General features: G+C 71.5%; 51 protein-coding genes and 1 riboswitch (2 of these 52 cut by a window edge). Of the genes, 24 read left to right on the top strand and 27 right to left on the bottom strand.

The window, feature by feature from the left end:
• Positions 1-343, top strand: the 3' portion of a protein-coding gene (gene arfB / locus STRCI_RS18890; RefSeq protein WP_269660139.1) for an alternative ribosome rescue aminoacyl-tRNA hydrolase ArfB. It extends 95 nt beyond the left edge of the window; the window shows 343 of its 438 coding nt (coding positions 96-438); the start codon falls outside the window, past its left edge; it ends in the stop codon at positions 341-343.
• Positions 344-497: 154 nt separating this feature from the next.
• On the opposite strand, the gene STRCI_RS18885 is transcribed toward arfB, so the two are convergent.
• Both STRCI_RS18885 and STRCI_RS18880 read right to left on the bottom strand, forming a co-directional pair.
• Positions 498-968: a GNAT family N-acetyltransferase gene (locus tag STRCI_RS18885; RefSeq protein WP_269660138.1), complete on the bottom strand. Its 471-nt coding sequence runs from the start codon at positions 966-968 to the stop codon at positions 498-500.
• A gap of 48 nt (positions 969-1016) precedes the next feature.
• Positions 1017-1595, bottom strand: a complete 579-nt coding sequence (locus STRCI_RS18880) for a flavin reductase family protein (protein ID WP_269660137.1) — start codon at positions 1593-1595, stop codon at positions 1017-1019.
• A 293-nt stretch (positions 1596-1888) separates the two neighbouring features.
• Here STRCI_RS18880 and cdgB point away from each other — a divergent pair, with 293 nt between their 5' ends.
• Entirely contained in the window at positions 1889-3538 is a 1650-nt protein-coding gene (cdgB, locus tag STRCI_RS18875) for a diguanylate cyclase CdgB (protein WP_269660136.1), read from the top strand.
• Positions 3539-3655: 117 nt separating this feature from the next.
• Positions 3656-4579: a carbohydrate-binding protein gene (locus STRCI_RS18870; RefSeq protein WP_269660135.1), complete on the top strand. Its 924-nt coding sequence runs from the start codon at positions 3656-3658 to the stop codon at positions 4577-4579.
• 10 nt (positions 4580-4589) lie between these two features.
• Here the strand turns inward: STRCI_RS18870 and STRCI_RS18865 are convergent, their stop codons facing one another.
• The 5 genes from STRCI_RS18865 to STRCI_RS18845 form a co-directional block, all read right to left on the bottom strand.
• Positions 4590-5528, bottom strand: coding sequence for a hypothetical protein (locus tag STRCI_RS18865; RefSeq protein ID WP_269660134.1), 939 nt, complete (start codon positions 5526-5528; stop codon positions 4590-4592).
• Between the two features lie 102 nt (positions 5529-5630).
• Positions 5631-6089 carry a hypothetical protein gene (locus STRCI_RS18860; RefSeq protein WP_269660133.1) on the bottom strand — a complete coding sequence of 153 codons (459 nt, stop codon included), beginning with the start codon at positions 6087-6089 and terminating at the stop codon, positions 5631-5633.
• 173 nt (positions 6090-6262) lie between these two features.
• Positions 6263-7195, bottom strand: a complete 933-nt coding sequence (locus tag STRCI_RS18855; protein WP_269660132.1) for a 1-phosphofructokinase family hexose kinase — start codon at positions 7193-7195, stop codon at positions 6263-6265.
• 116 nt (positions 7196-7311) lie between these two features.
• Positions 7312-8469, bottom strand: coding sequence for an N-acetylglucosamine-6-phosphate deacetylase (gene nagA / locus STRCI_RS18850; protein WP_269660131.1), 1158 nt, complete (start codon positions 8467-8469; stop codon positions 7312-7314).
• Entirely contained in the window at positions 8469-9413 is a 945-nt protein-coding gene (locus STRCI_RS18845) for an ROK family protein (RefSeq protein ID WP_269660130.1), read from the bottom strand. Before STRCI_RS18845 ends, nagA begins: the two co-directional genes overlap by 1 nt.
• Before the next feature lie 109 nt (positions 9414-9522).
• Here STRCI_RS18845 and STRCI_RS18840 point away from each other — a divergent pair, with 109 nt between their 5' ends.
• The 3 genes from STRCI_RS18840 to otsB all read left to right on the top strand — a co-directional run bounded on the left by STRCI_RS18840 (position 9523) and on the right by otsB (position 11985).
• Entirely contained in the window at positions 9523-10791 is a 1269-nt protein-coding gene (locus tag STRCI_RS18840; RefSeq protein ID WP_269660129.1) for an ABC transporter substrate-binding protein, read from the top strand.
• 37 nt (positions 10792-10828) lie between these two features.
• Positions 10829-11062: a DUF3263 domain-containing protein gene (locus tag STRCI_RS18835; RefSeq protein WP_269660128.1), complete on the top strand. Its 234-nt coding sequence runs from the start codon at positions 10829-10831 to the stop codon at positions 11060-11062.
• A gap of 74 nt (positions 11063-11136) precedes the next feature.
• On the top strand, positions 11137-11985 hold the full coding sequence (otsB, locus tag STRCI_RS18830; RefSeq protein ID WP_269660127.1) for a trehalose-phosphatase: 849 nt from the start codon (positions 11137-11139) through the stop codon (positions 11983-11985).
• On the opposite strand, the gene STRCI_RS18825 is transcribed toward otsB, so the two are convergent.
• Positions 11986-13407 (bottom strand): alpha,alpha-trehalose-phosphate synthase (UDP-forming), encoded by a 1422-nt coding sequence (locus tag STRCI_RS18825; RefSeq protein ID WP_269660126.1) that lies wholly within the window; start codon positions 13405-13407, stop codon positions 11986-11988.
• A gap of 62 nt (positions 13408-13469) precedes the next feature.
• Positions 13470-14414: a glucosyl-3-phosphoglycerate synthase gene (locus STRCI_RS18820; protein WP_269660125.1), complete on the bottom strand. Its 945-nt coding sequence runs from the start codon at positions 14412-14414 to the stop codon at positions 13470-13472.
• Positions 14415-14554: 140 nt separating this feature from the next.
• A riboswitch (SAM riboswitch) is annotated at positions 14555-14694 on the top strand.
• A gap of 18 nt (positions 14695-14712) precedes the next feature.
• Between STRCI_RS18820 and thrC the strand changes: the two genes are divergently transcribed.
• From thrC to STRCI_RS18790, 6 genes are all read left to right on the top strand, one after another.
• Positions 14713-15996 carry a threonine synthase gene (gene thrC, locus STRCI_RS18815; RefSeq protein ID WP_269660124.1) on the top strand — a complete coding sequence of 428 codons (1284 nt, stop codon included), beginning with the start codon at positions 14713-14715 and terminating at the stop codon, positions 15994-15996.
• A gap of 59 nt (positions 15997-16055) precedes the next feature.
• Positions 16056-16331 carry a MoaD/ThiS family protein gene (locus tag STRCI_RS18810; RefSeq protein ID WP_015659606.1) on the top strand — a complete coding sequence of 92 codons (276 nt, stop codon included), beginning with the start codon at positions 16056-16058 and terminating at the stop codon, positions 16329-16331.
• A gap of 430 nt (positions 16332-16761) precedes the next feature.
• Entirely contained in the window at positions 16762-16965 is a 204-nt protein-coding gene (locus STRCI_RS18805; protein WP_004986573.1) for a cold-shock protein, read from the top strand.
• Between the two features lie 332 nt (positions 16966-17297).
• Complete coding sequence (groL, locus tag STRCI_RS18800) at positions 17298-18920, top strand: chaperonin GroEL (RefSeq protein ID WP_015659607.1); 1623 nt, start codon at positions 17298-17300, stop codon at positions 18918-18920.
• A gap of 198 nt (positions 18921-19118) precedes the next feature.
• Positions 19119-20249, top strand: a complete 1131-nt coding sequence (locus tag STRCI_RS18795; protein ID WP_269660123.1) for an NADH:flavin oxidoreductase — start codon at positions 19119-19121, stop codon at positions 20247-20249.
• A 118-nt stretch (positions 20250-20367) separates the two neighbouring features.
• Positions 20368-21849: an MFS transporter gene (locus tag STRCI_RS18790; RefSeq protein ID WP_269660122.1), complete on the top strand. Its 1482-nt coding sequence runs from the start codon at positions 20368-20370 to the stop codon at positions 21847-21849.
• 58 nt (positions 21850-21907) lie between these two features.
• Here STRCI_RS18790 and STRCI_RS18785 read toward each other — a convergent pair whose 3' ends face one another.
• From STRCI_RS18785 to STRCI_RS18770, 4 genes are all read right to left on the bottom strand, one after another.
• Positions 21908-22873 carry a DUF6461 domain-containing protein gene (locus tag STRCI_RS18785; protein WP_269660121.1) on the bottom strand — a complete coding sequence of 322 codons (966 nt, stop codon included), beginning with the start codon at positions 22871-22873 and terminating at the stop codon, positions 21908-21910.
• 66 nt (positions 22874-22939) lie between these two features.
• On the bottom strand, positions 22940-24319 hold the full coding sequence (locus STRCI_RS18780) for a PTS transporter subunit EIIC (RefSeq protein WP_269660120.1): 1380 nt from the start codon (positions 24317-24319) through the stop codon (positions 22940-22942).
• Positions 24320-24334: 15 nt separating this feature from the next.
• Positions 24335-25270 carry an N-acetylmuramic acid 6-phosphate etherase gene (gene murQ / locus STRCI_RS18775; protein ID WP_269660119.1) on the bottom strand — a complete coding sequence of 312 codons (936 nt, stop codon included), beginning with the start codon at positions 25268-25270 and terminating at the stop codon, positions 24335-24337.
• A gap of 46 nt (positions 25271-25316) precedes the next feature.
• On the bottom strand, positions 25317-26231 hold the full coding sequence (locus STRCI_RS18770; RefSeq protein ID WP_418953356.1) for a MurR/RpiR family transcriptional regulator: 915 nt from the start codon (positions 26229-26231) through the stop codon (positions 25317-25319).
• A 55-nt stretch (positions 26232-26286) separates the two neighbouring features.
• On the opposite strand from STRCI_RS18770, the gene STRCI_RS18765 reads away from it, so the two are divergent.
• Together STRCI_RS18765 and STRCI_RS18760 are read left to right on the top strand one after the other, a co-directional pair.
• Positions 26287-26676 carry a hypothetical protein gene (locus tag STRCI_RS18765; protein WP_269660118.1) on the top strand — a complete coding sequence of 130 codons (390 nt, stop codon included), beginning with the start codon at positions 26287-26289 and terminating at the stop codon, positions 26674-26676.
• Positions 26673-26936 (top strand): DUF4031 domain-containing protein, encoded by a 264-nt coding sequence (locus STRCI_RS18760; RefSeq protein WP_269660117.1) that lies wholly within the window; start codon positions 26673-26675, stop codon positions 26934-26936. The genes STRCI_RS18765 and STRCI_RS18760 overlap by 4 nt, the downstream gene beginning before the upstream one ends.
• Here the strand turns inward: STRCI_RS18760 and STRCI_RS18755 are convergent.
• Genes STRCI_RS18755 through STRCI_RS18735 form a run of 5 tightly spaced genes read right to left on the bottom strand, consistent with a single transcriptional unit; the run spans position 26933 to position 34946 of the window.
• Positions 26933-28036 carry a GNAT family N-acetyltransferase gene (locus STRCI_RS18755; RefSeq protein ID WP_418953355.1) on the bottom strand — a complete coding sequence of 368 codons (1104 nt, stop codon included), beginning with the start codon at positions 28034-28036 and terminating at the stop codon, positions 26933-26935. The two genes, STRCI_RS18760 and STRCI_RS18755, sit on opposite strands and share 4 nt — an antisense overlap.
• A 9-nt stretch (positions 28037-28045) precedes the next feature.
• Complete coding sequence (locus tag STRCI_RS18750; RefSeq protein ID WP_269660116.1) at positions 28046-28705, bottom strand: HD domain-containing protein; 660 nt, start codon at positions 28703-28705, stop codon at positions 28046-28048.
• A gap of 25 nt (positions 28706-28730) precedes the next feature.
• A complete protein-coding gene (locus STRCI_RS18745) occupies positions 28731-32252 on the bottom strand; it encodes a DEAD/DEAH box helicase family protein (protein ID WP_269660115.1) in 3522 nt (1173 codons plus the stop codon).
• A gap of 52 nt (positions 32253-32304) precedes the next feature.
• A complete protein-coding gene (locus STRCI_RS18740; protein ID WP_269660114.1) occupies positions 32305-33435 on the bottom strand; it encodes a restriction endonuclease subunit S in 1131 nt (376 codons plus the stop codon).
• On the bottom strand, positions 33432-34946 hold the full coding sequence (locus STRCI_RS18735) for a type I restriction-modification system subunit M (RefSeq protein WP_269660113.1): 1515 nt from the start codon (positions 34944-34946) through the stop codon (positions 33432-33434). Before STRCI_RS18735 ends, STRCI_RS18740 begins: the two co-directional genes overlap by 4 nt.
• A gap of 187 nt (positions 34947-35133) precedes the next feature.
• Between STRCI_RS18735 and STRCI_RS18730 the strand changes: the two genes are divergently transcribed.
• Both STRCI_RS18730 and STRCI_RS18725 read left to right on the top strand, forming a co-directional pair.
• Complete coding sequence (locus STRCI_RS18730) at positions 35134-35802, top strand: maleylpyruvate isomerase family mycothiol-dependent enzyme (RefSeq protein ID WP_269660112.1); 669 nt, start codon at positions 35134-35136, stop codon at positions 35800-35802.
• A 124-nt stretch (positions 35803-35926) separates the two neighbouring features.
• Positions 35927-36619 carry a copper homeostasis protein CutC gene (locus STRCI_RS18725; RefSeq protein WP_269660111.1) on the top strand — a complete coding sequence of 231 codons (693 nt, stop codon included), beginning with the start codon at positions 35927-35929 and terminating at the stop codon, positions 36617-36619.
• A 44-nt stretch (positions 36620-36663) separates the two neighbouring features.
• On the opposite strand, the gene STRCI_RS18720 is transcribed toward STRCI_RS18725, so the two are convergent.
• Positions 36664-38706: a HelD family protein gene (locus STRCI_RS18720; protein ID WP_418953354.1), complete on the bottom strand. Its 2043-nt coding sequence runs from the start codon at positions 38704-38706 to the stop codon at positions 36664-36666.
• A gap of 281 nt (positions 38707-38987) precedes the next feature.
• Between STRCI_RS18720 and STRCI_RS18715 the strand changes: the two genes are divergently transcribed.
• Positions 38988-39173: a hypothetical protein gene (locus tag STRCI_RS18715; protein WP_269660110.1), complete on the top strand. Its 186-nt coding sequence runs from the start codon at positions 38988-38990 to the stop codon at positions 39171-39173.
• A gap of 10 nt (positions 39174-39183) precedes the next feature.
• Here the strand turns inward: STRCI_RS18715 and STRCI_RS18710 are convergent, their stop codons facing one another.
• A complete protein-coding gene (locus tag STRCI_RS18710) occupies positions 39184-40827 on the bottom strand; it encodes a DNA repair helicase XPB (RefSeq protein ID WP_269660109.1) in 1644 nt (547 codons plus the stop codon).
• Positions 40828-40909: 82 nt separating this feature from the next.
• Positions 40910-43429: a helicase C-terminal domain-containing protein gene (locus STRCI_RS18705; protein WP_269660108.1), complete on the bottom strand. Its 2520-nt coding sequence runs from the start codon at positions 43427-43429 to the stop codon at positions 40910-40912.
• Between the two features lie 121 nt (positions 43430-43550).
• Here STRCI_RS18705 and STRCI_RS18700 point away from each other — a divergent pair, with 121 nt between their 5' ends.
• Positions 43551-44513, top strand: coding sequence for a hypothetical protein (locus tag STRCI_RS18700; protein ID WP_269660107.1), 963 nt, complete (start codon positions 43551-43553; stop codon positions 44511-44513).
• Between the two features lie 23 nt (positions 44514-44536).
• A complete protein-coding gene (locus STRCI_RS18695; protein ID WP_269660106.1) occupies positions 44537-45184 on the top strand; it encodes an HAD family hydrolase in 648 nt (215 codons plus the stop codon).
• Here the strand turns inward: STRCI_RS18695 and STRCI_RS18690 are convergent.
• Positions 45163-45411, bottom strand: coding sequence for a hypothetical protein (locus STRCI_RS18690; protein ID WP_041819783.1), 249 nt, complete (start codon positions 45409-45411; stop codon positions 45163-45165). The genes STRCI_RS18695 and STRCI_RS18690 overlap by 22 nt on opposite strands.
• Before the next feature lie 165 nt (positions 45412-45576).
• Between STRCI_RS18690 and STRCI_RS18685 the strand changes: the two genes are divergently transcribed.
• Entirely contained in the window at positions 45577-45960 is a 384-nt protein-coding gene (locus tag STRCI_RS18685; protein WP_269660105.1) for a cold-shock protein, read from the top strand.
• A 9-nt stretch (positions 45961-45969) separates the two neighbouring features.
• Here the strand turns inward: STRCI_RS18685 and STRCI_RS18680 are convergent, their stop codons facing one another.
• The 4 genes from STRCI_RS18680 to STRCI_RS18665 form a co-directional block, all read right to left on the bottom strand.
• Entirely contained in the window at positions 45970-46809 is an 840-nt protein-coding gene (locus STRCI_RS18680) for a 1,4-dihydroxy-6-naphtoate synthase (RefSeq protein ID WP_269660104.1), read from the bottom strand.
• A complete protein-coding gene (locus tag STRCI_RS18675) occupies positions 46806-47495 on the bottom strand; it encodes a futalosine hydrolase (RefSeq protein WP_269660103.1) in 690 nt (229 codons plus the stop codon). The genes STRCI_RS18680 and STRCI_RS18675 overlap by 4 nt, the downstream gene beginning before the upstream one ends.
• Positions 47496-47518: 23 nt before the next feature.
• Positions 47519-48007: a DUF2771 domain-containing protein gene (locus STRCI_RS18670; protein WP_269660102.1), complete on the bottom strand. Its 489-nt coding sequence runs from the start codon at positions 48005-48007 to the stop codon at positions 47519-47521.
• A 61-nt stretch (positions 48008-48068) separates the two neighbouring features.
• Entirely contained in the window at positions 48069-49496 is a 1428-nt protein-coding gene (locus STRCI_RS18665; RefSeq protein WP_269660101.1) for an MFS transporter, read from the bottom strand.
• A gap of 273 nt (positions 49497-49769) precedes the next feature.
• Between STRCI_RS18665 and STRCI_RS18660 the strand changes: the two genes are divergently transcribed.
• The 4 genes from STRCI_RS18660 (at position 49770) to STRCI_RS18645 (ending at position 56062) form a co-directional block, all read left to right on the top strand.
• Positions 49770-50696, top strand: a complete 927-nt coding sequence (locus tag STRCI_RS18660; RefSeq protein ID WP_269660100.1) for a DUF3027 domain-containing protein — start codon at positions 49770-49772, stop codon at positions 50694-50696.
• 117 nt (positions 50697-50813) lie between these two features.
• Positions 50814-53918, top strand: coding sequence for a sacsin N-terminal ATP-binding-like domain-containing protein (locus STRCI_RS18655; RefSeq protein ID WP_269660099.1), 3105 nt, complete (start codon positions 50814-50816; stop codon positions 53916-53918).
• Positions 53919-54093: 175 nt separating this feature from the next.
• Positions 54094-55005, top strand: coding sequence for a hypothetical protein (locus STRCI_RS18650; RefSeq protein ID WP_269660098.1), 912 nt, complete (start codon positions 54094-54096; stop codon positions 55003-55005).
• Between the two features lie 148 nt (positions 55006-55153).
• A complete protein-coding gene (locus STRCI_RS18645) occupies positions 55154-56062 on the top strand; it encodes a hypothetical protein (RefSeq protein WP_269660097.1) in 909 nt (302 codons plus the stop codon).
• A gap of 106 nt (positions 56063-56168) precedes the next feature.
• Here STRCI_RS18645 and STRCI_RS18640 read toward each other — a convergent pair whose 3' ends face one another.
• Positions 56169-57025, bottom strand: the end of a protein-coding gene (locus STRCI_RS18640; RefSeq protein ID WP_269660096.1) for a cation-translocating P-type ATPase. Its footprint extends 1537 nt past the window's final position; the window shows 857 of its 2394 coding nt (coding positions 1538-2394); the start codon falls outside the window, past its right edge; it ends in the stop codon at positions 56169-56171.

Genomic DNA, 57025 nt, shown 5'->3' with positions numbered 1-57025 from the left:
CGGCCAGCACGTCAACACCAGTGACTCGCAGGTCGAACTCCGCTTCGACCTCGCCCGTACGGAGGCGCTGCCCGAGGTGTGGAAGCAGCGGGCCCTGGAGCGGCTCGCCGGACGTCTCGTGGACGGTGTCCTCACCGTGCGGGCCTCCGAGCACCGCTCCCAGTGGCGCAACCGCGAGACCGCGGCCGTACGCCTCGCGTCCCTCCTGGCGGAGGCCACCGCACCACCCCCCAAGCCCCGCAAACCGACTCGCATTCCCCGCGGCATCAACGAGCGCCGCCTCCGCGAGAAGAAACAGCGCTCCCAGACCAAGCGGGGGCGGACCGGGCGGGACTGGGGCTAGGGCCTGTCGTTTGGATCAGTCCGGCGTCGCGGGGTCTGGGGCTTCACCGTCGTACGGGACCGGATCGCCGTCATCGACATCGTGAGGGACCCGGGACCACTGGCCGAGCTTGACGGGCGGTCGGTCCGGGGTGGCGGGGCGCCCGCGCCTCCGGCTACGACAGCTTCAGCACGCCCACCGTCTGGTTGCCGCTCGTCTCGCCGTTGGGTTCGAAGCCGAGACGGAGATAGAAGTTCTCGGGGCCGGTCGGGCCCGGGTGCCAGGTGACGTAGAGCTCCTTCGTGCCCCGGGCGCGCAGCTCCGCCGCCACCGAGTCGACCGCGAAGCGGCCGTAGCCGCGGCCCTGTTCGTCGGCCGCGATGTTCAGGCGCCACAGGCCGGAGCGGACGAGGCTGCCGTCGCCGAGCCAGTCGATGTCGAGGAAGGCCATCAGGAAGCCGACCGGACGGCCGTCGTCGACGATCAGGCGCGGCCAGGCGACCCCGGGCCAGACGTATGCCTCGGCGAGCGAGTGCGCCACCGGCTCGACGGCGTGTTCCTGGTCCGGGCGTATCCGGATGCCGAGCGCGGCCTCGATATTTTTCGGTGTGAGGGTTTCGAGACGGAGGCCGGTGGTGATCGTCATACGCGCACCCTAGGCGGCGAGTTCACTCTCCGTCACTTGAATTCGTGTTCAGCCCAATTGGCGATAGCGACCGCGGAAATACATCAGTGGACCGCCGTCCGCGCTCGGCATCCTGGCCGTCAGGACCCGGCCGATGACGAGGGTGTGGTCGCCCGCCACCATCCGCTGCTCGGTCCGGCACTCCAGCTGCGCCAGCGCGCCGCCCACCAGCGCGGCGCCGGTCGCCTGACCGCGGACGTAGGGGATGTCCTCGAAGAGGAGGCGGTCGCTGATGCGGCCCTTCATGGCGAAGCGGCCGGCGATGTGCCGCTGGCTCTCGGACAGCACCGAGACCGCCCACAGGGGCTGCTCGTCGAGCAGGTCGTCCATGCGCGCGCCGGTGCGCAGGCTGACCAGCACCAGGGGCGGGTCCAGGGAGACCGACAGGAACGCCGTCGCCGTCATGCCCACGTCCTCGCCCTTGGGGCCGTCCGGGGCGAGCGGGGGTTCGAAGGCGGTCACCAGGACCACGCCCGCGGCCAGCCGGGACATGGCGGCGCGGAACTCGTCGTTGCTCACCCCCTCAGCATGCCCGGCGAGGGGCGGTGCGGTGAGCGGGGCGGGCGGGGCGGGGGGAGTGTTCGGCACGCCGGAAACGCTAATCTCCAGTGCGGGGGAGTCGCATCGGGCCCGGGTCCGAGTACGGTCCTAGGACCTTCGGCGGACTCCGAAACTCTGCGTTCAGTAAACGCATGGGGGAAACACAGAAATCCCACTCAATTGTTCATCTTTAGCTGTGACTTGAGTCACAAGACCCGATAATTGTTGACCCTGTGTACCGAGTGGGCAGCGCGCTGTGATTCAGTGGCGGGGAAGCTGACGCAATCGATACGCCGATGAGAACCCTTGATTCGCTGCGAGGTCTCGGGGGGAGGGCGAGCATGGACTCCGAGTCGGAGCCGTACGTCCGTCTTGCGACCCTGCGGCAACTGCACCAGGTCATGGCGGACATGAACACCGCACGCAGCCTGGCGGACACGCTTCAGACCGTCGCCGACGGCGTCGTCACCGGCCTCGGCTACGAGCTGGCGTGCGTCAACCTGGTCCGGCAGGACGGCGACCTCGTCGTCGCCGCGCTCGCCGGCAACCCCGCCGCCGAGGCGCTGATCACCGGCCGGACCGGCTCGCGCGAGTCCTGGGAGCGTCGGCTGAGCATGGGCGAGGCCTGGGGCGACCTGAGATTCATCCCGCACACCGAGGGCTGGGTCCTCGACGACGACGACGTCCCGCAGTGGTACACCGACGGGCCCGCGCCCCGCTTCGAGGACGAGTGGCACCCCTCGGACCGGCTCTTCGCGCCCATGTACACGCCGGGCGTGCACGGCGGCGCGAGCGGCGAGCTGATCGGCGTCCTGTCCGTGGACCGCCCGCGCAACGGCCGGCTGCCGGGCGCGTGGGGGCGCGAGGCCCTGCAGATGTACGCGTTCCAGGCCGCCATCGCGATCAGCAACGCCCGGCTGCGGGCCAACATGCAGCGCGCCCTGGTCCGCCTGGAGCGCGAGCAGCAGGCGCTGCGGGCCAGCGAGGAGAGCTTCCGGCAGGCCTTCGAGTACGCCCCCTCGGGCATGGCGATCGCCGAGATGGGCGGTGATCAGCACGGCCGCATCCTGCGCACCAACGACGCCCTGTGCCGGCTGCTCGGCCGCCCCGCCTCCGCGATGCGCCGCTACTCCTTCTCCGACCTCGTCCACCCCGAGGACATCGGCACCCTGCTGCGGACGTCGGCGGAGGGCGGCCGCGCGGAGCTCCGCCTGGGCCGCCGCGACGGCACCTATGTGTGGGTGTCGTTGCGCAACAGCGTCGTCGCCGACGCGGCCGACGGCCCCCGTTTTCTCCTCACCCACGTCGAGGACATAGAGGATCGCAAGCGGCGTGAGCTCCAGCTCGCCCACCGCGCCTCGCACGACTCCCTGACCGGTCTGCCGAACTCCGCCGAGCTGCGCGCCCGGCTCTCCTCCCGGCTCTGTCAGCGCCCCACCGCCGGCGCCCTGGAGTCCCTGGACGCCGCCTACGGCCACCCCGCCTACGACGTCAACGGCCACGGCTTCGACTTCCGCCCCGGCACCGACAGCCTCGACGGCTACGACCACCATGTGCACACCGTCGCCCCTGAGAGTGAACGTGACGACGGCACCAAGGGGCTCGCGGTGCTCTTCTGCGACCTCGACGGCTTCAAGTCGATCAACGACCGGTTCGGCCACAACGCGGGCGACGCGGTTCTCATCGAGGTGGCCCGCCGGCTGACCCGGGGCGTCCGCGACGGCGACACGGTGGCCCGGCTCGGCGGCGACGAGTTCGTGGTGCTGGCCGACGGGCTCGGCCGGGCCGACGCCCAGGACCTCGCCGTACGGCTGCGCAACGAGATCATCCAGCCGATCCGGGTCGACGGACGCGCCATGCGGGTGGGCGCCAGCTTCGGCATCGGGTGGGCGCACTGCGGCATGACCGCGGACGAGGTGCTGAAGTCGGCCGACGAGCGGATGTACGTAGAGAAACGATCTCGTCCCAAACAGCACAGACGTGCGGGTTGATCCCCAGGTCAGCGAGCTGATGAGGTCCGAGTCACCCGTTTGGGCGTGCCAGAGCGGGTAGGCTCGCCCTTCGTCACACGTACCGAATCCGCCCGCACCTGGTGAGGAGACCAAGGGATGACGTCCGGCAACAACGGCGCCAATACGCCCGAGGACGACGACCCGTTCGGCTACCTCTACGCCGACGGGCAGGCCAATGGCGCCCAGCCGCCGTCCGGGGGCTACGGCTACCCGAACTCGGTGAACCGGGTGCGCTCGGTCGGCCAGCGGCAGTACGGCCAGCAGGCGCCGACGGCGGGCTACGGCCAGGTGCCGCAGCAGCCGAGCGCCCACTACGCGGCTCCCGAGACCCTCCCGGGCGGCGCCCCGACCACCCAGCAGGCCCCGGCCTACGGCGGCGGCAACGGCCGCGGGCGCGGGCCCAACACCAAGGGGCTGCTGATCGGCGCCATCGCGGTGGTCGCGGCGGTCGTGATCGGCATCGCGGTGGCGATGGCGGGCGGCGACGACGACAAGGGCGACAAGGGCAACCAGGCCGACTCCACGCCGACCCAGGCGGAGAGCAAGGACCCGACGCCTTCGCAGGGCAGCAGCGCCGACGAGGAGAAAGAGCTGCCGAAGACCGACGCGAAGGCGATGCGGCTCGGCGGTACGGCCGCGCTGGCCTCGGACATCCAGGGTGCCCAGTCGAGCGGGGGCGTGTACATCGGCGGCCTCAACGCGGTCGGCAGCTCGGTCACCTGGACGGTGGACGGCATTCCCGAGGACGGCGCCTACACGGTGTTCACGCGCTTCAGCGTCCCCGGCAAGGACCAGTCGATGACGCTCACCGTCAACGGCAAGGAGTTCGGCACCAAGCTGAGCCTTGAGAACTACGCGAATGCCCCCGAGGGCGACTTCGCCAAGGGCTGGACGACCACTTACTCGTGGCCGACCCTCAACAAGGGCACCAACACCATCGCGATCTCCTGCGCCAACGGCGACAAGTGCGACGTCCTCCTCGACCAGCTGTGGATCAAGGCGGGCCAGGTCAAGGAGTGAGCCGGACGGGTCAGTTCTTCTTCAGAATTGACTCGGCCCGTTCGACCATACTCAGCTGACTCCGCGACAGCTTGTTCAGGTCGCCTTTGTGCGGCCCGATCAGCTTTTTCTGGATCGCGGACTCGACGGCCAGCCAGGTCTGCGGGAGGCGCACGTCCAGTTTGCAGGTGACGTCCGCCTCGGCGACCGCGCGCTCCCGGTCGGAATAGTCCGCGTCGGCGAATTCAGGGTCGTCGGTCACTTTCAGCGGGGATTCGTAGGAATAGCCCGTGTCCTTCATGCATTTCGACCAGTCGGAAAAGACGTCGACGACCTTCGAGTCACGCAGCGAGAGTTCGTAGCTCTCTACGTCTATCCGCTGGGCCACGGCTATTCCGGGCTGTTCGTCGTGGTCGCCGTACACCGTGCCGCGGGCCTCGGTGCTGCAACCGCCCTTCGGGACGGCGCGCCCCTTGTACGTCGTCACCGGATCGCCGGAGCGGTTCCGGCCGCTCAGCAGCATCTGCTGGGTGGCGTCCGGGCGGGGCAGGGAAGCGTTGTCCGCCGGGCTGTCGGGCTGCTGATAGCCGTACCGCTTCGCCGAGTCGAGGTCCATCAGGCCGTACCGCCTGCTCGGCTCCTGGGCGGCGGTCGCGTCGGGCACCTCCCGGTGCGGGAGCGCCGTCGAGCTCAGCCGCCGTACGCAGGACTCCTGGAGCTTGATCTGGGCCCGGTCGAGGACGACCTGCTGCTCGCGGGTGAAGGCGTAGCCGGCGAGCGGGAGGGAAAGGACGAAGTCCTTCTGGGACGTCGCGGGGGCGGTGGCCGCCGGGTCGGCCTTCCGACCGGTGGTCCCGGCGCCCTGGGTGGCGGCGGTGTCGTCGTCGCCCGTGGCGAGGACGAGGGGTACGGAGACCGCCAGCGCGGCGGTGATACCGACCGCCGCCACGATTCCTGTCGAACGCTTCATGTGCCCGGATCTCTTCTCGGGGTCCGGACCCTCCCCTCCCGCGCGGCGGGCAGGCCGACGGGAGGGAAGGGCCCAGCGGACGTGACTGTCAGGGTGTGGCTGTCACCAGTTGAAGCAGTCCGTGGGGTGGTTGGCCTGGTAGGTGCCGAGCACCTGCTTCACGGACGCGTTCTCGTTGTACGTGCGCACCAGCTTCGGGCCGTTCTTCCAGGTCAGCTCGGTCGCCATGAAGCGGTCGCAGGGGCCGCCGTAGCCGCTGTTGTAGAACACGGTCATGGACGACGGATAGAAGCTGTCGTCGGCACGGAACTTCGCCGAGGCGGAATTGTTCTTCACCGCCTGGCCCTGGCCGGCACCGGCGTAGGGGTACGTGTAACCGGCCAGGTTGGATATGCTGCCGCCGCCGATGGTAATGAATGAACCTTCGTATGCGCTGTTGTAGAACAGCTGGATGCACGGGCGCTCGGTATAGCAAGTGCCGGTCACCGCGGCAGATGCCGGAGCGGCGTTGAGGAGACTTGCCCCCGTGATGAGTGCGGCCGTTCCGAGAACGCTGCCCAAGGTGCGTGCTTTACTCACAATTCCCCTTCGTTCTTCTGTTGTAGTCGGCTGACCGCTGCCGAGCGTAGCAGAATTCTTCGTATTCTCTTCAACCGTTTATCGGCATGGGCGTATTGCGTAATTCGCCACGTCGGCAATTGTCGAATGTCGGGCGAATTGCCCCGGCGGAAGTCTCAGGCCGCGCTGGCCTCGCCCGTCACCGCTATCCGCCCGAGCAGGTCCTCATAGGCCCCCCGGTCGAACTCCCCGGCCACCGGTGCCAGCACGCTCGCCGCCGACAGCGCCGCCGCGCGGGCCAGACGGTCCGGCCAGGGCAGGTTCTCGACCAGGCCCGACAGCAGGCCCGCGACCGCCGCGTCGCCCGCGCCGGTCGGGTTGCCGCGCAGTGTGCGGGGCGGGGCCGCACGCCAGCGGCCCTCCGGGGTGTGCGCCAGCAGGCCCGCGGCGCCCAGGGAGGCGACCACCGCATGCGCCCCGCGTCGGCGCGCCTCCTGGGTGGCCCGCAACGGCTCGTGCGAGCCGGTGAGTTCGGCCAGCTCGTCGGCGTTGGGCTTGACGAGGTCGGGGCGGGCCGCGATGGCGCGGCGCAGGGGTTCGCCGCTGGTGTCCAGCAGCACGGGCACGCCCGCGGTGCGTGCCGCGCGGACCAGCCCGGCGTAGGCGCCCACCGGGACGCCCGGCGGGAGGCTGCCGCACAGGGCGACCGCGTCGGCGGACGGGAGCAGGGCGGCGTAGGACTCCTGGAAGGCGGACCACTCGACGGGGGTGACCAGCGGGCCCGGTTCGTTGAGCTGGGTCGTGTCGCCGGACAGGTCGTCGACGACCGCGATCGTGCGCCGGGTGGTGCCGGTGCCGAGCGGGACGAAGGCGTCCCGCACCCCGTCGGTGGCGGCGAGCAGTTCGCGTACGACCCGGCCCGTGGCGCCGCCCGTGAAGCCGGTGGCGGTCACCTCGTGGCCGAGCGTCGCCAGGACCCGGGCCACGTTGAGGCCCTTGCCGCCGGGGCGTTCGAGGACCTCGGAGACCCGGTGGGAGGTGTGCGGGCTGAGTGCCCGTACGCGATAGGTGATGTCGAGAGCGGTGTTCAGTGTGACCGTGAGGATCACCTGGGCCGACCTCCCCCCGAAAAAGTGGTGCCGTCTCTTCCGGTCACGATCATGCCAAACAGACGGCGGTCGTCCCAGCCCTCGGAACGACCGCCGCCGCGCTACTGCCGGACGGATCAGCCCAGTTGGGGACCGATCACCCATTCCCCCCGCCGCAGCACGCCCTTGAGGTCGAAGGCGGAGTCCAGAAGCACCAGGTCGGCGTACTTGCCGGGCTCCAGGGAGCCGATCGTGTCGGACATCCCCAGCAGCCGGGCCGGGTTGGCGGACAGCGCCGTCACCGCGTCCGGGACGGACAGCCCGTCGACGGTCACCGCGCGCTTGAAGGCGCGGTCCAGGGTGAGGGTGGAGCCGGCGATCGAGCCGCCCTCCACCAGGCGGGCGACGCCGTCGGCGACCTCCACCTCCAGCGGGCCGAGCATGTAGCGGCCGTCACCGAAGCCCGCCGCGTCCATCGCGTCGGTGATGAACGCGACCCGGTCGGCGCCCGCGTGATGGAACGCCAGCTGGAGGGAGGCGGGGTGCAGATGGGTGCCGTCGTTGATCAGCTCGACGGTGATCCGGTCGTCCTCCAGCAGCGCCGCGATCGGTCCCGGGGCGCGGTGGCCGAGCACGGGCATCGCGTTGAACAGGTGCGTGGCCACGGTGGCGCCCGCGTCGATCGCCTCGACGGTCTGCTCGTACGTCGCGTCCGTGTGCCCGATCGCCGCGATGACGCCGTGTTCGGCGAGCAGCCGTACGGAGTCGATGCCGCCGGGGAGTTCGGTGGCGAGGGTGACCATCCGGGCCTGGCCGCGGGCGGCGTCGATCAGCTTGCGGACGTCGGCGGGGTCGGGGTCGCGCAGCAGCTCCTCGGAGTGCGCGCCCTTGCGGCAGGGGGAGATGAACGGGCCCTCGAAGTGGATCCCGGCGATGTCGCCCTGCTCGGCGAGTTCGGAGAGCAGGCCGGCGCGCTGGGCGAGGAAGTCCATGTCGCCGGTGACGGTGGAGGCGACGAGGGTGGTGGTGCCGTGCCGGCGGTGGGTGTCGATGCCGCTGAGCACTTCGTCGACGGTTCCCGAGGTGAACGAAGCCCCGCCCCCGCCGTGGTTGTGGATGTCCACGAAGCCGGGTACCAGGTAGTGGCCGGATACGTCGATGACCTGGGCGTTCTCCTGGGCGGTCGAGGCGATCCGGTCGCCCTCGACGACGACTTGGCCTTCGTCCACGACTCCTGTGGGAAGAGCCACGCGCGCGCCCTTGAGTACCAGCTGCGGGCCGGTGGGGGTTGCCATCAGGTCGTTTCCTCCTGGATCCGAGTTGTAGTGGTCAGCAGGTCCCAGGCCAGCAGCCCGGCGCCCAGACATCCCGCCGCGTCCCCCAGCGCCGCCGGGACGATCGTCGGCAACTTCTGGAACGTGACCCTCCGCCGGACGGCGTCCCGCAGTGGTGTGAACAAGGTTTCCCCCGCCTCGGCGAGGCCGCCACCGATGATCAGGGTGCGCGGGTCCAGCAGGGTGAGGGCGGTGACCAGGCCGTCGGCGAGGGCGTCGACGGCGTCCTGCCAGACTCGTACGGCGTTCGGGTCGCCGGACGTGACGGCCTTGGCGCAGTCGGCTGCGTCCGCCGAGGGGTCGCCGCTCGCCGCCGCCCATGCCTCGCTGACCGCCGCCGCGGACGCCAGCCGCTCCAGGCAGCCGCGCTGGCCGCAGGGGCAGGGCGGGCCGCCGGGGCGTACGACGACATGGCCGATCTCGCCCGCGAAACCGTGCGCCCCGGCCTCCACCCGGCCGTCCACGCCGATCGCGCCCGCGATGCCGGTGCCCAGCGCCACGAACAGGAAGCGGTCCGCGCCCTTGCCCGCGCCGATCCGGCCCTCGGCGAGGCCGCCGGTGCGCACGTCGTGGCCGAGCGCGGCCGGGATGCCCAGCTCGGCGCCTATCAGCTCACGCAGGGGTACGTCGCGCCAGCCCAGGTTGGCGGAGTAGGCGGCGATACCGGCCGCCTCGTCGACGATGCCGGGGACGGCGACACCGGCCGCGGCGGCGGGCTCGCCCAGGGACTTCGAGCCGTGGGCGCGCAGCTCGGCGGCGAAGCCGAGGATGTTGGCGACGACCGCGTCGGGGCCGCGCTCGCGTCCGGTCGGCCGACGGGCCTGGTGCAGCAGCGCGCCGTCCGCCCCGACCAGGGCGGCTTTCATACCGGTGCCGCCCACGTCGAGGGCGATGACATGTCTCACGGGGGACAGTGTGGCCCTTATACCTGTGAGAGGTCTAGTCCACTACGTGGTGTAGACCTTATGGTTTGCTTCGAAAATTTTCGCGACGGGTCAGTTGGGGCTGGGATTTATGCGGCGGCGTAGGACAGGAATGATTGCGGTGGTGTCCGCACTGGGCATGACAGCGGTCCTGGGCGGCTGCGGGCTGACCGGGGGATCGGACGAGGTCACGCTGCGACTTGTCGCCGCGGACTACGGCGACAGCGCGGCCAACAGCTCCGAGAAGTACTGGAACTCCCTGGTCGAGGCGTACGAGAAGGACCACCCGGACGTCAACGTCGAGGTCAGCATTTACTCCTGGACCGACGTCGACCGGAAGGTGAAGGAGCTGGTCGACGCGGGGAAGGCGCCGGACCTGGCGCAGATCGGGGCGTACGCCGACTACGCGAAGGCGGGCAAGCTGTACACCGCCAGCGAGCTGCTCTCCATCACCACCCAGGCCGACTTCCTCCCGCAGCTCGCTGCCGCGGGCGCGGTGAACGGGGCGCAGTACGGGATGCCCTTCGCCTCCTCCACGCGGCTGCTCTTCTACAACAAGTCCCTCTTCGCCGACGCCGGCATCGAGGCCCCGCAGACCTGGCAGGGACTGGTCACGGCCGCCGAGGCACTGAAGGCGGACGGGGTGAAGTTCCCCTACGCCCTGCCGCTCGGTCCCGAGGAGGCGCAGGCCGAGACCATGCAGTGGCTGCTCAGCGGCCGGGGCGGCTACACCGACCCCAACACGGGCTCCTACGTCCTGGACTCCGACGAGAACGTCGAGACCTTCGACTGGCTGAAGTCCGAGCTGGTCGGCGAGGACCTCGTCGGTCCGGTCGAGCCCAAGTCGCTCGACCGCGCGGACGCCTTCGAGGCGTTCACCGACGGCGACGTCGGCATGCTCAACGGCCATCCCACGCTGATGAAGGCGGCCGCCGCGAAGGGCGTGAAGTTCGGCATGGTGCCGATGCCGGGCGTGGAGGGGCCGAGCCGGATCTCCATGGGCGTCGCCGACTGGATGATGGCGTTCAAGCAGAACGGCCACGCCGAGGAGGCCGGCGACTTCCTGGACTTCGTCTACGACGACGAGAACGTGCTCTCCCTCTCCCGCGAGTACGACCTGCTGCCCGTGACGACTCCGGTCTGGGACACCATGAGCGTGGCGAAGGAGGACGCGGACCTGAAGCCCTTCCTGGACGCGCTCCCCACCTCCGAGCTCTATCCGGTGGGCCGTACCTCCTGGGCCGCGGTGAACGCGGCGATCAAGCAGAAGATCGGCCGGGCGGTGGCGTACGGCGGCGACCCGGCCACGGTGCTGCGCGAGCTCCAGGCGACGGCGGCGACCGAGGAGAACGCGGAGTAGGCGGCCCGCTGTCAGTGCCGGGAGCTACCGTGCTCGCATGGAACAGGAACCGCTGAACCCCGGGGAACAGGCCGTCCTGGCCCTGGAGCGGCGCGGCTTCCCGGGGCCCGGCGCGAAGGAGCGGGCGATACGGGAGGAGCTGGGGCTCGCCCCCGTCCGCTACTACCAGCTCCTCAACGCCCTCCTCGACGACCGGCGGGCGCTCGCCCACGACCCGGTGACGGTGAACAGACTGCGCCGGATACGGGAGTCGCGGAGGGCGGAGAGGTGACGCCCGGCCAACCCGTGGGCGGAGCTTTCCCGCGTTGCTGACCGGCGGGGCCGTAGCTGGATAAGGTCCCTCGTATGGGCAGCCACACGGACTCGACCCCCTTGCCGGACCCTGCCACCCCCGCTGGACGGGCCGGTCTCGACGCGATCCTTGCCGACCCGGGGCGCGCGGTGATCGCCCTCGACTTCGACGGGACGCTCGCACCGATCGTCCCGGACCCCGAGCAGGCCCGCGCCCACCCGGACGCGGTGCCCGCGCTCGCCGCGCTCGCGCCGAAGGTGGCCGCCGTCGCGGTGCTCACCGGACGCCCGGCCGGCGTCGCGGTCCGCTACGGCGGATTCGCCGGCGTCTCCGGTCTGGAGCACCTCGTCGTCCTCGGCCACTACGGCGCCGAGCGCTGGGACGCGGTCACCGGCACGGTCTCCGCGCCCGCGCCCGACCCCGGGGTCGCCGCGGTCCGCGCCGAACTGCCCGGCGTCCTCGACGGCGTCGGCGCCTGGCACGGCACCTGGATCGAGGAGAAGGGCCGCGCGGTCGCCGTGCACACCCGGCGGGCCGCCGATCCGCAGGCCGCGTTCGAGGCGCTGCGCGCACCGCTCGGCGAACTCGCCGCCCGCCACGGCCTGATCGTCGAACCGGGCCGCATGGTCCTGGAGCTGCGCCCGCCCGGCATGGACAAGGGTGTCGCCCTGCTGGACTACATCCGCGAGATCGACGCCGGCTCGGTCCTCTACGCCGGTGACGACCTCGGCGACCTCCCCGCCTACGCGGCCGTGGAGAAGCTCCGCCTGGACGGCACCCCCGGCCTGCTGGTGTGCAGCGGCAGCGACGAGGTCCCGGAACTGGCGGAGAAGTCGGACGTGGTGGTGGGGGGCCCGCAGGGCGTGGCGGGCCTGCTCAGCGCCTTGGCGGACCGCCTGTAGTCAGGAGCCGGTGAGTGCCGTCAGCTGGTCCAGGAACCACTGCGACGGCGGCAGGGCGGTCGCCGCCGCCGACAGCCGCTTGGCGCGCTCCGCCCGCTCCTCGGGGGCCATGGTGAGCGCCTCGTGCAGGGCGTTCGCGGTGCCCAGGATGTCGTAGGGGTTCACCACGAGCGCGTCCTCGCCCAGTTCCGCGTACGCCCCCGCCTCCCGCGACAGGACCAGTACGCAGCCCTCGTCGGAGACGACCGGCACCTCCTTGGCGACCAGGTTCATCCCGTCCCGGACCGGGTTGACCAGGGCCACGTCGGCGAGCCGGTACGCGGCCAGGGACCGCGCGAAGTCGTCCTTGACGTGCAGCACGACCGGGGTCCACCCCGGCGTCCCGTACTGGGAGTTGATCTCGTCCGCCAGCCGCTGCACCTCGGCGGTGTAGTCCCGGTAGACGGCGAGGTCCTGCCGGGAGGGGTAGGCGAAGGCCACGTGCACGACCCGCTCGCGCCACTCGGGGCGGTCGTCGAGGAGCTGCCGGTACGCCAGCAGTCCGCGCACGATGTTCTTCGACAGCTCGGTCCGGTCGACCCGGACGATCGTCTTTCGGGCGGCCCCGGAGGGCCCGGCCCCGATTTCCGCCCGCAGCCCGGTGATCCGCTCCTCGACGTCCGCCTCGTGCGAGCGGGCGCGCAGGAACTCGGCGTCGGCCCCGAGGCCGTGCACACCGACCTCGGTGTCCCCGAGCCCGCCCGTCAGCTCGGTGCAGCAGACGGTGAAGGCGTCCGCCCAGCGCCGGGTGAGGAAGCCGAGCCGGTCGGCGCCGAGCATGCCCTCCAGCACCTCGCGCGCCACCTGGTCGGGCAGCATGCGGAAGTAGTCCACCGGGGCCCACGGGGTGTGCGAGAAGTGGCCGATCCGCAGGTCGGGGCGGAGCTTGCGGAGCAGTCCCGGCACCAGCGTCAGGTGGTAGTCCTGCACCAGGACCGCCGCACCCTCGGCCGCCTCGTCGGCCAGCGCCTCGGCGAAGGCCCGGTTGTAGCGGGTGTAGTTCTCCCACTGCCGCCAGAAATCGGCGTCGAACACCGGTTCTAGCGGAGTCTGGTAGAGCATGTGGTGCACGAACCACAGCACGGAGTTGGCGACGCCGTTGTACGCGTCCGCGTGCACCTCGGCCGGAATCGGCAGCATCCGCACGCCGTCCTCGCCGACCCCGCGCCGTACCGCCTCGCGGTCGCCGTCGGAGAGCGCCGAGCAGACCCACAGGGCGCCGGCGTCCGGGCCGATGGCCGAGAGTCCTGAGACCAGTCCGCCGCCCCCGCGCCTGGTGCGCAGTGAGCCGTCCTGCTGGACCTCGTAGGAGACCGGGCCGCGGTTCGACGCGACCAGCACCTGGGCGGCACCGCGGGCGGAAGCCACATGCGTGGAAGCCATGTGCTCCAACCTAGCCCGTGCCGTAAACGCTCAAACGTACGAGCCGCTGGACGAGACGAGGGTTACGCCACCTTGCGGGAGGCGTACTCCGCGATCTCCACCATCGGCGGCCGCTCCTCGGTGTCCACCGAGTACGTCCGCGGCTCGAAACCGTCCTCGCCGCGCTCGAACTGGGTCAGCGAGGGGCGGACGAGATGCCCGCGGGCCAGCCGGAGCTGGGCGGTGCGGTAGATCGCGGCGGACATCCGGCCGAGCGCCTGCCCGTCCTGGTGCCGGTGCTTGCGCACCCCGACGTCCACCTGGGCCAGCGCGTCCAGGCCCACCAGATGCAGGGCGTCGATCAGCATGCCGAGCTCCACGCCGTAGCCGACCGGGAAGGGGAGCTGCTCCAGCAGGGAGCGGCGGGCCGCGTACTCCCCGCCGAGCGGCTGGACGAACCCGGCCAGCTGCGGCCAGTGCATGTTCAGCAGCGGGCGGGCCATCAGCTCGGTGACCCGGCCGCCCTGGCCGGCGGCCCCGCCGAGCGGACGGTCGTACATCGCCTTGACCAGGTCCACCCCGGGGTCGGTGAGCAGCGGGCCGACGATGCCGGAGACGAAGTCCGAGGAGAACTCCTTCAGGTCCGCGTCGATGAAGCAGACGATGTCGCCCCGGGTGACCAGCAGCGAGCGCCACAGCACCTCGCCCTTGCCGGGCACCGCGGGGATCCGCGGCAGGATCGCGTCCCGGTGCACCACGGTCGCCCCGGCCGCCGCGGCGACCTCGGAGGTCCGGTCGGCCGAACCGGAGTCCACCACCACGATCTCGTCGACCAGCGGGACCTGCCGCATCAGGTCGTGCCGGATCACCGCGACGATGTCCCCGACCGTCTCCTCCTCGTTGAGCGCGGGCAGCACGACGGAGACCGTCTGGCCAGTGCGCTGCTTGGCCGCCAGGACCTGGTGGAGCGGGCGGTCGGTCACCGACCAGGAGCGGGTGGCCAGCCAGCGCTCGACTTCGTTCAGCACAGTGCGCGGCTCCTCTTCTGTCTGTGATCCATCTCGCGGTTCGGACGACTATCTCAACTGTCCAGGTCGTCGGTTACAGTCTTGAACAACGCGGATGACCATCGCATGTCCGGGATGGCCCGACGTTCACAACTTCATACCGCTCATCCAGAGGGGCAGAGGGATACGGCCCGATGAAGCCCCGGCAACCCTCCAGTCGGCTCTCGTTCACGCGAGGCTCCCGGCTTGGGAAGGTGCCAAATCCGTCTCACGGCGAGATGCGTCGTGAGGAAGATGAGGAGAAAGGGCCTCGCCTCACATGGCTGTGCAGACTGTCGCAAACACCGGAAATCCCACCGTCGACCTCGGTCCCGCCGCTGCCCTGAGCTGCCGCGAATGCGGCCACCGCGTGCCTCTCGGCCCGGTCTTCGCATGCGAGGAGTGTTTCGGCCCGCTGGAGATCGCCTACGACTTCTCGGCCTACGACACCGAGGAACTCCGCAAGCGCATCGAAGCGGGACCCGCGAACATCTGGCGGTACGCGCCGCTGCTGCCCGTCCCCGCGGACGTGGCCGACAAGCCCAACATCAACCCCGGCTGGACCCAGCTCGTCAAGGCCGACAACCTGGCCCGCGAGCTCGGCGTGACCGGCGGTTTGTATGTGAAGGACGACTCCGGCAACCCGACGCACTCCTTCAAGGACCGCGTCGTCGCCCAGGCGCTGGAGGCCGCGCGCGCCTTCGGCTTCACCACGCTCTCCTGCTCCTCCACGGGCAACCTGGCCGGTGCCGTCGGCGCCGCCGCCGCCCGCGCGGGCTTCCGCTCCTGCGTGTTCATCCCGCACGACCTGGAGCAGGGCAAGGTCGTCATGGCCGCGGTCTACGGCGGTGAGCTCGTCGGCATCGAGGGCAACTACGACGATGTGAACCGCTTCTGCTCCGAGCTGATCGGCGACCCGGCCGGCGAGGGCTGGGGCTTCGTCAACGTCAACCTGCGGCCGTACTACGCGGAGGGCTCCAAGACCCTCGCGTACGAGATCTGCGAGCAGCTCGGCTGGCAGCTCCCCGACCAGCTGGTCGTGCCGATCGCCTCCGGCTCGCAGCTCACGAAGATCGACAAGGGGCTCCAGGAGCTGATCAAGCTCGGGCTCGTCGAGGACAAGCCGTACAAGATCTTCGGTGCGCAGGCCGAGGGGTGCTCGCCGGTGTCGGTGGCCTTCAAGGCGGGCCACGACGTCGTCCGCCCGCAGAAGCCGAACACCATCGCCAAGTCGCTGGCCATCGGCAACCCGGCGGACGGGCCGTACGTCCTGGACATCGCGCGCCGGACCGGCGGTGCGGTGGAGGACGTGACCGATGAGCAGGTCGTCGAAGCGATCAAGATCCTCGCCCGGACCGAGGGCATCTTCGCGGAGACCGCCGGTGGTGTGACGGTGGGCGTCACGAAGAAGCTCATCGAGAACGGCGTCCTCGACCCGTCCCTGACCACGGTCGTCCTCAACACGGGCGACGGCCTCAAGACCCTTGACGCGGTGGCCGGTACGGGGCTCACGGCCACGATTCGCCCCAGCCTGGATTCGTTCCGCGAGGCCGGGCTCGTCTAGCCGCACATCGAGCACAGCCCCGCGCCCCTGGGTGCGTCGTCCTTCCGGAGGTTTTCATCGTGAGCGTTACCGTCCGCATCCCTACCATCCTGCGCACCTACACCGGTGGTGCCGCCGAGGTCGCCGCTGAGGGCGGCACTCTCGCCGAGGTCATTGCCGACCTGGAGAAGAACCACACGGGTATCGCCGCCCGGGTTCTCGACGACCAGGGCAAGCTGCGCCGGTTCGTCAATGTGTACGTCAATGACGACGACGTCCGCTTCGAGCAGGGGCTGGAGACGGCGACGCCCGACGGGGCCGGTGTTTCCATCATTCCGGCCGTCGCCGGCGGCTGATCGTTACCTTCGGTAACGTGCGTCACAGAGAGTTCATCGAATTGCCCTCTCCGTAAGACAAACGGAGGGGGCAATTCTGCATGGTTGAGCCCTGTAGAGTTGGGGAACGCGCTTCTCCCCGCATGCCGGAAGCATATGAGTACCGGCTTCCGATGCGACAAGAAGTAGCCAAAGTGTGCGCGCCTTTTGCGCCGTCTATGCCTTTTGTGGGGCCCGACTTGCCCTGAATTCGGGCGAATTCTCACTACATTCCGGACCGGACACGTCCAGAATTCTCGTCCGATTGACCTGTTGCAGACGGCAGTTGGACAGATACATTCAGCCGCGGTCGACGCGTTCCGGCGCACGCCCCCAAACCGTGGGGGGTGAGGTCTGACCCGGATCCGCGAAGTGCGGATCTGTGCAAGGGCCAGTAATAGGGGAGTTAGGCATGGCTCAGGGCACCGTCAAGTGGTTCAACGCGGAGAAGGGGTACGGCTTCATCGCGGTCGACGGTGGTGCGGATGTTTTCGTCCACTACAGCGCGATCCAGATGGACGGGTACCGCACCCTGGAAGAGGGCCAGCGGGTCGAGTTCGAGATCTCGCAGGGCCAGAAAGGCCCGCAGGCCGACATGGTTCGCGTCACTGCCTGAACGCGCGACCAACGAACCGCAAGCGACGTCTTCTGCTGAAGGGCTCGCACCTAGGGGACCCAACCCCCAGGGTGCGGGCCCTTCCGCGTGCCCGGACGCCGTCGGCGCACCGTCGCCGCACCCGCCCGATCCCCGAGAGCCGCTTGCACTCGCATGGGCCGAGTGCTAATCATTGGCGTTAGCACTCTGAAGGTGAGAGTGACAAAGAAGGACCGGGTCGGTGAGGCCCGCAGGCCGGGTGGGGCAAGGAACCACGAGGCAGGCAGGCCGTCCGTCGCGGGCGCGGGCGCGGTCCGAAGGAATCACCCCCAGTCCTGGAGGGACCACTTCACATGGCCAAGATCATCGCGTTCGACGAGGAGGCGCGGCGCGGCCTCGAGCGCGGCATGAACCAGCTCGCGGACGCCGTGAAGGTGACGCTCGGCCCCAAGGGCCGCAACGTCGTCCTCGAGAAGAAGTGGGGCGCCCCCACGATCACCAACGATGGTGTGTCCATCGCCAAGGAGATCGAGCTGGAGGACCCGTACGAGAAGATCGGCGCCGAGCTGGTCAAGGAAGTCGCCAAGAAGACGGACGACGTCGCCGGTGACGGTACGACCACCGCGACCGTGCTCGCCCAGGCGCTGGTCCGCGAGGGCCTGCGCAACGTCGCCGCCGGTGCCAACCCGATGGCCCTGAAGCGCGGTATCGAGAAGGCCGTCGAGGCCGTCTCCGCCGCCCTGCTGGAGCAGGCGAAGGACGTCGAGACCAAGGAGCAGATCGCCTCCACGGCCTCCATCTCCGCCGCCGACACCCAGATCGGCGAGCTGATCGCCGAGGCCATGGACAAGGTCGGCAAGGAAGGCGTCATCACCGTCGAGGAGTCCCAGACCTTCGGTCTGGAGCTGGAGCTCACCGAGGGTATGCGCTTTGACAAGGGCTACATCTCGGCGTACTTCGCCACCGACATGGAGCGTATGGAGGCGTCCCTGGACGACCCGTACATCCTGATCGCCAACTCCAAGATCGGCTCCGTCAAGGACCTGCTCCCGCTGCTGGAGAAGGTCATGCAGTCGGGCAAGCCGCTGCTGATCATCGCCGAGGACGTCGAGGGCGAGGCCCTGTCGACCCTGGTCGTCAACAAGATCCGCGGCACCTTCAAGTCCGTCGCCGTCAAGGCCCCGGGCTTCGGTGACCGTCGCAAGGCGATGCTGAACGACATCGCCATCCTCACCGGCGGCGAGGTCATCTCCGAGGAGGTCGGTCTCAAGCTCGAGAACACGACCCTCGACCTCCTGGGCAAGGCCCGCAAGGTCGTCATCACCAAGGACGAGACCACGATCGTCGACGGCGCCGGCTCCTCGGAGCAGGTCCAGGGCCGGGTCAACCAGATCCGCGCCGAGATCGAGAACAGTGACTCGGACTACGACCGCGAGAAGCTCCAGGAGCGCCTGGCCAAGCTCGCCGGTGGTGTCGCGGTCATCAAGGCCGGTGCCGCCACCGAGGTGGAGCTCAAGGAGCGCAAGCACCGCATCGAGGACGCCGTGCGCAACGCCAAGGCGGCCGTCGAGGAGGGCATCGTCGCCGGTGGTGGCGTGGCCCTGCTCCAGGCCTCCCAGGTGTTCGAGAAGCTGGAGCTCGAAGGCGACGAGGCCACCGGTGCCAACGCCGTGAAGCTCGCGCTGGAGGCCCCGCTCAAGCAGATCGCCGTCAACGGTGGTCTCGAGGGTGGCGTCGTCGTGGAGAAGGTCCGCGGTCTGCAGGTCGGCCACGGCCTGAACGCCGCGACCGGCGAGTACGTCGACATGATCGCCGAGGGCATCATCGACCCGGCGAAGGTGACCCGTTCCGCGCTGCAGAACGCCGCCTCCATCGCCGCGCTGTTCCTCACCACCGAGGCCGTCATCGCCGACAAGCCGGAGAAGGCCGCCGCGGCCGCTCCGGGCGGCATGCCGGGCGGTGACATGGACTTCTGATCGACCCCGGTCGATCAACGTCCTTACCGAGGGCGGCACCCCCTGTTCGATCGGGGGGTGCCGCCCTCGGGCATGTGTTGCCGGGGTCACGTCCGCGATGCGGATGCAGGGGAATGGGGCGCGGGGCCGTCGGGGTTGACGCTGAGGTGCGTTCAATGCGCGCGCACATACCATCCGGTACCCCCAAGGAGCCCCCACGTGACCGTCGCCGCATCCGAGGCCGCCTCGCGCGCCGCCGAGATCCTCTCCCGTCCGACCTCGATCAACGGCCTGACCGTCCCCAACCGCATCGCCATGGCGCCGATGACCCGGATGTTCTCCCCGGGCGGCGTCCCGGGCGAGGACGTGGTCTCGTACTACGCCCGACGCGCCGCGGCCGGTGTCGGTCTGATCGTCACCGAGGGCACGTACGTCGGACATGACTCGGCCGGGCAGAGCGACCGGGTGCCCCGGTTCCACGGCGCCGAGCAGCTCGCCGGGTGGACGAAGGTCGCCGACGCGGTGCATGCCGCGGGCGGCACGATCGTCCCGCAGCTGTGGCACATCGGGATGGTGCGCGAGCAGGGCCAGCCCCCGTTCGCCGACGCCCCCGCCGTCGGCCCCTCGGGTCTGCGCATCGGCGCCGACGAGCCCACCGGCAAGGCGATGACCCGGCAGGACCTGGACGACGTCATCGGCGCGTTCGCCGAGGCGGCGGCCGCCGCGGAGCGCATCGGCTTCGACGGCGTCGAGATCCATGGCGCCCACGGCTACCTCGTCGACCAGTTCCTGTGGGAGGGCACCAACCGCCGCTCCGACGCCTACGGCGGCGACCGGGTCGCCCGTGCGCAGTTCGGCGCGGAGATCGTGGCCGCCGTACGGGAGAAGGTCTCCGCCGACTTCCCCGTCCTCTTCCGTTACTCGCAGTGGAAGCAGGAGGCCTACGACGCCCGCCTCGCCGAGACCCCGGAGGAGCTGGACGCCATCCTCGCCCCGCTCGCTGCGGCCGGTGTCGACGCCTTCCACGCCTCCACCCGCCGCTACTGGCTCCCCGAGTTCGACGGCTCCGACCTGAACCTGGCCGGCTGGACGAAGAAGCTGACCGGCAAGCCCGCCATCACCGTCGGCTCGGTCGGTCTGGACGGCGACTTTCTCAAGGCGTTCCAGGGCGAGGGTGCCGCGGTCGGCAGCCTGGACAACCTCCTGGACCGCATGGAGCGCGAGGAGTTCGACCTGGTCGCCGTCGGCCGCGCCCTGCTCCAGGACCCGCACTGGGCGGAGAAGGTCCTGGCCGGCCGGGTCTCCGAGCTGGCCCCGTACGACGCGTCCTCGCTGAGGTCCCTCAGCTGATCCACGGATCAGGGGCCCGGGTCCGTCCCGGGCCCCTGACCTGCCTCCCTTGAGTAAGTCAATCAACTGACTTAAAGTTGCCTCGGTCAAGCTCTTTTGTGCCGACGGAGGCCCCTGCATGTCCGACACACTTGCTCAGCCCGCCCCGGCGGGGGGCTCCGCGCCGCCGCGGACGAATGCCGTGGTGGCGGTGCTCGCCTTCGCCGGCATCGTCGTCTCGCTGATGCAGACCCTCGTCATCCCGATCGTCCCGGAGCTGCCGAGGCTGCTGGACGCCCCGGCCTCGGACACCGCCTGGGCGGTCACCGCCACCCTGCTCGCCGCCGCCGTGGCCACCCCGGTCGTCGGCCGCCTCGGTGACATGTTCGGCAAGCGGCGGATGCTGCTCGTGAGCGCCGTCATGCTGGTCGCGGGCTCGCTGGTGTGCGCGCTCAGCGACTCCCTGGTCCCGATGATCATGGGCCGGGTGCTCCAGGGACTCGCCTCCGGTGTGATCCCGCTCGGCATCAGCATCATGCGGGACGAGCTGCCCGCCGAGCGGCTGGCCTCCGCCACCGCCCTGATGAGCGCCTCCCTCGGCATCGGCGGCGCCCTGGGTCTGCCGGCCGCCGCGCTGATCGCCGACCACTACGACTGGCACATGCTGTTCTGGGCCTCGGCCGCGCTCGGCGCCGTCGCCACCGTGCTGGTCCTGCTCTTCGTGCCGGAGTCCAGGGTCCGCACCGGCGGCCGCTTCGACCTCGTCGGCGGTCTGGGCATGGCGGCCGGACTGGTCTGTCTGCTGCTCGGCATCTCCAAGGGCGCCGACTGGGGCTGGACCAGCTCCACCACGCTCGGTCTGTTCGCCGCGGCCGTCGTCGTCCTGCTGGCGTGGGGCTGGTGGGAGCTGCGGGTGCAGCAGCCGCTGGTCGATCTGCGCACCACCGCCCGCCGTCAGGTGCTCGTCACCAACCTCGCCTCGATCGCCGTCGGCTTCGCGATGTTCGCGATGTCCCTGGTGCTGCCGCAGCTCCTTCAGCTGCCCGAGCAGACCGGGTACGGCCTCGGCCGGTCGATGCTGGTCGCCGGTCTGGTCATGGCGCCCTCCGGCCTGGTCATGATGGCCACCGCGCCGGTCTCGGCCGCCGTCTCCAAGGCCAAGGGGCCCAAGGTCACCCTGATGATCGGCGCCCTGATCGTGGCCGCCGGTTACGGTCTGAACATCCTTCTGATGTCCGAGGTCTGGCACTTCGTGCTGGTGTCCTGTGTCATCGGCGCCGGTATCGGCTTCACCTACGGCTCGATGCCCGCGCTCATCATGAGCGCCGTGCCCGCCTCCGAGACGGCCGCCGCGAACAGCCTCAACACCCTGATGCGGTCCATCGGCACCTCCTCGGCGAGCGCCATCGCCGGTGTACTCCTCGCGCAGATGACCACCGACTTCGGTGGCTCCGCCCTGCCCTCCGAGAACGGCTTCAAGGTGGTCCTGGCCGTCGGCGCCGGAGCGGCCCTGCTCGCCTTCGTGGTCGCCTCCTTCATCCCGCGCCGGCGACCGGACCTCGCTCCGGCCGCGGTGGGCGAAGGGACCCCGGCACCGGCCGAGGCGGCCGCCAAGTCCTGAGCGCCGAGCCTGCGTCCGGCCCGCCGACCGTCCTCCCGCGACGGCCGGCGGCCCGTCGTCAGCGCGCCCAGTAGTCCCGCTCCGGCAACTCGACCCAGAGGTCCGGCGGACCGACGACCGCGCGGGCGTCCGTAGGGCGCAGCCCGGCGTACGCGAGGCAGTAGGCGACGGCGTGGTGGGTGTGGACGTAGGAGAACAGGACGTCCTCGGGGCCGTCCTCCGGGTCGGGTCCGCCGCCGGGGTGCAGATCCCAGCCCTCGCCCGCTCCGTCCCGGAAGACGCAACCCTGGTTGCCGCTCTTGGGGTTGGCGTACAGGCCGTAGGCCAGGGTGCCCGCGGACAGCAGCCGCATGACGACCGGCTGCTGGGGCGCGTAACCCCACGGCTGGGAGACGACACAGCCGCCCGGCACGGACGTCACGCCGACGAGGCGCAGGGTTTCGTCGAGGTCGAAGTCGAGCGGGTCCGCCAGCAGTTCGGCCATGAGCTCGGGGTCCGCCGGGGTCGCCGACAGCCGTCGTACGGCCTCCTCGGCGTCGATCCCGGTGACGCAGGCCAGCCCCAGGCCGTCGTAGTAGTACTCCCCGAGGGCCGATATGAGCCGTCGGCCCTCCTCCGCCACGGCTCGCTCGGTGTCCGTCAGCGTTCCCCGGACACCGGGGAACAGGTCCGGCTCGGGCCCGGCGAGGCTGAGCCGGGCCGGTGTCCAGCCGCCGAATCCGACCCACTCCGGGTCCGCCCCGGCGGCGAGCAGAGCGCGCGCGTTCTCCGTACGGCCGCCCACGACCGCCTCCCACAGCGCGGTCACCCCGTGCTCCAGCGCGTCCACGTCGGCCACCCGCCCGGCCAGTTCCGCGACGACCTCCGGGGAACCGAACAGCACCGCCCGGTGCAGCGGCCGGGACCCCCCGACGCCCCACCCCTCCGGATCGGCGCCCGCGTCGAGGCGGCGCCGTACGTCGTCGATGTCCTTCCAGCCCGTGTAGTCCATGCCGTCCCAGCCATGCCCCGACTGCCCTGTCACGGTGCCCCCTTCGGACCAGGTACGGACACCATCGCAGACACCACTGACAGTCGGCGGGCCGACTCGTCACCGGGACGAAGGGGACGGAAGGCTCTTGAGGCCGAAGGCGTACGTCGTCACGAAGCCCACCGCGTAGCCCGTCAGCAGGCCGCCCGCGTAGATGCCGGCCGTCCACCACAGCCGGCCGTTCCCCGCGAGCAACGGGAACAGGGCCCAGCCGGACGGGCCGATCGCCGTCGCGCCGACCTGGTCGCCCAGCATCGCGAAGCCGCCCACGAAGGCGCCGCCCGCCGCCCCGCCCACGCAGGCCGTCAGGAACGGGCGGCCCAGGGGGAGCGAGACGCCGTAGATCAGGGGCTCGCCCACACCCAGCAGGCCCGCCGGGAGCGCGGACCTGATCGTCGTCCGCAGGGAGGTGTCGTGGCGCAGCCGGACGTACACCGCCAGCGCCGCGCCCACCTGGCCCGCGCCCGCCATCGCCAGGATGGGGAGCAGGACGGTGTGGCCCTGCTGTTCGATCAGGGTGGTGTGGATGGGGATCAGGGCCTGGTGCAGGCCCAGCATGACCAGGGGGAGGAAGAGCCCGCCGAGGACGAGGCCCGCGAAGGCGCCGGTCGTGGAGAGCAGCCAGTTCGCGGCCGTGCCGATGGCGGTGGAGATCTCACCGGCCGCGTACATCAGGCCGTAGAGCGTGGCGAGGCCCGCGATCAGGACGGTGAGGGTGGGGGTGAGCAGGACGTCCAGCGTGCCCGGCATGCGGCGGCGGCAGTACTTCTCCACGTACGTCCCCAGAAGCGCCGCCGTCAGCGCGCCCAGCACTCCGCCCTGGCCGGGGGCGAGGGCCACCCCGAACGCGGTCACCTTCGCCACCCCCGGATACACCACGACCGCCGCGACGGCCCCGCCCAGGACGGGTGTGCCGCCGAACTCCTTGGCCGTGTTGTAGCCGACGAACACCGCGATCAGGGACATGAAGGCGGCGGCGAGCGCGGTGAGGGCGGGGGTGAGGCCGGGCAGCCACCCGAGGTTCAGCAGCAGGCCGTTGATCCCGGCCAGGATGCCGCAGCCGATCAGGGCCGGGATGAGCGGCACGAAGATGTTGGCGAGGCGGCGCAGCAGGAGCTTGCCCGGGGTGGCGTTGCGCGCCTTGCGGGCCGCCTTCAACTCTTCGCCCCGCAAGGCCAGTTGACCGGAGGCCGACGTCAGCAGCGCCTCGAAGTCCGAGGTCACCCGCGCGACCACCCCCGGCCCCAGCACGATCTGATACGTGTCGTCGTCGACGGTCCCGAGCACCCCGGGCACCGCCCGCAGCGCCTCCTCGTCCACCAGGGAGCGGTCGGCAAGGCCCAGGCGCAGCCGGGTCATGCAGTGGGCGACGGAGGTGATGTTCGCGGGGCCGCCGACCAGGGGGAGGATCGCGGCCGCGGTGTCGTACGAGGTGGTCACCCCCCGAGCGTGCGGTCAGCAGCCCGCCGCCGCCAGCGCGGCACGCAGATGGCCGCCGGACTCCTCCAGAAGGCGGGCGGCCGTCGGGCCGTCGACACCGGTGACGAGCACCAGGACGGCGTTCTTCACCTCGCCGTCCGTGACCGCGAGCGCCCGCTCGATCTCCTCCTCGTCCGCGCCCGTCGCCAGCGCCACGATCCGGCGGGAGCGGGCGCGCAGCTTGTCGTTGGAGGCGCGGACGTCGACCATCAGGTTCCCGTACGTCTTGCCGAGACGGATCATCGTGATCGTCGAGATCATGTTGAGCACGAGCTTCTGCGCCGTACCGGACTTCAGCCGGGTGGAGCCGGTGAGCAGTTCGGGGCCGACCACGATCTCGATGCCGTGCTCGGCGGCGGCCGCGAGGGCGCTGTCCGCGTTGCAGGCCAGACCGATGGTCAACGCGCCCTGCGCGCGGGCGTGTTCGACGGCCCCGATCGCGTACGGCGTACGGCCGGAGGCGGAGACGCCGACCACGGTGTCCAGCGGGGTGAGCTTGAGCTCGTCGAGGTCGGCGCGGGCCAGCTCCGTGGAGTCCTCGGCGCCCTCGACGGAGGTCACCATGGCCGCCGGGCCGCCCGCGATCAGCCCGACGACCTGCGTCGGGTCGGTGTTGAAGGTGGGCGGGCACTCGGAGGCGTCGAGCACCCCGAGCCGTCCCGCGGTGCCCGCGCCCGCGTACACGAGCCGCCCGCCGCGCGCCATGCGCTCCGCCACGGCGTCGATGGCGGCGGCGATCACCGGCAGCCGCTCGGCCACGGCGGCCGGTACGGAGCTGTCCTCGCCGTTCATCAGGCGGGCCAGGTCGAGGGTGGGCAGCCGGTCGATGTCGGCCCGGTCGGGCCGGAACGCCTCGGTGGTGAGGGACTCCAACTCGGCGCGCAGATCACGGGGGTCGGACGTGGAGGTCATGAGCTCATTCCGCGTACGGGGGTCATTTCGCTGGTCTCTGCGGTCTCTACCGCCGGTGCCGGTGGGCCAGGGCCTCGTAGGACGCCGACAGGGCGGGCGCCGCGGTCTCGTAGGTGCGCTGGGCGACGCCCACGAACAGACAGTCCACGACGAGCAGTTGGCCGGTCCGGGACGACATGGCCGCGGGGCGCAGCTCGCTCTCGCGGGCGGTGGACGTGGTCAGTACGTGGTCGGCGTACTGGGCGATGGGCCCGTCCGGCCGCCCGGTGACGGCCACGGTGGTGGCGCCGTGCTCGAAGGCCACCCGCAGCGGTTCGATCACGTCCCCGGTCGAGCCGGAGTGGGTGATCGCGACGGCCACGTCGCCGCCGTGGAGCTGCACGGCGTTGGTCACGGCGAGGTGCGGGTCGCTGTGCGCGTGGGCTATCAGCCCTATGCGCAGCAGCTTCTGCGTGAGGTCCTGGGCGACCAGGCCGGAGGCGCCGACGCCGTACACATCGACCCTGCGGGCGCCCGCGAGCGCGGTGACGGCGGCGCCGAGCTGGGCGGTGTCGAGTCCGGCGGCGGTGTCGGCGAGGGTCTGCTGCTCGTCGTAGGCGAGTTTGGCGACGACGTCGGCGATCGGGTCGTCGACCGCGATGTCGGTGGTGATGGCGGGCGCGCGGCCGGACTGCTGCTGGGCGGCGAGTCCGGCGAGGGCGAGTCTGAGGTCGCGGTAGCCGGGGTAGCCGAGCAGCCGGGCGGTGCGGACGACGGTCGCCTCGCTGGTGCCGGTCAGTTCGGCGAGCCCGGTGACGGTGAGCGCCGCGCAGCCGGCCGGGTCACCGGCGACGGCCTCGGCGACGCGCTGCATGGAGCGGGTCATCGACGGTGCCAGCGTGCGCACCTTCGCCGCGAGGGCGGCGGGGGCGGGAGGCGGGCCGCCGGGGTGCGCGAAAGTTTCCTTCATTTGCTGGGTCACGGTTGAAAGATATTTTCGCTTCGGGGTTGTGGTCAAGAGTGCGCACAATGGGGGCATGGATCCCTCCGACCTCCCCATCAGTCCCCTGGAGCAGGCGCTGCACGCGGCACGCGCCCTCGTGCTCGCCGATCTCGTCGCGGGCAAGGTCGCCGAGGCGGACGTGGTGTCGCTGGTCGAGGAGTCCGTCGTACAGCGGCGGTGGTGGGTGGAGCAGTGGCCGGAGGGTGTCTCCTACGTCGCCGGTCTGATCGCGCAGGACGTCCAGGACGCGCTGCTGGAGCGGTACGGCCGCTGGCCGCTCTGCCCGGTCTGCGGCTCCGGCGACCCGCACGCGCTGGACGTGGAACCGGAGCTCGGCCCCGACCCGCACTGGGTCTGCCACCAGGCGGGCGTGAAGGTGGCGTCGGTGGGGTCCCTGAGCCGGGCGACGGGCTCGGCCTCGTGACGGTCTACATCGACCCTCCCACCTGGCCCGGACACGGCCGGATGTGGTCCCACCTGATCAGCGATGTCTCCTTCGCCGAGCTGCACGCGTTCGCCGAGCGGCTGGGTGTGCCGCAGCGGGCGTTCGAGCGGGACCACTACGACATACCCTCCCACCGGTATGCGGACGTGGTGGCCGCGGGGGCGGTCGAAGTGAGCAGCCGGGAGGTCGTACGGCTGTTGACGGCAACGGGGTTGAGGCGGCCGAAGGGCCGCGCCTAAGCAGTCCGCACGTACACGTGCAGCGGGCCGTCCGATTCCCGTCGCTCGCCCATGGCCCGTTCCTCTTCCACCGTCGCCCTGGTGAAGCCCGCCCTGGTCACCACGCCCTGTGACTTCAGGTTGTCGTGGTCGATCGTGGCGAAGAGGGTTCGTACGTCGTCCCTGGCCAGCGCCCACTCGGACAGTGCGCGCAGCGCCTCGGTGACATAGCCGTTGCCGCGCGCCGATTCCGCGAGGTCGTAGCCGATCTCCACGCGGCCGTCCTCCTCGGGGGCGCCGTGGAAGCCGAGGGCGCCCACCGCGCGGTCGTCCTCGTGGCGGACCAGGACGAAGACGCCGAACTCGGGGCGGTGCACGCCCGCTTCGTACGCCTTGAGCAGCATTCCGGAGGCTTCACGGGTGCCGTCGTAGGGGCCATCGGTGACCCAGTCGAAGCCGCCGTCGCCGCCCGCGGCGAGGTCGGCCGCGGTCGCCGGGGTCAGGCTCTCCAGGGTGAGCCGCTCGGCGGGGATCACCAGGGGGTTGATCCAGTGCCAGGCGGTGACCGGCGCGCGGCCGGGCAGGTCACCGCGGCCGGTGGCCCACAGCAGGGTGCTCCAGGGCGTCGGGCCGGGCTGGACGTGCGGCAGGAGCCGGGTGAGGGCGAACTCGGCCAGCTCGGCCGGGGGTTCGTAGCGCAGGCCGAGCGCCTCCGCGATGTCGTACGTGTGCAGCAGCACCTCGCCGACCCCCAGGGCGGCGAAGCCCTCGGGGTTCGCGGTGGTGAAGGGGCAGGGGTGGTGGGCGCGTATGTGGCGGGGGGTGGTGTTGACCGTCGCGGTGAGCAGGGTGCCGGTGGTCTCGATGATCTGCAGGATGCCCTCGTTGCCCGCGCTCTCGTCGGGGGCGATCCGCAACGGGACGTGGCTGGTGCTGCCCCGGCTCGCCAGGCGGCTGGCGTAGATGACGAGGTCGTAGGCGATGTGGATGGCCGCCTCCCGGCAACTCCACTGCGAGCGGGCGGCCTTGACCGCGTCCCAGTCCCTGTCGGTCGCCGTCCGCAGCAGGGCGACCGAGCCCGCCACCGCCTCCGCCACGCGTTCCCCGCCCATGTGTCGCATGGGGGCAGGCTATGCGGACGGGGTAGAGGGCAGCGACAGCATTTCCAGTTCGGACGTGAGGTTGTAACGGGCCGTGGCCTCCCACTTCTCGCTGCCGTACGGCGTTCTGAACAGCCGTGGCAGATCCAGAAGTTGGCGCAGAATGGCGGCCCGGCCCGCGCGGAAGGCGTCGCTCGGCACGAAGTGGTACTCCTCGCGGACGGCGGCCGTGTAGGCGGCGTACGCGGAGGGCGGCGCGGCCAGGATCGCGAGGTCGGCGTCGCACAGGACCTGGCCGTCACGGTCGTCGTCGGCGGGGTCATGGGTGACCGTGAGCCGGACCAGCCGGACCACCCGCGCGGCCTTCTCCGCCGGGACCCCGGCCTCGGCCAGGGCGCGCTCGGCGAGCCGCGCGGACCGCTCCTCGTTCTCGGAGCGGTCCGGGAAGTAGACGGCGTCATGGAACCAGGCGGCCAGCCGCACCACGGCCGGGTCCTCGGCGTACTCCTCCAGTACGTCGATCCGGTCCAGGACCGCGGTCAGATGCTCGACCGTGTGGTACCGCCGCTGCGGCTCCCGCCAGCGGTCGAGCAGGTTCTCGGCGTACACCGCGGCGTCGGGCCCGCCGGGGCCGCGGGCCTCGTCGAGGGCGTGGACGAAACGGGAGCGCAGGGCGTCGAGGTCGGCCATGCGCCCATTGTCCCCGCCCGGCGGATCAGGCGTCGGCGACCGCCCTTGCCCGCAAGGTCCGGAAGACGTCCTCCAGGGCGTCGATCTCGTCGTCGGTGAAGTGGTCGTCGATGACCCCGCGGCTGTTGAACAGGCTGTTCTCGTACAGCTCGCGGATGCCGAGCAGACCGTTCGCCGCCACGAACCGGACCATCAGCCCGACGAGGCCGGCCTGGTCGGCGGAGAGCTCGTGCCCGCCGACGAACCCTGCGAACGCCTCCTGCGCCGCGCCCCGGTCCATTCCGCCGATCCGGCGCAGGAACACCCCGAGCCCGCCGTCGGCCGCGCGCCGCTGCTCCAGGTCCTCGGCGGAGGCGATCCCCTCGGCCAGGAAGACCTCCTCCAGGTCGGTCAGATCCGCGGCCGTGACCTGCTCGTTCATCCACAGCCTGTGCACCGCCCCCCGTTCGCGGTGGCCCTGGAGATAGGCGCGGGCCTTCTGCTTGAACCGCTCCTCGTCGGTGCCGACGGGCAGACCCTTCAGCTCGATCTCGGAGAGGTCCCCGTGCTCCTCCGCTATGTCCGTGTATACGATCTTCCGGGCCGCGGGCGTGTCGAGCAGATGGGCGAGCCCGCGCAGCCGCCGCCGCACATGCTCCAGCATCGGCACGGTCACGTCCCGCCACCATGCCTCGTCGGCGATGGCCTCCAGCAGCGGGGCCTGGTCCCGGACCACTGGGATGTTGGTCTTGCCGAGCAGGTCCAGGGCCAGCTCCTGGAGCCCGCCGCGCAGCCGGCCGTAGTCGGCGCCGCCCTCCAGAGCCGCGAGCTGGAGCCGGTAGGCGAGCAGGTCGAAGCGCTTGGCCTCCTCGCTCCGGTCGTCGCCCTCGGGCCAGTGGTCCGACGGCAGCCCGAGGATCTCCTCGCCCAGCGTGTGCGCCGCGTCCTCGCCGATGCGGTGCCAGGTGGCGAAGTCGCCGCCGAACCGCTCGACTTCCCGGCGGTGCGGGCGGACCAGGAAGTTCTCCAGGTTCATGCCCCGCACCGTCTCGTGCAGCCGGTGTGCCGCGGCCCAGCGCAGCGCGGCCTCGGTGTCCACGGCGTCCGGGCCGCCGTCCTGCGCCGGGTCGGGAGCCTGCCGCCGGTCCAGCGCCCGGATCAGAGCGAGCTGGTGCCGCAGCAGCTGCTCGGTGAGCGTGGGCGCCTGCCGGGACCCGGCGCGGTCCAGTTCCTGGTTGAAGAACTCGGCGTTGCCGCACAGGTCGAAGACATGGAAGCCGTCCTTGTCCCGGCCCGGACCGTACACGTCCGGGCACAGCCGGGTGCCGCGGCCGATCATCTGCCAGAACTTGGTGCGCGAGTACACCGGCTTGAACAGCACGAGGTTCAGCACCTCGGGCACATCGACCCCGGTGTCCAGCATGTCCACGGAGATGGCGATGTCCGGCGCCTTCGCCGGGTCGGAGAAGTCGTCGATGAGCTGCTGGGGATTCTTCTCCTGGTAGGTGATGACCCGGGCGTCGTGCCCGGCGCCCCGCGGGTAGTGCAGGTTGAAGCGCTCCTCGATGAAGAGTGCGTGCCGGCTGTTCTTGGCGAAGATGATCGTCTTGCCGAGCCGGTCCCCGCCCTCGACCCGCAGGCCGTGCCGCATCAGGACTTCCAGCGCCTTGTCGACGGTCGGCGCGTTGAACAGGAAGCGGTTGACCTCGTCCGCGGAGACCGCGTCCGGGACCTGTCCGTCCGTCGTCCACTCCAGGTTGTCCCAGGCCTCCTTCTGCTCCTCGGTGAGATCGTCGTAGCGGAAGCCGCGGCGCAGCGAGTCGAAGGGCACCTCGACGACGTTGGGCTTCACCAGGAAGCCCTCCGAGGCCGCCTGGTCCAGGCTGTAGGAGTCGGTGGGCAGCCCGTCCCGGAGCTGGAACAGCCGGTAGGTGTTGTGGTCGACGTCGTCCTTGGGGGTCGCCGTCAGGCCCAGCAGCAGGCTGTCGAAGTACTCGAACAGCTCGCCGTACTTGTCGTAGACCGAGCGGTGCGCCTCGTCGATGACGACCAGGTCGAAGAAGCCCGGACCGAAGCGGCGGCGGCCGTCCTCCGTGACCTCGTCGACCAGGTTCATCATGGTCGGGTACGTCGAGACATAGACGTGCGCGTCGGTCTTCTTCTCGGTGAGGAGGTTGACCGTCACGCTGTTCGGCAGATGCTCCTTGAACGCGCGGACGGCCTGGTTGACCAGCGCCTGGCGGTCGGCGAGGAAGAGGACGCGGCGCGCCCAGCCGGCCCGCTGGAGCAGCTCGGCCAGGGCCACGGTGGTGCGGGTCTTGCCGGTGCCGGTGGCCATGACGAGCAGGGCGCGGCGGCGGCGCTCCTGCTCGAAGCTCCGGCCGACCCGCTCGATGGCCCGGAGCTGGTAGGGGCGCCCCGCGATGCCGGTGTTGACGTGGGACGCCGCCAGCGTCGGCCGCTCCGCGCGCTGCCGGATCAGCCAGTGCAGCTCGTCCTTGGTACGGAAGCCCTGCACCCGGCGCGGCGGATAGCCGTTGCCGTCGTCCCACAGGAAGGTCTCGTAGCCGTTGGTGCAGAAGATCACCGGCCGCTGCTGGTACGTCGCCTCCAGCACATCGGCGTAGAGCTCGGCCTGCTGACGTCCGGCGCGGGCGTCGACGCGGGTCCGCTTGGCCTCGACGACGGCGAGCGGCCGGTCGTCGTCGCCCCACAGGACGTAGTCCACGAACCCCTTGCCGGACTTGCTGATGACCCCGGGCTCGCCCTCGACCGGGAACTCCCGGTCGCGTTCCTCGGCGAGGTCCCAGCCCGCCTCCTTCAGCAGGAGGTCGATGAACAGGTCCCGGGTGGCGGCCTCGTCGTAGTCGTGGGTGTCGGGCCGGGCCGCGTTGGCCTTGCGCAGCTCGGTGACCCTGGCCCGCAACCTGGCGACCTCCGCGGAGAGCTGAGCGCCCTTCGCCCGCTCCTCGGCCAGCTCCCCGGCCTGCGCGTCCCAGCGCGCCCGGTCCTCCTCGGCCTGCTTCTTCAGCTCGGCCTGGCGGCGCAGCCGGACCTCGGCGGGCACCGGGCGCGGGATGTGCCCGCTGTCGAAGCCGACGCCCGCCGCGGGCGCCGACTCCGGTGCGGGGGCGTACGTACGGGCGAACCAGTAGAAGACATGGAACAGTTCGGCGACCGTCCGCACCGCGTCCGCCGACCGGACCGGGGCCGGGCGGTGCACGGCGTAGTTGCCCTGGCGCCGGACCAGGTCCATCTTCGCGCCTAGGGCCGGGCCGACCAGGTTCCGCAGGCTCGGCTCATGGAGCAGCGCGCTCAGGTCGTTGCGGTACGGCGGACGCAGCGCGGTGTCGTGGTCGTACATCCAGTGCACGGCCAGTTCCAGCACCCGGCGGGCGTAGAAGCAGGAGGTGCGCGGGTCCGCGTGGGCGAGGCGTTCGGCGCGGCGGGCCTCGTCGTAGAGGGCGGGCCACTCGGCGCGCAGGAAGGCGAAGTTGCTCCGCTGCTGCCCGATGTCCTGGCCGTCGCCCTGCTGTTCCCGGCCGCTGCCGGATGTCTCGGTGCTCATGGCGGAGCCCTTCCCCCTGTGGTCGTTCGTCCGTGGGCCCGGCGGCCGGGCGCTACGCGTCGGTCCGTTCCCAGAGCTGTCCCGCGAAGGCGCGCTGCTGGATCGAGGCGAAGAGCTCGTCGAGGTCGGCGAGATGGGTCTCGTGGTCGGCCCGCAGCGCCCGGGTCGCCGCCACCCGGCGGGCGAACTCCCGCTGGCGCTCCGGCTCCGGGAGCAGCACCTTGATCCGGGCCAGGCCCTGCGCGTCCAGCCGGGTCGTGCCGTGGGCGGCCTGCGAGACCTGCTTCAGCGCATGGCTCTTCTGCGCGCGCAGGCAGTGCGCCAGGAACTGGGCGTCCAGCCCGGTCCTCGGCAGCAGCGCCTTGAGGTCCTGGTTGATCGTGGACGGCACCCGCAGCACGCACACCGGGAAGCTGTGGGCGAGGATCATCCCGCGGACGACGATGGCCACCGTGTCCGCCGGCAGCAGCTTCAGCGTGGTGGTCCGCGGCACCTCGGCGCTGATGGTGTCCGCGGAGCGGAACAGGTCGGGCTGCTTGAGGTCCTTGGCGCTGAACCAGGGGACGTCCCCTTCCCAGTTCGCCGGGTTCGCCTTGGACGGGGTGCCGCCGCTGTAGGGGGCGCAGGCCTCGGTGAGGGGCACCTGCGTCAGCCCGCGCGGATTGGTCACCGGGTCCCCGAACATGTCCAGGAAGACCGACTGGGCGAGATCGTCGAGGAGTTCCACGGCCCGGCGGCGCTGGGCGCGCAGGGCGTCCACCCGGTCCAGGGCGGCGGCGATGCGGCGCTGCTCGGCGAGCGGCGGCCTGACCACCTTGATGTCCTTGAGGAACTTGAAGTGCCGGGAGTAACCGGCGTTGGGGATCCGGACCGAAGTCAGGTACCAGTAGAGGTACTTGGCATCGAAGCCCTCCCGGGGCGCCAGCACCTTGACCCCGTCGGCGCCCATGGCGAACGGGAAGTCCACGAACTTCAGGCTCCGGGTGTGGTCCCCGAAGACGATGACCGGCGGGGCACTGCCGTGGGCCGCGGCGGTGTCGTCGACGTACCCCGCGATCAGCCCCTGCCCCTGGTCGACGACGGCCAGCTCCCCGGCGGGCGCGTACTCCGATTTCGGGATCTTGGTGTTCCCCGAGGAGACGTCCCGTGCGGCGTCGAGGAAGGAAACGCTCTCCCAGGTCACTTGCCCAGCATCTCCTTCAGCCGCGCCGTACCCGCCTCGATCTCCTTGTTCAGCTGCTCCAGCTCGGCCAGGATCTCCAGCGGCGGCCGGGTCACCAGCTCCTCGTGGACGACCTGCTTGTAGCGGTTCAGGGAGAGGTCATGATCCTGTGCCGCGATCTCGGACTTCGGCACGCAGAAGCTCTGCTCGGTACGGGCGCGGGCGCGCTCGTCGGTGGTGCGGCGCCGCCAGCGGGCCAGGATGTCCGGGAGGTTGTTCTTCGCGTGCTCCTCGGCCGTGAGACCGGTGGCGCGGACGCCCAGGCGGTCCTCCGGCAGCTGCGGGGTCCGCTTGTCGTCGAGGCCGAAGCCGTCCGCGCGGGCGTCGTAGAACCACACCTCGTCGGTGCCGCCGGAGTCCGTCTTGGTGAAGAGGAGGATCGCGGTGGAGACCCCGGCGTACGGCTTGAAGACCCCGGACGGCAGTTTGACCACCGCGTCCAGCTTCTGCTCCTCCACCAGGATCCGGCGCATTTCCCGGTGCGCCTTCGAGGGCCCGAAGAGCACACCGTCCGGGACGATGACCGCGGCCCGGCCGCCCGGCTTGAGCAGCTTCAGAAAGAGCGCGAGGAACAGCAGCTCGGTCTTCTTGGTCTTGACGACCTTCAGCAGCTCGGAGGAGGTGGTCTCGAAGTCGAGACTTCCCGCGAACGGCGGATTGGCGAGGATCAGCGAATAGCGGTCGAGCTCCTCGCCCGCGCTCTGCGAAAGGGAGTCGCGATAGCGGATGTCCGGGCGGGCGACGTCGTGCTGCAGCATGTTCATCGAGCCGATACGGAGCATGGTCGAGTCGAAGTCGAAGCCGTGGAACATGCTGTTGTTGAAGTGCCGCTGGCGGTCGGCGTCGACGAGGTCGTCCTGGTGGACGCGCTGGACGTACTCGGAGGCGCCGACGAGGAATCCGGCCGTGCCGCACGCGGGGTCGCAGATCTCGTCCCGGGTGTTCGGCTCGGTCATCTCGACCATCAGCTGGATGATGTGCCGGGGCGTGCGGAACTGGCCGTTCTGGCCGGCCGTGGCGATCTTCCCGAGCATGTACTCGTACAGATCCCCCTTGGTGTCCTTGTCGTGCATCGGGATGCCCTCCAGCAGGAGGACCACCTTGGACAGCAGATTGGGCGTGGGGATCGTGAAACGGGCGTCCTTCATGTGGTGCGCGTACGTGGAGTCCTCGCCGCCCAGCTCACGCAGATAGGGGAACACCTCGTCGGCGACGGTCTGGTACATCCGTGCCGGATCGACGTTCTTGAAGTTCTGCCAGCGCAGGTCCTGCTGCTCGGGGCGGAAGAACGGGCTGGTGTCCGGAATGCCACGGCGGGACATCCGGTCCTTGACGGTCTGGAGCTCGTCGAGACGGCGGATGAAGAGGAGATAGGTGATCTGCTCCATCACCTCAAGCGGATTGGAGATCCCGCCGGACCAGAACGCGTTCCAGACCTGATCCACCTTGCTCTTCAGCTCGCCCGTAATCACACGAGGGATCCTACGACCAGCCACCGACATCACCTGCCGCGAACGGTCCACGGCCTAGGCCCTGTCGTCACATTCCCGTCTGCGCCGCGACGCCATGCACGCCCTCTCGCCGCACCGGGCACCTGACGCCGCGGCGCCGCCCTTCGGGCGACGACGGGAACGTGACGACAGGCCCTAGCGTGGGGACATGACTGACACATGGGTACGGGATCCGGAGGCGGCCGGGCGGCTGCTGGCGGTCGAGCGGGACGCGCTGGTGCCGATGGTGCGCGGGCGTGCAGAGGCGGACTTCGCGGTGGCGGTGGAGGCGTGTCCGGGGTGGTCGGTGCGGGATGTGCTGGCGCACTGCTCGGCGGCGCTGTCGCGAGTGCTGGAGGGCCGGTTCGAGAAGGGGGTGTTCTCCCCCGCGGCCAACGACCGGGACATCGCCGACCGCGCCTCGTGGCCCACCGGGCGGATCGTCGACGAGCTGGAACGCGGGATGACCGAGGCCGGGCCGGTGCTGGCGAAGGCGGGCGGGGCGCTGGACGTGCTCGCGCTCGGGGAGTGGGTGCACGGCGGGGACGTGCGCGAGGCCTGGGGCGAGCCGGAGCCGTACGCGGGTCCCGGTCTGCCGTACGCCCTCCCGCTGCTGGCTTCGGTGACCCGGGCCCGGGGTCACCTGGCCCTCCACGCGGACCTGGACGACATCGACGACCCCCTGCGCCTCGGCGCCGACGCCGGGGACCGGACCCCGGCACGCTTCATCGGCGACGCGGCGACTCTCGTACGGCTGTACTCCGGGCGGCGCCCGGTCGCCGGGGTGTCCTACGAGCTGGCCGGGGCGGAGGAGGGGGAGCTGAACATCTTCGGGTGAGGGGCCGCGGGGTGAGCGCAGTGATCGGGGTCGTGTAGCAGGCGTAGTCTTGGGACAGAATTGGACTAGACCTGTAGAGATGCCGAGCTGTGGTCGACCACTGGTCGCCGACGAATGGGGCCCCATGAGCAAGCGTGCAGTCCTGGAGGTGATCGCCCTCGACGCCGAGGACGCGACCGCCGCCCAGGCCGGAGGCGCGGACCGCCTCGAACTGGTCACCGAGATCGCGGCCGACGGACTGACTCCGTCGGCCGCGACCGTCGCCGGGATCCGGGCCGCGGTGGACATCCCGGCGCGGGTGATGCTGCGGCTGGCGGACGGCTTCGAGGCCGGGGACGTGGACCGGCTGATGGCGGCCGCGGAGGAGATGCGGGGGGCCGGGGCGGAGGAGTTCGTGCTCGGATTCCTGGACGTGGACGGGATGGTGGACCTGGACGCGGTGGAGCGGGTGGTCGGCGTCCTCGGTGGCGCCCACTGGACCTTCCACCGGGCGATCGACCGCGCGGTGGACCGGGACGCGCTGCGCAAGTCGCTGGACGGTCTGCCCGGCCTGGACACCTATCTGACGGCGGGCTCGTCGACGGGCGTGGACGAGGGAGTGTCCACGCTGCTGGCGGAGGCGGCACGGGACGGCGAGCCCGGCTACGAACAACGGATCCTGGTGGGCGGTGGCCTACGCCTGGACCACGTCCCCCACCTGCTGTCGGCAGGCGTCGACGCCTTCCACATCGGCGGCGCGGCCCGCCCCGGGGGCTGGACGGCGCCGGTGTCGGAGGCGGCGGTGGCGAAATGGCGGCGGGCCGTGGACGCGGGCTGAACGTGCGTCGGCGCCGAGGCACAGGGGTGACTCGGCGCCGGTCGTCAGGACGTCAGCTGCTCCGGCAGCGGTGCCCCGTGCGTGACGATCAACCCCGACACCGCTCGGGTCAGGGTGACGTACAGGCGGCGCAGGCCCGTTCGTTCGTCCGGTTCCGCGTCCAGGACCGCCCGGGGTTCGTCCAGGACCACGTAGTCGTACTCCAGGCCCTTCGCCAGGGACGCCGGGACCAGGGTGAGGCGGGTCTGCGCGGTGGTTTCCTCACCGGGGGAGAGATAGCCGATGCCCGCCTCCGTCAGGGCCTCCGCCAGCGTGGGGATCTTGGTGTCCGCCGCGATCAGGCCCGTGGAGCCCTCGTTGCGCAGCAGTTCCGCGCAGGCCCGCACCACGTCCGCCGTCCCCGACACCGGCCGCACCTCGAACGTGCCGGGGTTCTCCCGCACCGACTCCACCGGGGTCAGGTCCGGCGCGATGTGCGGGAGCAGCCGGGACGCGTAGGTGATGACGTCGGTCGGCACGCGGAAGCCCGCCGTCAGCTCCTCCACCACGCCCTCCGGCTTCCCCAGGTGGGACAGCGCGTCCGCCCAACTCCGCGTCGCCCACGGCGTCGTACCCTGCGCCAGATCGCCCAGCACGGTCGCCGAACCCGTCGTACAGCGCCGCCCCACCGCCCGGTACTGCATCGGCGACAGATCCTGCGCCTCGTCCAGCACCACGTGCCCCAACGACTGCGTCCGCTGGATCAGATCCGTCGCCTCGTCGATCAGCACCGCGTCCGCCGCCGACCACTTCGCCGCCCGCACCGCCCGCACCGGCCGTGCCCACAGGATCGTCTTGCGCTCGTCCTCGCTCAGCACACCCTCGGCGTGCTCGGCGAGATACTCCGCGTCCGTCAGCAGCCGCAGCACCAGCTTCGCCGGTTCCACCGCGGGCCAGATCGCCTTCACGGCCGCCTTCACCGCCGTGTTCCGTGCCACCGCGTCCTGCACCCGGTCGTCCGGCGCCTCCCCCGACCGCTCCATCTGCACCAGCACCGCATGCGCGATCCGCTGCGGAAGAGCCTCCCGGGCGGCGCCGTAACGGATCTCCCGGTCCAGCAACTCCCGCACGATGTCGACGAGTTCGTAGGACGGCACCCGCCAGCGCCGCGACCCGCGCACCACCACGACCGGCTCCGTCGGCAGCGTCACCTGCGCGTACAGCGCCCGCCGCAGCACCTCCGCCATCCTCGCGTCACCCTTGATGACCGCCGCCGCCGCGTCATCGGTGCCGCGCACCTCCACCCGCCCGACCAGGTCGTCGACGGTCGCCTGGCGGACCGCCAGCTCGCCCAGCGCCGGCAGGACCTGCTCGATGTAGTGCAGGAAGGACCGGTTCGGCCCGATGACCAGCGTCCCGGTCCGGGCGAGCCGCTCGCGATGGGCGTACAGCAGATACGCCACCCGGTGCAGGCCGACGGCCGTCTTCCCGGTCCCCGGACCTCCCTGCACGCACACGGTCCCGCCGAGCCCGGACCGTACGATCTCGTCCTGCTCGGGCTGGATCGTGGCCACGATGTCCCGCATCGGGCCGACGCGCGGCCGCTCGATCTCCTGCTGGAGCAGCTTGCTGGTCCGCGCCGCCTCCGCCGGGTCGGAGAGGTGCTCGTCCTCGTACGCGGTCAGGTCCCCGCCGGTGTAGCCGAACCGCCGGCGCAGGCCCACGTCCTGCGGGTCCTTCTTGGACGCCCGGTAGAACGGCTGCGACACCGGCGCCCGCCAGTCGATCACCATCGGATCGCCGACCGCGTCGTGCACATGGCGGCGCCCGATGTAGAAGCGCTCCCCCTCGGCGCCCTCGGACCGCTCCGCGCCGGGCGCGTGCAGATAGTCGAGGCGGCCGAAGAACAGCGGGGTGTCGCTCAGATCGGCCAGCGCCTTGATCCGCTCGTCGATCTGGTGGGCCAGCACCTCGGCGTTGACCCAGTTCGCGGTCACGTCCTTGATGTCGAGCGCCTCCACGTCCTCGCGCATGGCACGCAGCGCGGCACGGGAGGAGGCGAGGTGGGAACGCTCCCGGGAGAGGGGATCGTCGGCGGACGTGGACAAGGGGGTGCCTCCGGTGGCCTACGGGATCGGACGCGCGCTCGGGCGCTGAGAGAAGCCGTCCGGTTTCCGGCCGGACGACAGCACTCCGTGAAGGGAGGCGGGCAAGAGCGGAGATTCTAGGTGAGCGGGGGAGAGAGAAGCCAACGGATTTCGGTCGTCCCCTAGGGGACGAGCCCCTCCTCCCCGGGGGTACGGGTCGGCCCACAGACGTACGGCGCCCCGCCGCCGATTCGCCCGGGGGACCGATGCCCTCCTTACCCCTCGCGAGCAACCATGGAGACATGAGTGCAGCAACCATCACCCCAGCCCCTGGCCGCCCCCCGGCGTCCGGAGCCAGTCCGGTGCTCGGCAGCCACCACCACCGCCTCGGCGACGCCCTGCGAGCCGTGAAGGTCTTCGCGGGCGCCGCCTTCGACGTGGTCGTCCTCGGCGAGTACGGCGAGGAAGCCGGCGTCCGCCGCAAGTGAGCCCGGCGGCTCAGCCCTCCGCCAGCAGCTCGTCCGCGTCGACGATCCGGTACGCGTAGCCCTGCTCGGCGAGGAAACGCTGACGGTGGGCGGCGAAGTCCTGGTCGATCGTGTCGCGGGCGACGACCGAGTAGAAGTGCGCCTTATGTCCGTCCGCCTTCGGGCGCAGCACCCGGCCCAGCCGCTGAGCCTCCTCCTGGCGGGAGCCGAAGGTGCCCGAGACCTGGATGGCGACCGTGGCCTCCGGCAGGTCGATCGAGAAGTTCGCCACCTTGGACACCACCAGCACGCTGATCTCGCCCTCCCGGAACGCGTCGAAGAGCTTCTCGCGCTGGGCGTTGGACGTCTCGCCCTTGATGACCGGGGCGTTCAGATGCTCCCCCAGCTCGTCGAGCTGGTCGATGTACTGGCCGATCACCAGGATCTGCTGCCCCGCGAACCGCCGTACCAGCGCCTCCGTCACCTTCCGCTTGGTCGCGGTCGTGGCGCAGAAGCGGTACTTCTCCTCCTGCTCGGCCGTCGCGTAGGCGAGCCGCTCGGAGTCGGTCAGGTTCACCCGCACCTCGACACAGTCCGCCGGCGCGATGTAGCCCTGCGCCTCGATCTCCTTCCACGGGGCGTCGAACCGCTTCGGGCCGATCAGCGAGAACACGTCCGACTCACGGCCGTCCTCCCGCACCAGCGTCGCCGTCAGCCCCAGCCGCCGCCGCGCCTGGAGATCCGCCGTGAACTTGAAGACCGGCGCGGGCAGCAGATGCACCTCGTCGTAGACGATCAGACCCCAGTCCCGGGAGTCGAACAGCTCCAGATGCGGGTAGACGCCCTTCCGCCGGGTCGTCAGCACCTGGTACGTGGCGATGGTGACCGGCCGGATCTCCTTCTTCGTCCCGCTGTACTCACCGATCTCGTCCTCGGTCAGCGAGGTCCGCTTCACCAGCTCGTGCTTCCACTGCCGGGCGGAGACGGTGTTGGTGACGAGGATCAGCGTGGTCGACTTGGCCTGCGCCATGGACCCGGCCCCGACGAGGGTCTTCCCGGCGCCGCACGGAAGTACGACAACCCCACTCCCGCCGTGCCAGAAGTTCTCCACGGCCTGCTTCTGGTACGGCCGCAGCGCCCAGCCGTCCTCGGCCAGCTCGATGGGGTGCGCCTCGCCGTCGACGTACCCGGCGAGGTCCTCGGCGGGCCAGCCCAGCTTCAGCAGCGTCTGCTTGATCTGCCCGCGCTCGGAGGGGTGGACGATGACCGTGTCCGGGTCGAGCCGGGCCCCGACCAGCGGCGCGATCCGCTTGGACCGCAGCACCTCCTCCAGCACGGGCCGGTCGGTGGTGGTGAGGACGAGCCCGTGCGCGGGGTGCTTGGAGAGCGTCAGCCGGCCGTACCGGTCCATGGTCTCGGCGACGTCGACGAGCAGCGCGTGCGGCACCGGGTACCGGCTGAACTGCACGAGCGCGTCCACGACCTGCTCGGCGTCATGCCCGGCGGCACGCGCGTTCCACAGCCCCAGCGGGGTCACCCGGTAGGTGTGGATGTGCTCCGGCGCCCGCTCCAGCTCGGCGAACGGCGCGATGGCCCGACGGCATGCGTCGGCCTGCTCGTGGTCGACTTCCAGGAGCAGGGTCTTGTCGGACTGGACGATCAGCGGTCCGTTCACGTACGCATCCCTCCGGACTGGTCCAAACGTCCAGTGTGCCTGAAGGGGGGCCGATCACGGGCGGGCGTGGATCACACCCCGGCTACTCCTCCGCAAGCTCCGCCACCCCCGTCACCCGGTGCAGCGGATAGGTGCGGACCTCGTCCGCGGTGTGGTCGTAGGCCGTGACGAAGCCGCCCTCGACGCGGATGGGGGCGATGACGCGCTGGCTGGCGGCGCCCTCGGCGTTGACGTAGCCGATCCAGAGGGCCTCGCCGGTGAGGACGGCGGCCTGCATGGTGGCGAGGGTCTCGGCGGAGCCGGTGCGGGGGAGCTCGCCACCGGCCAGCGGGGTCTGCTTGCGCGGGGTGGTGGAGGCCAGGTCGCCCGCCCGGATCGCGCGGATCGCGGCCGAGAGGAGGGTCGCGTCCGGCATCGGCGGGCCGTCGGGGACCGGCTCGGGCGCGGTGCGCGGCGGGGTGCGGTGGGCCAGGGCCCGGGTGATCAGCACGTCGCCCTCGGCGGACTCCGCGGCCGGGGCGAAGCCCATCGCACGCAGTCCGTCCAGCAACCCCGCCGGATCGGCCTGGGCGGCCAGCACGGTCGGCGCGAGCCGGCGCAGCCGCAGGCCCGCGGCCCGCTTGTCGGCGAGGATCTCGTTGAGGACGGCGTCGTCGTCGCAGCGGACATAGGCGGAGGCCGCCCCCACCCGCAGATGCCCGTGCTTACGGGCCACGTCGTCGATCAGATACGTCAGCGGCTGCGGCACCGGCGTGCGCGAGTGCACGGTGAGGAAGGCGTGCAGGTCGGCGGCGGCCTGCCCGGAGTCCAGGGCACGGCGCACCGAGCCCGGCGTGAAGCGGTAGACCGTGGCGCCGCCCTTGGACTCCACGTCCGCGAGCACGCCGAGCATGTCGGCGAGGGGCCGCCGGAGCGGGCCGGGGGCCACCGCGGTCAGGTCCGCCTGGAGCAGGACGTGGTCCAGCGGCTCGGGGAGCAGCGGCGCGAGCAGCCGGGCGGCCCTGGCGGAGGCGGTGGCCTGTTCGGGCGGGGAGAGGGCGGCGACGGGGGCGGTGCGGTGGTGGTGGACCGGGAGCTTGTCACCGGGGCCGGTGGGCTCCGGCTCGGGCGTGTGGCCCTTCGCCTCCGGCAGGCCCAGCAGGGCACGGCCGTGCGCCGACAGGGCGCCGCGGCCGGTCACCCCGAGCCGCTCGGCCTCCACCAGCGTCCACTCGGCGAGCTGTCCGCGCGGGTCCTCGTCCTGCTGCGGCCCGCGCAACGGGCGCTCCCAGCGCAGCCGCGCCAGCACCGACTCCGGGCTCGGGGCGGCGCCCTCCGGCAGCCCGGCCAGCAGGGCCAGCACCCGGTGCCGTACCTCGGGGGCGGCGGAGCGGTCCAGGCCGGGGCCGAGCGCGGAGAGGGTGCGGTCCTTGGCGTCCCGGCCGCCGACCAGGCCCGAGGTCCGGGTCGCGGTCAGCCAGGTCCGGGCCAGCTGCGCCCAGCGCAGGTCCGGTGCCTGCTCCAGCCACTCGTCGTAGGCGGGGGTCGCGGCGTAGCGCTCGTCCGCCTCGCCGTCGGAGGCGAGCAGTCCGGCGGCGTGGGCGAGCTCCACCCAGAACGCGGCGACCGGTTCGGCGACGTCCAGGGCCACCGCGGTGCGCTTGAGGTCACGGACGCTGAGCCCGCCCGCCCGCAGCACCGCCGGGCCGCCCTCGTCCCAGTCCTTCAGCAGCTCCTCCACGGTCGCCAGTGCCGTGTACGCCTCCCCGGCCGCCGTCGCGTCCACAACCTGTGGACGGTGGGTGGCCGCGGCCTCCACGGCGGGCGGCAGCGGCTCGGTGGCCCGGTGCGCGCGGCCCTCACGCAGATGCAGGGCCACCTCGCGGGGCAGTACGACCGTCCCCGGCGTCGTCGGCAGCAGCAGCCCGCGGTCCAGCAGCCAGCGCAGCCGGGCCGCCGGATCGGCGGTGACCTGCCCGTACGGAGGGCCCCAGACCAGGCGGGACAGCACCTCCAGAGAGTCCGCGGAGGCCCCGGCGAGCAGCGCGGACATCCTCCGCCGGTCGCCGAACAGGGCGGTGAGGTCGGTCACCGCGGAGACGGCGTCGTGGGTGGAGGGCAGCCCGGCGGCGGCGACGATCTCCTGGATCCGGCCCGGGGACATGCCCGCGGTGGCCTCCCGCACCGTCGGACCGAGGCCGGTCGGGGACGGGTGCTGCGGGGTGGGCGTGAGCAGCTCGCGGGCGGTGCGGACGAGCCGGAGCCGGTCGTCGTCGCCCCAGACGAGGGCCTGCTCGCGCAGCAGCGCGACCGCCCGGGGCAGGGCGCCCTCGACCGCCGGGTCACCGCCGTCACCCGCCATCAGCGCGAGCAGTTCGCCGTACGGCGCCGGGTCGGCGGCAACGGCCAGCGCCTCGGCGGTCTGCAGCGCGAACCGGTCCAGGCGCTCCAGCGCGCGCACCACGGAGGCCCGGGTCCCGGCCCTCGTCGCGAGCTGCGTGAGGTCCGTCGGCACCGGGGTGATGAGGTCGGGGCGGCTGCGCAGGAGTACGGCCAGGGAGGCGTCGTCCCGCGCGCGGAGCGCTTCCGCGAGGGAACGGGGCGAGGGTGCCGGATCGCTCATCCGGCCCACGTTAGCGGTTGGGTGTGTCGGTGGGCGCGGCTGCGCGCGACCAAGATGTCCGCCCCGGCGCGGTACCTTCGTGCCGACGGGGTTTCAACATTCCGACCCCGGAGGGGACTTCGTGGGTATTGAGAGCGATCAGGTCGTCTACGAGTATCTGAGCCGCGTCGGTGACGTGGCCCAGCAGCGGCAGTTGCCCTCGGCGACCCGGATGCGGCTCGTGTCCGAGCTGCGCAACGAGATCGACCGGCGCCGCGCCAAGGTCCCCGTCGACTCTCCCGCCGCCGTCCGCCGCATCATCGACCGCCTGGGCACCCCGGACGAGGTCGTCACCGCCGCCGGGGCCACCGGGGGCGCACCGCGGGCACCGGCCGCCGCCGTGCCCGTGCAGCCGGACCGGGAGGAGAAGCGGCCGCGGCGGATCGTGCCCCGGCCGCGGCGCGCCGAGGCCGAGTCCCCGGCCGCCGACGTGCCCTCGCCGCCCCATCTCGCCGGTACGCACGAGTTGGGCGACAGCGCCCTTCAGCCCGACTGGTGGCGGGTGGACTCCAGTCCGTTCGGAGTCGGGGACGAGGTCCCGGGGTTCGTCGGCGGGGTCGAGATCCCCGAGCTGCTCCGGCCGCCACCGCCGAAGGAGCCGAAGAAGCGGGCGGAGGAGCCCGCCGCCGTCGAGCGGGCCGAGGAGGAGGAGACCGAGGCGGCCCCCACGCGGCGCCGCCTGCTCGGGGTGGCCCTCCCCGCCCGCAAGAGCTGGCAGAACCCGCTCCTGCTGCTCGCCGCCGTGCTCCTGCTCACCGGCGCCGTCATCGGCAACCTCGTGGTGCTGATCCTCGGCTGGCTGCTCGCGTACGGCTCGCGCAGGCTCACCGACGCCGAGAAGAAGGGCGCCGTCCTGGTGCTCCCCGGGCTCGCGGTCACCGCCGGGATCGTGTGGCTGTGGGGCCGTACCGAGGGCCGCTGGGGCGAGCCGGTCGCCGAGGGCCGGATGAACGACGCGCTCGCCGAGACCTGGCCCTGGGTGGTGCGGGGCGCCGCGGTCGCCTCGGCGCTGTACCTGGTGTGGCGGTCGCAGAGGCGGAAGTAGGCCCGCCGTACGAGGTGGGCACAATGGCCCATATGGCCTCCACCGCGAACCCCGCGCCCGCGCTCACCGTCGGCTTCGACCTCGACATGACCCTGATCGACTCCCGGCCCGGCATCCACGCCACCTACACCGCACTCGCCGAGCGCACCGGGACCTACGTCGACGCCGATCTCGCGGTCACCCGGCTCGGGCCGCCGCTGGAGGAGGAGCTGGTCAACTGGTTCCCGGCGGAGCGGCTCACGGAGATCGCCGAGCTGTACCGGGCGATGTACCCGGAGTTCGCCATCGCCGCGACGCCCGCGCTGCCCGGCGCCGCCGAGGCCGTCACCGCCGTACGGGAGGCCGGCGGGCGGGCGATCGTGGTCACCGCGAAGTACGAGCCGAACGCCAAGCTGCACCTGGAGCACCTCGGCATCCGGCCCGACGCGGTGATCGGCGACCTGTGGGCGGAGCGGAAGGCGGAGGCACTGCGCGAGTACGACGCCGGGGTCTACGTCGGTGACCACCTGGGCGACATACGCGGCGCCCGGACCGCCGAGGCGCTGTCCGTCGCCGTCGCCACCGGGCCCTACGACGCCGACGCCCTGCGCGCGGCCGGCGCCGACATCGTCCTCGCCGACCTCACGCGCTTCCCGGCGTGGCTCGCGGGCTACTGGCCGGCCCGCGCCTGACGGCGCCCCGCCGCGATCGACCGGAAGACGCCCGCGCCCGCGATCAGGAAACCGACGCCCATCAGCATGCTCAGCCCGAACATGTAGGTCGGAAATGGCGTCGATCCGAGCAGCAGCGGGGCCACCGTGACCACAGTGGCCACGGCACCGATGATGAACACGACCCCACCGACTCGGATCAGTCGGTCACCGGGCGCGGCGGAATTCGTTTGGGTTTTGTCACGCACCGGACCAGGGTAGTTCCCTGCCCGAAGGAACAACCGGGGGACGTCTTGTCACCCGCCCGAAGACCATTAGCCTTGGTACCGGCGGGTCGAGGTCGACCCGCCCGAGTGCTATCAAGAGCCGTTTTCCGAAGCAGTTTTCCGACGAGTACGAGGACGAGGACAGACGTGCCTACCGGCAAGGTCAAGTGGTTCAACAGCGAGAAGGGCTTCGGCTTTCTCTCCCGCGACGACGGCGGTGACGTCTTCGTCCATTCCTCGGTCCTCCCCGCCGGAGTCGAGACGCTCAAGCCGGGCCAGCGAGTGGAGTTCGGGGTCGTCGCCGGTCAGCGCGGCGACCAGGCGCTCTCCGTCACCATTCTCGACCCGACCCCCTCGGTCGCGGCGGCACAGCGCAAGAAGCCCGACGAGCTGGCCTCGATCGTGCAGGACCTGACGACCCTGCTGGAGAACATCACCCCGATGCTGGAGAAGGGCCGCTACCCCGAAAAGACCTCCGGCAAGCAGATCGCGGGCCTGCTGCGCGCGGTCGCCGACCAACTCGACGTGTAGGCAAGCCCCTCAGGGGAACGCGAGCGCACCCGGGCCGAGGGGCGGCAGCAGTCCCTCGGCCGCCGCACGGGTCAGCAGACCGCGGACCGCCGCGTAGCCGTCCTCGCCCAGACCCGCGGTGAACTCGTTGACGTACAGCCCGATGTGCTGGTCGGCGACGGCCGGGTCCATCTCCTGGGCGTGCTCCATGACATAGGGCCGGGACGCCTCGGGGTCGTCCCAGGCGGCCAGCACCGAGGCGCGGATCGACTCGGCGAGCCGGGTCAGCCGCTCGGTGCCCAGGGAGCGCTTGGCGATGATCGCGCCGAGCGGGATGGGCAGCCCGGTGCTGTGCTCCCAGTGCTCGCCCATGTCGGCGAGCTTGTGCAGACCGTAGTTCTGGTACGTGAACCGCGCCTCGTGGATGACCAGTCCGGCGTCCACCTTCCCGTCCCGCACGGCCGGCATGATCTCGTGGAACGGCAGCACCACGATCCGCCCGACACCGCCGGGCAGGGTGTCCGCGGCCCACAGCCGGAACAGCAGATACGCCGTCGACCGCTCGCTCGGTACCGCGACCGTACGGCCCGTGAGGTCCAGGCCCGGCTCCCGGGTCAGCACCAGCGGCCCGCAGCCCCGGCCCAGCGCCCCGCCGCAGGGCAGCAGCGCGTACTGGTCGAGGACATAGGGCAGCACCGCGTACGACACCTTCAGCACATCGAACTCACCGCGCTCGGCCATGCCGTTGGTGATGTCGATGTCCGCGAACGTCACGTCCAGCCCGGGCGCGTCGGGCACGCGGCCGTGGGCGAGGGCGTCGAAGACGAAGGTGTCGTTCGGGCAGGGGGAGTAGGCGATGCGCAGGCTCATGCCGTGTTCCAACTCTCCAGGACGGGTGCGAGCTTCCCGAAGCCCTCGGTGAGCGCTTCAAGCGCCTCGCCGATGCGCCAGGCGGCGCGGTCGCGGGGGCCGACCGGGTTGGAGATCGCACGGATCTCCAGCACGGGCCGCCCCTGGGCGTCGGCCGCCTCGGCCACGCCGAAACCCTCCATGCCCTCGGCCAGGGCGTCCGGGTGCCGGGCGCGCAGCGCGTCGGCGCGGGCGGCGGTGCCGGTCACGGTGGAGACGGTGAGGACGGTGCCGGAGCGGGCGCCGGTCGCCTGGACGGCGTCCCGTACGAGTGATCGCGGGGGAATGTGCGTGACCAGCCCGAACCCCAGTTCTGTGACGGGGAGGAAGCCGTCGGCGGTCTCGGCGCCGAGGTCGGCCACGGTGATCGTGCGGGAGACGACGAGCGAGCCGACGGGAGCCCCGGGCTGGAAGCCCCCGCCGATCCCGGCACAGACCACGAGACGGTAGGGGCGGCCCTTGAGCGCGGCGGCGGTGAGCGCGGCGGCGGTGGAGGCGGCGGCAGCGGCGGGGCCGACACCGGCGGCCAGCAGATCACAGCTGCCGCTCGTGCGGACCAGGCTGACGCCGGGACGGTGCACGTGCTCCACGGTCCCCGGGAACGCCCGTGCCACCGCGTCCCGTTCGGCGGGAACCGCGGTGGCCACGAGGATGCGTGCCAGGGGCGCGATCAGTCGTCCTTCTTCAACTTGAAGGACCACAGACCGGTGACCACCTGGCTCTGCTCCTCGCCGTCGCCGGCCTTGATGGAGACCAGGGTCGAGTCGCCCTGCGCGCCGTACTGGGCGTTGAAGAACACGCTGCCCGGGATGGTGGTGTAGGTCTTGTCGAAGTCCTCGGTGAGCGGCTGGCCGTTCATCAGGATCGTCCAGCGCTTGTCGGCGATCTCCGGGTCGACACCGATGCGCACGGTCTCGTCCGGGTCGACGGTGATGGACTTGATGTCGGTGTCCTTCAGGCACTCCGTCAGGTCCGCGGTCTTGAGGGCCTCGCCCTCGCCACCGCAGGTGGCCTCCTCGCTGACCGAGGACGAACCGACAGTGATCGTGGCCATCGGCGTCGGCTTGTCGCAGGCCGACAAAACGAGCAGTCCGGCGGAAACGGCGCCGACGGCGGCGACGGCGCGGCGGCGTCGCAGGGCGGATTGCAGCGTGGTCATGGGCGAAGGCTATCGGGCGCGTCCTGTGCTCTCTTTACGTGGGGGTACGGCGTGCCGTGCGTTACGCCACCCTCGTACGCGGGGTACCGCCGCCGTGCCGGGCCGAGCCGATCAGGCCACGGACCGTGGTGAGCCAGCCGGCGGCGACGATGGCGGCGCCCACCGACAGGCCCAGGGTGCCGTTCAGGGGCAGCACGATGCCGATGGCGCCGCCGAGCACCCAGGACATCTGCAGCAGCGTCTCGGAGCGGGCGAAGGCGGACGTGCGGACCAGCTCCGGCACGTCCCGCTGGATCAGCGCGTCCAGGGACAGCTTGGACAGCGCCTGCGAGAACCCGGCGACCGCGGTGAGGACGGCCACCAGCGCGGGGCTGAAGAAGACCGCGGCGGTGATCGCGGCGCCCAGCACACAGGCCACCACGACCACGATGATGATCTCCGGGGCGCGCGATCTCAGCCAGGCCCCGACCGCCGTGCCGCAGGCGTTGCCCACCCCGGCCGAGACGGCCACTATCCCCAGCGACACCGCGGCGCTCTGCCCGGCCAGCGGATGCTCACGCAGCAGGAAGGCCAGGAAGAAGATCAGGAAGCCGGACAGACAGCGCAGGGAGGCGTTGGCGCCCAGGGCGTGGGTGACGGCCGTGCCGACTGTGCGCAGCCCCGGCCGCTTGACCGGCTTCAGATGCGGCCCGTGCAGATGCTGGGCGTCCGCCGCCAGCAGCGCGGTGTCCTCGCCCTTGGCCGAGTCGACCTTCGCCGGCAGCGTGAACGACAGGAACGTCCCCACCATGAAGATCGCGAAGGCGCCGTAGAGCGGCCAGCGCGGTCCGATGGCCTGGAGCCCGGCGCCGATCGGCGCGGCCACACCGGTGGCGAGCAGCCCGCCCAGGGTGACCCGGGAGTTCGCCTTCACCAGCGAGAAGCGGGGCGGCAGCAGCCGGGGCACGACCGCGCTGCGGACCACGCCGTACGCCTTCGACGCCACCAGGACGCCGAGGGCGGCCGGATACAGCCCGATATTGCCGGTGATCACCGCGCCGGACAGGATCAGCGCGAGGAAGGCGCGGGCCAGCATCGCGCTCGCCATCGCCGCCCGGCGCCCGTGCGGGACCCGGTCCAGCAGCGGCCCGATCACCGGGGCGAGCAGGGTGAACGGTGCCATGGTGATGCCGAGGTACAGGGCGACCCGGCCCCGGGCCTCGTCGGTGGGGACGGAGAAGAAGACCGTGGAGGCCAGGGCGACGGTGATCATCATGTCCCCGGCGCCGTTCACCCCGTGCAGCTCGATCAGCTTGCCGAGCCCCGACTCACCGGCGCCCTGGGCGTGGGTCGCCTTGCGGATGCCCCGCGCGGTGCCGGTGACCGGAAGATGCAGGGCACGTCCGACGGAGCGGACGGCACCGCCGACTCGGCCCGAACCGCCGCCTCGACTGCGGCCCCTGTCCCCACCGATCCCGGTGGCTCCCTGAGGCGTCCGCGCGGCTGCCACGACGTCATAGTGCCCCGAGATGGGCCTGCGTAGTGCGGTTACCGCGCGTATGGGCGCGGCTTTGTCAGTGGTTTGCGACCGTCGGTGTAGGCCGAGCGCCGGTGAACAGGTAGCGTGCGTATCTCGGCCATCCCGCAGAATGGATGGTGACAGGTGCGCCCGAGTGCGAGGGGGCGCGGACGTCGACGCGGTCCTTCGGTCCGCTCCGTCCGCCCGCCCCGCCGCCTTCAGGCAGCCGCACCAGAGAGACGGCGTAGGAGAGAAGCGATACCTGTGAGCGCAGCGACCACGCGAAGCCGCACCCCCGACCGCCTGTGCGCCGAGGCGACCGACCTCGCCCGCACCGCCGCCGAGGAGGCCGCCGCGCCCGGCGTCGTCGGGGAGCACGCGGGCCTGGTCTCCGAGGGCGACCGCGTTGTCACGCACTTCTTCGAGTGCAAGGAAATGGGTTACCGCGGCTGGCGCTGGGCCGTCACCGTGGCCCGGGCCTCCCGCGCGAAGATCGTCACCCTGGACGAGGTCGTGCTCCTCCCCGGCCCGGACGCCCTCCTCGCACCCGAGTGGGTGCCCTGGAGCGAGCGGCTCCGTCCCGGCGACATGGGCCCCGGCGATCTCCTGCCCACCGACGCCGAGGACCTCCGCCTGGAGCCCGGCTACTCCGGCGAGGACGAGCCGGTGCCCAGCTCGCCCGTCTCGCACGAGATGGCCGAGCTGGTGGAGGCGGAGGACGCCGAGGTCACCGGCGGGACCCCCGCGAACCTGCCGGTCGCCCCGACCCGTGGCTCCATCGCCGCGGTCGCCGAGGAGCTCGGCATGCGCCGGGCCCGGGTCCTGTCCCGCTACGGCCTCCATGTGGCCGCGGACCGGTGGGAGGAGTCGTTCGGCGCGAAGACACCGATGGCGCAGGCCGCCCCCGCCGCCTGTGTCAGCTGTGGCTTCCTGATGCCGCTGGGCGGCTCACTGGGCCAGGCCTTCGGTGTCTGCGCCAACGAGTTCGCCCCGGCGGACGGCCGGGTGGTCTCCCTGACCTACGGCTGCGGCGGCCACTCCGAGGCGGCCGTCATGCCCAAGCCCCCGCAGCCGGCCGCACCGGTGATCGACGAGACGACGGTCGACCCGTTCCCGCTCCGCCCGGCCTCCGACTCCGGCTCGGTTCCGGCGGTGTCGGACGAGGACGCGGCGGATCTCGGTCACTCGTAGGTTTGCCCGGGGGCGGAGTCGGGTCACTCGCAAGGCACGGCAGGTAAGTTTCAGCCTGCCCGGCGCCAACCCATCCGCACCGGACACATCGGCGGCCCAGCGATGAGTGGAGTGAACGTGAGCAAGTTCGTGCGGCCGGCCGTCGAGGGAGCGGATCCGTTCGGGACCGCCCGGCTGCGGCGCGGGGTGCTGGACGCCTGGGCCACCAGCCCGGCCCGGTTCCGGGAGGACGCCAACGCCGAGGAGGACCTCGTCCTCGGCGGCTACCGGGACCGTCTCGTCGTGGAGCTCGCGCAGAACGCCGCCGACGCCGCCGCCCGCGCGGGCGTGCCCGGACGGCTCCGGCTCACCCTGCGCGACGGCGTCCTGGTCGCCGCCAACACCGGCGCCCCGCTGGACGCCGCCGGTGTCGAGTCGCTCGCCACGCTCCGCGCCTCCGCCAAACGCGACACGCCGTCCATCGGCCGCTTCGGCGTCGGTTTCGCCGCCGTCCTCTCCGTCACCGACGAACCCGCCGTGGTCGGCCGGCACGGCGGGGTCCGCTGGTCCCTGGCCGAGGCTCGGGAACTCGCCGCCGACACCGCCCGGCACAGCCCCGGCCTCGGCGACGAGATCCGGCGCCGCGACGGACACGTACCGCTGCTCAGGCTCCCGTTCGCCGCCGAGGGCACCGCCCCCGCCCCCTACGACACGGCCGTCATCCTGCCGCTGCGCGACACGGCCGCCGCCGACCTGGCCGAGCGGCTCCTGCACGCCGTGGACGACGCCCTCCTGCTCGCCCTCCCCGGGCTCACCGAGGTCGTCGTCGAGACCGACGCCGTGCGGACGATCAGTCGCCGCTCCGAGGACGCCTGCACCGTCGTGGAGGACTCCCGGGACGGCACCACGCGCTGGCACACCGCCGCCGCGCACGGGCCGCTCACCCCCGAGCTGCTGGCCGACCGGCCGGTGGAGGAGCGGCTGCGGCCGCACTGGTCCGTCACCTGGGCCGTGCCCGTCGACGCGGACGGGGCCCCGCTCCGGCCGCGCACCAGCCCCGTCGTGCACGCCCCGACCCCCAGCGACGAGGCCCTCGGGGTGCCCGCGCTGCTCATCGCGTCCTTCCCGCTGGACACCACCCGGCGGCGCGCGGCGCCCGGCCCGCTGACCGACTTCCTGGTGGAGCGGGCCGCCGACGCCTACGCCGCCCTGCTCGCCGCATGGCGGCCGGTGACCGCCGGGATCATCGACCTGGTGCCGGGCCCGCTCGGCAAGGGCGAACTGGACGGGGCGCTGCGGGCGGCGGTCCTTCAGCGGCTGCCGCGCACCGCGTTCCTGCCGCCGGCCGCCGAGGCCACCGACGACCTCCCCGAGTCGCTGCGGCCCCGGGAGGCGGAAGTGGTGGAGGGCGCCGGCGCGGAGACCGTACAGGTCCTCGCCGAGGTGCTGCCCACCCTGCTGCCCGCCGGTCTGGAGCGCCGCGTGGAGCTGCGCACGCTCGGGGTCGCCCGGGTGCCGCTGACCGACGCCGTCGACCGGCTGGCCGGCCTGGAGAAGGACCCCGGCTGGTGGCGGCGGCTCTACGACAGCCTCGCCGGGGTCGACCCCGACCGGCTCACCGGGCTGCCCGTGCCGCTCGCCGACGGGCGGACCACCATCGGCCCCCGCCAGATCCTGCTGCCCTCCGCGGACGGCGCCGGGATCGAACCGGAGGTGCTGGCCCGGCTCGGTCTGAAGGTCGCCCACCCGGACGCCGCCCACCCGCTGCTGGAGAAGCTCGGCGCGCTGCCCGCCACCCCGCGGGCCGTGCTGACCACCCCGCAGGTACGGGCCGCGGTCGCCGCCTCCCTGGACGACGAGGGCGGCCTCGACTGGGAGCAGGACACCCTCGACGCCGAGGAGCTGGCCGACACCGTGCTGGCCCTGGTCCGGGACGCCGACCTCGAACCCGGCGACGAGCCCTGGCTCGGCGCACTCGCCCTGCCCGACGAGGAAGGGGAGTTGGCGCCCGCGGGCGAACTGGTCCTGCCCGGCAGCCCCTTCCACCAGGTCATGCGCGAGGGCGAACTCGCCGCCGTGGACGCCGAACTGGCCGACAAGTGGGGCGAACAGCCCCTGGCGGCCTGTGGGGTGCTGGCCGGATTCGCGCTGGTCAGGGCCACCGACGTCGTTCTCGACCCCGATGAACTGGAGCCCCGCGACGGGGACTTCGCCGAGCCCGACGACGCCGGGCTGCTGGACGCCGTGGACGTGTGGAGCGAGGACATCCTCGACCGCTTCCCGGACACCCCGGTGCCGCCCGTCGCCACCGAACTGGTCGCCGTGCGCGACCTGGACCTGGTCGACGACGACAAATGGCCCCAGGCCCTCGCCCTGCTGGCCCGGCCCCCGCTCCGGGACGCCCTCACCCAGCAGGTCCGCATCCTCCTCCCGGACGGCACGCACGAGGTCGTACGGCCCTACACCGCCTGGTGGCTGCGCGGGCACCCGGTGCTCGACGGCCGCCGCCCCGCCGGGCTCCTCGCCGTCGGCGGCGACCCGCTGCTGCGTGGCCTGTACGACGAGGCCGACGCGACCGGGTTCGACGACGAACAGGTGCTGCGGGCGCTGGGTGTGCGGACCTCCGTCGCCGCGCTGCTGGACGAGCCGGGCGGCGCCGCGGAGCTGCTGGACCGGCTGGCCGATCCCGAACGCCGGGTGACCGGCGCCCAACTGCACGCCCTGTACGGCTCCCTGGCCGACCTCGACCCCGAGCAGGTGACCCTGCCGGACGAGTTGCGGGCCGTGGTCGACGGCCGGGTCGAGGTGGTGGACGCGGCCGACGCCGTGGTCGTCGACTCGCCCGACCTGCTCCCCTTCACCGAGGGCGTCCCGCTGCTCCCGGTACGGCCGGCCCGCGCCGCCGAACTGGCCGAGCTGTTCCAGGTGCGGCGGCTGAGCGAGTCCGTCACCGGCGAGGTCGACTCCGAGGGCACCGAGCACGACGTACCGGAGTCGGTGGCGGTGCTGCTGGGGCCGCGGACGCCCTCCTCGTACGTCGAGCACGAGGAGCTCGTCGTGGACGGTGTGGAGATCGACTGGCGGCTCACCGACGACGGCGTCCTGCACGCCGCGACCCTGGAGGGCGTCGCCGCGGGACTCGCCTGGGCGGCCGGGCAGTGGCCGCGCCGCTTCGAGGTGGCGGCGCTGCTGGAGGACTCCTCCCGGACCCAGGAACTGGCCCGGGACCGCTGGTTCGACTGACCCTCGGCCGGCCCCGCAAAACTCCTCACAAAATTTTCGTACGACGTACAACCATTCGCACGAGTCGCAGATCTGATCATGCGAGCCAACAGGCTCCACGATCACTTGGGCCCCGGCCGACGACGAGCCGTAGGGAACGACCACCGTCGGGGCCCCTCTCCACACTGGGGAACACATGCGTATTCGCGCCACCGTGGCCGCCGTCTCCGGCGCCCTCGTCCTGTCCGCCGTCGCCGCGCCGCTGGCGCAGGCCGACGACTCGCGGCAGCCTGTCGAGCTGAGCGCCGCGAGCGAGGCCGCCCACGCGGCCACCGGCAAGTCGGCCTACGCCACGGCCGAGGAAGGCCTTCCCTACGCCCTCGACGCCACCTTCTCCAACGTCAAGGTCGGCACCGGCGGCAACATCAAGGTCGGCACCACGAACATCGTGAAGGTGCCGGTCTCCTTCACCCTCACCCACGGCGCGGATGTCGACATCCACGCCGCCGACTTCTTCGCGGGGGTCGAGCTGTACCGCGGTGCCTCCTTCGAGGAGTCCATCTGGTGGTACGACAGCAACGACGCGACCTGCACGGACACCTCCGCCACGGCCGCCTCCTGCAAGGCCACCGTCGAGATCGACCCGTACACGCTGCTGAACGAGGACGCGGGCGCCTGGAAGGCCGCCGCCTTCGCGGTCGCCTTCAACGGTGAGGACCCGGAGAACCCGGTCCTGGACAACGTCGGTGTCGCCGTGAAGGACTACACCAACTCCTTCAACCTCCAGCGCTACTCCAAGCTGACGGTCAACGCCTCGCCGGAGCCGGTGAAGAAGGGCAAGACCATCACGGTCAGCGGCAAGCTGACCCGCGCCAGCTGGGACTCCAACACCTACGTGGGCATGCCCAGCGGCCAGAGCGTGACGCTCCAGTTCCGCAAGAAGGGCACCACGACGTACTCCAACGTCAAGGGCATCAAGACCCTCACGGGCGGCGCCCTGAAGACCACGGTCACGGCCTCCACGGACGGCTACTACCGCTTCGTCTACAAGGGCATCACGAGCACCGCGCCGGTCAACGCCACGGGTGACTTCATCGACGTGCAGTAACACCTGCCGCTCACGGTACGTCCGGCCCCGGAAGCCATCCGGGGCCGGACGTCCGTGTTTTGGGGATGTGCGGGGCAACCGAACGCCCCTGGCGTCCCTCTGATGATGTGGAGCATCCAGGCTCCCTTCACGACCATTTGGGGAACGCATGCGTATTCGCGCCACTGTGGCCGCCGTCTCCGGCGCCCTGGCCCTGTCCGCCTTCGCCGTGCCGTCCGCGCAGGCCGACGACTCCGTCTCCGCCTACCGCGCCGACGTCGCGAAGGTCCGTGCCGCCCACGCCAAGAGCGCCTTCGGCACCCGTGCGGACGCCCCGTACGACATGGACGTCTCCTTCTCCAACTTCAAGATCGCCAAGACGGTCAAGGTCGGCGCGAGCGAGCGGGTCTCGACGACGGTCACCTACACGATGACCCACGCCGCGGACATCGACATCAAGGCCGACGACTTCGCCACCGGCCCGTACATCTACCGGGGTTCCCTCGCGGCCCCCGACGCCATGCTGTTCGGCAACAAGCCGGCCACCTGCACCGCCACCTCGGCCACCGCCGCCAACTGCACCGGCAAGATCGACATCTACCCGTCCGAGGGCGAGCTGGTGAACTCCGACGCCGGCGCCTGGAAGGGCGCGGCCCTCGCGCTCGCGCAGAACGGCCAGGACCCGCTCGGCGAGAACTACGACATCACCAAGGTCGGTTACGCCGAGCAGGGCGACCTCGGCAGCACGCTGGTCCAGCGCGTGTCCAGGCTGACGGTCAACGCCTCCCCGGAGCCGGTGAAGAAGGGCAAGACCATCACGGTCACCGGCAAGCTGACCCGCGCCAGCTGGGACAGCAACAAGTACGTGGGCCTGCCCAGCGGCCAGAAGGTCACGCTCCAGTTCCGCAAGGCGGGCACCTCGGCGTACACCAACGTCAAGGGCATCAAGACCACCACGGACGGCGCCCTGAAGACGACGGTCACGGCGGTGGAGGACGGCTACTACCGCTTCACGTACGCGGGCATCACGAGCACGGCGCCGGTGTCGGCCAAGGGCGACGCCATAGACGTCCAGTAGCCGAAACCCCCTCAGGGGCGCGGGGCTGTATCAATGTGCGGCTCCGCCGCGTGGGCGCGACAAGCCCCCACCGGGCCCGCAGCCGACAACGCGCCCCCACCTCAGCTCACGCAGGGAACCGGCGGTCGACCCACTTCCACACGAACTCCAGGGCGGCCGCCGCCACCACCGAGATCCCTACCGCGATCCACGGCATGGTGACCCCCACCAGCTTCAGCGCGAAGAACTCCTGGAGCCAGGGCACCATCAGGACCAGCACGAACCCCAGCCCCATGGACGCGACCAGGGCCACCCGCCACCACGTGTACGGCCGCGCGATGATCGCCAGCACCCACATGGAGATCAGGAACAGCGTCAGCGTCGCCGCACTGGTCTCGGCGTCCAACGCACCCTCACCCACGTAATGGTGACGGGCGATCAGATACGTCAGGAACGTCGCGGCCGCCGCCACCACGCCGCCCGGGATCGAGTACCGCATCACCCGCCGCACGAAGTGCGGTTTCGCCCGTTCCTTGTTGGGCGCGAGGGCGAGGAAGAAGGCCGGGACGCCGATGGTCAGCGTGGACAGCAGCGTCAAGTGCCGCGGCAGGAACGGGTACTCCACCTGCCAGCAGACCACCAGCACCGCCAGCAGGACCGAGTACACGGTCTTCACCAGGAACAGCGTGGCGACCCGGGTGATGTTCCCGATGACCCGCCGCCCCTCGGCGACCACCGAAGGAAGCGTCGCGAAGCTGTTGTTGAGCAGCACGATCTGCGCCACCGCCCGGGTCGCCTCGGACCCGGAGCCCATGGACACCCCGATGTCGGCGTCCTTCAGCGCGAGCACGTCGTTCACCCCGTCCCCGGTCATCGCGACGGTGTGCCCGTGGGACTGGAGCGCGCCCACCATGTCCCGCTTCTGCTGCGGGGTGACCCGCCCGAACACCGTGCCCGAGTCCAGCGCCTCCGCCATGCCGTCCT

The sequence above is a fragment of the Streptomyces cinnabarinus genome, from assembly GCF_027270315.1.
Taxonomy (GTDB): Bacteria; Actinomycetota; Actinomycetes; order Streptomycetales; family Streptomycetaceae; genus Streptomyces; species Streptomyces cinnabarinus.
Note: the sequence above shows the minus strand (reverse complement) of the source record. Positions and strands in the feature narration are given on the sequence as shown.

What these genes read in the sequence shown, in the direction of transcription:
- STRCI_RS18885 (WP_269660138.1), bottom strand. Translation starts at nt 968, where the DNA reads ATGACGATCACCACCGGCCTCCGTCTCGAAACCCTCACACCGAAAAAT.
- cdgB (WP_269660136.1), top strand. Translation starts at nt 1,889, where the DNA reads ATGGACTCCGAGTCGGAGCCGTACGTCCGTCTTGCGACCCTGCGGCAA.
- STRCI_RS18870 (WP_269660135.1), top strand. Translation starts at nt 3,656, where the DNA reads ATGACGTCCGGCAACAACGGCGCCAATACGCCCGAGGACGACGACCCG.
- STRCI_RS18865 (WP_269660134.1), bottom strand. Translation starts at nt 5,528, where the DNA reads ATGAAGCGTTCGACAGGAATCGTGGCGGCGGTCGGTATCACCGCCGCG.
- nagA (WP_269660131.1), bottom strand. Translation starts at nt 8,469, where the DNA reads ATGGCAACCCCCACCGGCCCGCAGCTGGTACTCAAGGGCGCGCGCGTG.
- STRCI_RS18840 (WP_269660129.1), top strand. Translation starts at nt 9,523, where the DNA reads ATGCGGCGGCGTAGGACAGGAATGATTGCGGTGGTGTCCGCACTGGGC.
- STRCI_RS18835 (WP_269660128.1), top strand. Translation starts at nt 10,829, where the DNA reads ATGGAACAGGAACCGCTGAACCCCGGGGAACAGGCCGTCCTGGCCCTG.
- otsB (WP_269660127.1), top strand. Translation starts at nt 11,137, where the DNA reads ATGGGCAGCCACACGGACTCGACCCCCTTGCCGGACCCTGCCACCCCC.
- STRCI_RS18825 (WP_269660126.1), bottom strand. Translation starts at nt 13,407, where the DNA reads ATGGCTTCCACGCATGTGGCTTCCGCCCGCGGTGCCGCCCAGGTGCTG.
- thrC (WP_269660124.1), top strand. Translation starts at nt 14,713, where the DNA reads ATGGCTGTGCAGACTGTCGCAAACACCGGAAATCCCACCGTCGACCTC.
- STRCI_RS18805 (WP_004986573.1), top strand. Translation starts at nt 16,762, where the DNA reads ATGGCTCAGGGCACCGTCAAGTGGTTCAACGCGGAGAAGGGGTACGGC.
- groL (WP_015659607.1), top strand. Translation starts at nt 17,298, where the DNA reads ATGGCCAAGATCATCGCGTTCGACGAGGAGGCGCGGCGCGGCCTCGAG.
- STRCI_RS18790 (WP_269660122.1), top strand. Translation starts at nt 20,368, where the DNA reads ATGTCCGACACACTTGCTCAGCCCGCCCCGGCGGGGGGCTCCGCGCCG.
- murQ (WP_269660119.1), bottom strand. Translation starts at nt 25,270, where the DNA reads ATGACCTCCACGTCCGACCCCCGTGATCTGCGCGCCGAGTTGGAGTCC.
- STRCI_RS18765 (WP_269660118.1), top strand. Translation starts at nt 26,287, where the DNA reads ATGGATCCCTCCGACCTCCCCATCAGTCCCCTGGAGCAGGCGCTGCAC.
- STRCI_RS18755 (WP_418953355.1), bottom strand. Translation starts at nt 28,036, where the DNA reads ATGCGACACATGGGCGGGGAACGCGTGGCGGAGGCGGTGGCGGGCTCG.
- STRCI_RS18750 (WP_269660116.1), bottom strand. Translation starts at nt 28,705, where the DNA reads ATGGCCGACCTCGACGCCCTGCGCTCCCGTTTCGTCCACGCCCTCGAC.
- STRCI_RS18745 (WP_269660115.1), bottom strand. Translation starts at nt 32,252, where the DNA reads ATGAGCACCGAGACATCCGGCAGCGGCCGGGAACAGCAGGGCGACGGC.
- STRCI_RS18730 (WP_269660112.1), top strand. Translation starts at nt 35,134, where the DNA reads ATGACTGACACATGGGTACGGGATCCGGAGGCGGCCGGGCGGCTGCTG.
- STRCI_RS18725 (WP_269660111.1), top strand. Translation starts at nt 35,927, where the DNA reads ATGAGCAAGCGTGCAGTCCTGGAGGTGATCGCCCTCGACGCCGAGGAC.
- STRCI_RS18715 (WP_269660110.1), top strand. Translation starts at nt 38,988, where the DNA reads ATGAGTGCAGCAACCATCACCCCAGCCCCTGGCCGCCCCCCGGCGTCC.
- STRCI_RS18705 (WP_269660108.1), bottom strand. Translation starts at nt 43,429, where the DNA reads ATGAGCGATCCGGCACCCTCGCCCCGTTCCCTCGCGGAAGCGCTCCGC.
- STRCI_RS18695 (WP_269660106.1), top strand. Translation starts at nt 44,537, where the DNA reads ATGGCCCATATGGCCTCCACCGCGAACCCCGCGCCCGCGCTCACCGTC.
- STRCI_RS18680 (WP_269660104.1), bottom strand. Translation starts at nt 46,809, where the DNA reads ATGAGCCTGCGCATCGCCTACTCCCCCTGCCCGAACGACACCTTCGTC.
- STRCI_RS18670 (WP_269660102.1), bottom strand. Translation starts at nt 48,007, where the DNA reads ATGACCACGCTGCAATCCGCCCTGCGACGCCGCCGCGCCGTCGCCGCC.
- STRCI_RS18650 (WP_269660098.1), top strand. Translation starts at nt 54,094, where the DNA reads ATGCGTATTCGCGCCACCGTGGCCGCCGTCTCCGGCGCCCTCGTCCTG.
- STRCI_RS18645 (WP_269660097.1), top strand. Translation starts at nt 55,154, where the DNA reads ATGCGTATTCGCGCCACTGTGGCCGCCGTCTCCGGCGCCCTGGCCCTG.